This window comes from Ellagibacter sp. (assembly GCF_048412355.1).
GTDB lineage: Bacteria > Actinomycetota > Coriobacteriia > Coriobacteriales > Eggerthellaceae > Ellagibacter.
In genome coordinates, this window is sequence record NZ_DBFSAP010000022.1 from 1 (window position 1) to 57,671 (window position 57,671).

A 57,671-nucleotide genomic window follows, 5' to 3' on the forward strand; every position below is an offset into this window, starting at 1 on the left:
TCGCGCGCGATCCAGATGCCGTCGACGTAGACGACGCGGAAGACCTCGTCCACCACCTCCGGCATCGGCCATATCGGCCAGAAGAGGGCGGCCCTCCGCCTGAAGGTTCGGCCGCGCCCCGGCATATCGGCCTGCGTCCCGCGCGAGAGCAGCCAGCCGACAAAGGCCGCGAGCTCCCTGGCCGCCACGTCGTTGGAATGCGTGGCGCTGGCGCCGCACGACCGGCAGCGCCATCTCTGGGCGCCCGACGGGGCCCTCCCGTTCCGCTTCATGGGCCCTCCGCAGGACGGGCATTTCATATTATCCACGGCATCCTCCCGGAATCGGTGACTTTTTACCGTGAATTTCCTCATGCGACCTGGGAAAACGTCAATAACAGGACACACTTTTTGTCCGAGTGGGAAAGTCGATTCGGATGACTTTTCCCATAAAAAATGGGCGCTGGCCTGCGCCAACGCCCAAAATCAGACACACTTTTTGGGTTATAGGCAAAAAAGTGTGTCCCTTTTCGCATCCAAACCCCAGCTCACCTCTCCAGTTTTAGCTGTTTAAAAATCCCAGCCCTTTTAAGAGGACGGCAGAGAAGTGCGTCTGATTTAGGCTTGACACCGCAGGTCAGGCTACGGATTCGAGCCGTTCAAAAAGCGGTGGATGGGACTGGGATGAAGACGATGAGTTGCCCGTCGTGCGGCAAGAGAATGAAGAGGAACGGCACGACGAGCGCAGGGCGGCGGCGCTGGCGCTGCACGGCTTGCGGGGCGTCGACGGTCAACCGCTACAAGCGCGACGCCGATGCCGAGCAGCTGTCGTTGTTCCTCGGCTGGCTTCTGTCGAAGAGGACCCAAGGCGAGATGGGGCTGCCCGCCCGCACGTTCAGGGCCGCCACCTCGCGATTCTGGAAGATATGGCCGGTCAGCCCCGCATGCGACCAGATCCACCACGTCGTCCACGTCGACGGCATCTGGATCAAGCGCAGGTGCGTCGTGCTGATCGCGCTGTCCGGCGACGGAAACGTCATAGGGTGGCACCTCGCGCGCAGCGAGAGCTCCGCGGCGTGGGCGGCGCTCATGTCCCGCATCGCGCCGCCCGACGTCGTCGTCACCGACGGCGGGGCGGCATCGAGGGGGCCCGGCGCGCGCAGTGGCCCTCGACGCGCGTGCAAAGATGCACCTTCCACGCGTTCGAGCAGGTCAAGCGCTGCACGACGACGCGCCCGAGGACGCAGGCCGGCGTCGACCTCTACGGCATCGCCAAGAGGCTGCTGAAGGTCGAGGACGCCGACGGCGCCGCCGCCTGGCTCGCCTCCTTCGCCGGCTGGTGCTCGGATTACGACGCGTTTCTGAAGGAGAGGGCCGTGGTCGACGGCGCCGTGAGGTTCAGGCACGAGCGGCTCAGGAAGGCGCGAAGGGGGCTGGAGAGGCTTTGCAGGGAGGGGACCCTGTTCACCTACCTGGACGCAGACCTCGCCAAGGACGGCGAGGTTCCCGCCACCAACAACGCCATAGAGGGCGGGGTGAACAGGCAGATAAGGATCGTGCTCGACGAGCACAGGGGCATGAGGCTGGACCATATGGTCAAAGCCGTGTTCTGGTACTGCGTGAGCAGGCTCGAGTGCCCGCCTCCGCCCGAGAGCATCCTGAGGGACATGCCGACCGACGACGACATAGACGGCCTGTACGAGAAGGCCGCCGAGCTCGGCGCAAGGGATGAGTCCGTGGCGAGATGGGGCGACGCGGTGGTGTGGAGCGAGTTCCACTCGAGCAATCCGTGGTCCCATGCCGGCGAATAGCCCGGGACACACTTTTTTGCCTATATCCCCACTTTTTGTCCTATAAGCCTTCTTTCACAACTTCGAGCGAAATAGAAAAGCCCGCTTTCGCGGGCTTTGGAATTCGAATGGCGGGATGTACGAGACTTGAACTCGCGACCTCCGACGTGACAGGCCGGCGCTCTAACCAACTGAGCTAACACCCCGTGCTTCAGCAGCCTGATTAGAATACACTAGCCTCCAAATGTGCGCAAGCCCTTTTTTTAACTTTTTGCCAATCGCGACCCGCGACTGCCCTTCGGCACGCCCCTCCCCGCAGCCTCGTCCAACGGCACACCCCACGCCCGCCCCGCGAACGCCCGCTCGCGGACCCCTGCGCGCACTCCACGAACAAGCCGTTGGTCATATTGTGGTGCACCGAGCACGCTCGAACAGCTGGGGTATACTTCCAGGCATGGAACCCACAGCGAACACCCAACCCATTCTCACCCGCACAAGCGATGCGCCCATCGGCATCTTCGACTCCGGATTCGGCGGGCTTACCGTCGCGCGCGACATCGCGAAGAAGCTGCCGAACGAATCCCTCATCTACCTGGGCGATTCCGCGCGAGGCCCCTACGGTCCCAGGCCCCTTTCCGAGGTCGACGGATTCGTGCAGCAAATCGGATCGTGGCTCGTGAGCCGCGGCGTGAAAATGATAGTGATTGCCTGCAACACGGCGACTGCGGCGGGCCTTTCCCACGCACAGCAAACGCTGCCCGTACCCGTAATCGGCGTGGTCGAGCCAGGTGCACGTGCCGCTGCCCACGCAACGAAGAACCGCCGCGTGGGGGTCATCGCCACGAAGGCAACGGTGGAATCCGACGCTTACACCAAGGCGATTCGTCACATCGACGCCGGCATCACCGTCTTCTCCACGGCAACACCGCGCTTCGTCGACATCGCTGAGCAAGGCATCAAGATGGCGGAAGGCCCCATCGAGGAGTTCACCTCGCTCGCGTCGAAAGTCTACATCCGCCCTGCGTTCCAGGAAATCGCGCAGGACTACCTCGACCCGCTGCGCCGTTGCGAAATCGACACGCTCGTGCTGGGCTGCACGCATTTCCCTCTGCTGAAAGCGCTGATCGGAGGCGTAATCGGGCGCGATGTCACACTTATCTCGTCCGCTCACGAAACCGCGATCGACGTGGCGGAGATACTCGCCCGCCGCGGAGAGCTTGCCAGCCCCGACGCCGTCGCGCATTACGAGTTCAACACGACTGGCACCGACATCGAGGGCTTCGAGCGCTTCGGCGGCCGCGCCTTCGGACACGCTATCGGTCAGGTCAACCACGTCGATTTACCGTAAGGAAACCCCATGTCGGAAGCAAAAACTGTCATCATCGCAAGCAACAACGCCCACAAAGCGGAAGAAATCGCCCACGCTCTCGATTTCCCAGGATGGGAGTTCCGCACGCTCAAAGAGGCGCACATCGCCTCAGACCCCGCCGAGGACGCCGATAGCTTCCTCGGCAACGCGCGCATCAAGGCGAAGGCCGCCTGGGAGGCTGCGAAGGAAGCGCTCGGGCATCCCGTCGCCGTGCTTGCGGACGACTCGGGGCTCAAGGTCGATGCGCTCGACGGCGCGCCGGGCGTGTTCTCCTCGCGCTACGCCGGCGAGCATGGCGACGACGCCGCAAACAACGCGAAGCTGCTGCGCGAGCTGGGCGAAACCCCCGATGAAAAGCGAACGGCGCGCTTCGTGTGCACGCTTGTCTTTTTGGATGAGAACGGCGATGAGACGGATGCGCACGGCACGGTGGAAGGCCGCATCGGGCACGAGGAGCGCGGAAAGCACGGCTTCGGCTACGATCCGCTCTTCTTAGCCGAGGTATTTGACTTCAAACGTACGCTGGCAGAAGCCCTGCCCGAGGAGAAGAACGCCATCTCGCATCGCGGGAATGCCCTTGTTGAGCTGCGCGAAAAGTTGACGAGGTAGCGGCGCCGGCAGGACTACAGGCCGCAAGCCTCACGACATGCGCCTTGTTTTCCTGCACGAATTGCCTGGGCTATCATGGGAAATGAAGAAATGCGCCATTTGCAAACGACACGCGAGTGGCGCATTTTAATAAGTCACAAATTTTAGCGAACCGCTTGTTTTCGCAAGGAAAGAGCTGCTTACCTGCACAAAGAAATGGCGCGCCCAGCAGGACTCGAACCTGCAACCGTCGGATTAGAAGACGCATTTTCTGGATGCAACAGCGTATATCTGCGCATCGTTACGCCCGTCCAACCTGCAATTATATACTAGTACCATATGCGGCGATATTGTGCGTTGTGACCATATTGTGACCAACAAATCGGCACGACTCGGCGGCTACCCGAAAGGAGAAACCGCTATGACCAACCAAACGAGAAGCGCCGTCCACGACGCGGCGACGAAGGCCGAGACCCTGGCGTACAACCTCGCGAGCGCGAGCAGCCTCGCCTCGGTGCTGAGCGAGGTGCTGGACAAGGAGATCGGCCACGATCGAGGGGCAATCCCTTGCGGCACCCATAACGCTGCTGGACAAGCTCAAAGAAGACGGCAAGGGACTTGAGCGGCGAGCTGTACGCGCCGCATCGCGACATGCACGGCAGAGTCGCCAACAAGGCCCCATCGGCAGGTGCGGGCACATACGAAGGAGGGAGGGGTATGGCCCAGATCCAAGTAACGGAGGAGTACAAGAAGGCCGTAGAAGCTTACGAGGCCGCTTTCGGGGAAAAGCCGCCGTACTGCGTCAAAGGCCCCGAATACATCATGGAGTGCGTTAGGAGAGGCGAGCCGTCGGACCACGTACCCGACCCTAACGCCTGCTACTGACGGGAAGGCTCCGCCTCGGCGGGGCCTTCCCATGCCCTCGCGTCCTTCCGCGGGGCGGCATTCGCGTATAATGCCCCTCGCGGTGCTTTGCTTGTTGGGCGGCATTTCCGGGATGATTGGAGGTGTTGCCGATGGATACGAACACGGTTTTGGCGCTTTGCGCGATTTTCACGGTGGTAATCGGTATCGTCGGCCTTGGCCGAAACAAGTGAACAGCATTTAGGCAAAGAAAAACCCGGCGTGCCCTAGGAAAGCTAGCCGGGTAATCTACGCACGATGCCGCCCGATAGGTCGGGGCACCGCACCCCGTATGATACACGCCGACCGCCGCACGCGCAACCTCGCATGGCTACCGCCCCAGCGTCCGCCTTCGAGCATCCGAAAACCATCAGTCACTGTGGCCATGCGGACGCCAGCATAACGCTCAACTGGTACGCGCACGCCATGCCGGGCAACGACAAGCAGGCCGCGGACCTGCTAGCCGCCGTCATGGAGCACCCCGAGAAGGCCGCGAAAACCGCCTAAGCCGAGGCATTGTGACCATATTGTGACCAAAGCCCGAAATTGGGCTAAACGACAAGGGAAAAGAGTAGCCGAATCAGGCCGATGAACTGGGAAAATCTGGCGCGCCCAGCAGGACTCGAACCTGCAACCGTCGGATTAGAAGTCCGATGCTCTATCCGTTGAGCCATGGGCGCACATGGCGGGCAATCGAATGGTCGGGATGACAGGATTCGAACCTGCGACATCCTGCTCCCAAAGCAGGCGCGCTACCAAACTGCGCCACATCCCGACGCTGCACAGCGGCATCGATTATAGCAGAAGAATCGAAATCTGCAGGAAAGACTTTGCGAGGGACAGTCTCTGCTTTCTCTCAAAGTCCTCCCTTCCCTGCTGCCCCGCCCTTCTCGTCACGTCTGCCCCGCAATCATCGTCCCCTAGCGAAATTGGCGGGCCTTATACCGCTTTCAACCTGGCTCACCAAGGTCAGCGCAACCACTCACGTATATACATCACACCTTCTCACGCCAAATATCACTTGACGGGTTATCTAGGTACACTGTTAGTAATTGCGCTCAGCCATTCCATCGGAATGAGATTGCGAACACTCTTTGATAATCTCATTTTTGCTGGGGAAAATGAGAAGCTCATCCTCACGCTGAACGAGGCTGCCGCGCCGAGCAAACCCGTCGCGCTGGAATACAGCGAGCTGCTGGTGAATAAGCCCACCGAGCCCGGCACCCACACCCTCAAGGTCAACGAGAGCGCGGTGCTCCATCCGATTGACGGCAACGGCGTGACTGGCGAGGCATACGAGTTCCCGGTTCCCACCGTCGACTATACGGTTGCCAAGCCCGACCCGGCCCCGCAACCCGGCGCTACCGATAAGCCTTCCGACAACGGAGCGGCCACCGACAAGCCGGGAGCAAAGACCGCTCTAGCGAAGACGGGCGATGAGGCATTCGCGATTGGCATGGGATGCCTGCTCGTTGCGGGTGCAAGCGCTTGCGTGATCGCTACCGCCCTGAAGCGTCGTCGCAATTAAGGGCGTTAGCGGGCAGCCATCCACGCATGAACCCACGCCGCAAGCAAGAGCGGCACTACTGAAGAGTTTTCGAGGCGAAGTTGCGCACGCAGCTTCGCCTCGATTGTTTCATCCTGAGAATAAGCCCCTCACCGGGGCGCTTTTCTCCGCTCGAAAGAAATGACGGCCATACCCTGGCTCAGCTGCCAGAAATCGAGAAGGAAACTCGCCAGTCCGCCACGTAAGACAAACTAACGCAAGAGCGTAAATTCGTTCAGCCCGACACACTCGAGCTCGCGCCGCTTTGCCAGAGGCGGAAAATCACCGAGACCGCCCAGCCGCCCTCGCACCCTCGGGCCGAAATTCGTCGATACCTTTTGCCTGAAGGAGCAGGAGCACGGAAATCGACGAAAGCGAACAACGAAGCCCCCGACCGCTTGAGGTCGTGTACAAAAATGACGATATGTTGTGAAGGGACTGTGTATCACTCCCCAAAGACAATACAAGTGTAGAGTAATTAATCTCAGCCATGCTCTAACTGCGACATTTTCGGTACACTCTAGACGCTTTGAGAGCTATATTCACTATTCCTCCATAACTTATCGTCATTTTTGTACAGAAGCAGATCAAGCGAGGCTTATCGACAAGTTCGCATCCGTACGAGCAAGTGCATGATTCTATTAAATCGCAGGCGAACCATACGTTTGCCCAAAGGCAAAAGCAACAGCGCCGCGCAAAGCAATTAGCAGCACACTGAAGCGACCGAAAACAATTTCGCAACTTATTATCGAGACTGTCGCTGAACTAAAAAAGGCCAGAAGCTTTGAGCCTCTGGCCTGGTGTTTCATGGAGCGGGTGACGGGAATCGAACCCGCGTTCTCAGCTTGGAAGGCTGAAGTTCTACCATTGAACCACACCCGCGATTTGCAGCGTTAGCTATTGTACCGCAAGTTGCCCCATTGCGGCGAAACTTTTCCCGAAGAAGCAATTTGCCCATACGCGATACCGTGCGCGAAACGGCTTTCCCTCAATGCAACCAGCCCGACATCGCAAACTGAGCGCACCCCAGCCCGACAGCCATCGTCGCGCTCAGTGCCTGGCAACTTGCGACTCGCTCCCCTACTCCTGCGCGATTCGCGTGATGTTCAAGATACGAAGCGCATCACCATCGCAGCAGGGCAAGTCGAGTCCGCGCTCGGCCTTCTTCGCAATCATCGCCTCCGGGGCCACTGCGTTCTCCACCCAGGTCACGCCTTGAACAATCTCCCCCGAAGCAGCCAAATTGTAATTGTCGACCGCCTCACGCAAAAGCAAGTCCGGACGCAAGCTACCCGTCGGCTTCGCCTCCAACTTGAAGGTGGCAACGGCACCCGTAAGTTGGAAGTCCCCCACGAGAAACTCGGCAGGATGCAGCACCTTCTCCTTCTTCTTGCGCACCACGTGAATCTCATCGGGCAGCGGGAGCACTGCCGGTGTGCACGACAGAAGCGCCCGATACGTGCTCACGGGAAACGCAACCGAAGCAGCAGCAGCCTTGGGCTCGATGTAGCGGCAGTCCTTCACCATGAGGTCGGCCACGCTCGCCTCCTGCAGAGCAGAAAGCGCCTTGTCAGCGGAAACGTAATGCGTCAGGCGGACGTCGGCGATCTCGTGAGTCCCTCCGACGCCGACAGGCAGCGCCGCGCCGAACGCAATGAGCATATGGGGCGAGAAGCCCTGGCTCACCGCATAGGGCAAACCCGCACGGCGCACGGTGCGCTCAAGCGCACGGGCGACTTCCAGATGCGACAGCATCGCGAGGCGTCCCTGCTTGGCAAACGTCAAGCGAAGGCGAAATATCTGCTGCGGCTCGCTCATCGCACACCCCCTTCGGACACGGGAAGCAGGCGCTCGTCGCTCGCCGCCTCCGCGGAACTATCGTTTCTTAATACCCCGGCGGCAGCAGGAGAAACCGCAGCCGCCACGGCAGATGAGAGCGCATCGCCGACCTCGGCCAGCGCAGCCTGAGCAGGCGTCACATCCGCCGCGGCCTCTCCTGCTGCGACGGCAGGCGCGCTCGGCGTGGAGCGAACGCCAGCAAGCATGTTGTCGCAATCGAGTGCCTGGCACGCACCGCAGCCCGTGCACTTCTCGAAGGTGCAGTCGGGTGTGGTGGTCTCCGCAGCCGCACGCTTGCGCTCGAGCGCTAGGTAACGCGTGGTCACGCCCGTGGAAATATGCACCCACGGCATGACGCGCGAGGTATCCCACTGCGCCTGCGCGATTTCCGCAGGATCGATCCCCACGTCGGACGCAGCCCTCCGCCAGGCGTCCTCCAAGAAGAGCTCGGTCCACGCATCGAAACGTGCCCCTCGGCGCCATGCGGCCTCCACCCAGTCGGCCGCCTGCCGCCCGCCGCGACTCATGACGGCCTCGACGAAGCTCGTCGCCGGATCGTGCCAATGGATATCGACCGCCTTGTACTTCACGCTGTTGCGCAGAAGGTTCACACGGCGCAGTGCCTCCTCGGGCGGAATCTGGCCGTCCCACTGGAAAGGCGTTTGCGACTTCGGGACGAACAGCGCGACCGACGCACTCACGCGCACGTTGCCACGATGCTCGGGCGGCACGGCGGCCTTCGCCCGGTCGTAGGCGCGCTGCACAAGGCTCGCGATGCCCTTGATGTCCTCGTCGGTCTCGGTCGGCAGGCCGATCATGAAGTAAAGCTTGCAGCGGCGCCACCCCGCTTTGAACGCGGCATCGATAGCCCCGAACAAATCGTCCTCCGTCACGTTCTTGTTGATCACGTCGCGCAGGCGCTGCGTACCCGCCTCGGGCGCGAAGGTGAGACCGCCCTTCTTCTGCCCCGCGACAAGCTCGGCCATGTCGACGCCGAACGAGTCGAGGCGCTGGGAGGGAAGCGAGATGCGCACACCCTTGCCGTCGCAGGCATGGTTCAGCTTGGTGAGGATATCGGCAATCTGGGAATGGTCGGTCGAAGAAAGCGAGGTCAAGCTCACCTCGTCGTAGCCGGTGTCGGCAAGACCCTCGAGCACCGACGACACCACGTTGTCCGCAGAGCGCTCGCGCACCGGGCGATACATCATGCCGGCCTGGCAGAAGCGGCACCCGCGCGCGCACCCGCGCAGCACCTCGACTGAGAGGCGATCATGCACGCATTCGGTGTAAGGGACGATGCACGGCTCCCACCCGGAGCTTTCCGAAAAGCCCGAGAACAGGCGTTTCTCGATACGCTCGGGAACGCCCGGCTCCGCAGGCTCGACCCATGAGCCCGCACGCTGCGCCTCTTCCTCGCCCCGCACGCGATACAGCGAGGGAACGTAGCATCCAGGAAGCGCTGCAAGCGAGCGAAGGATATCCTGACGCGTTGCACCCGCACGACGGCACTCGCGCACGCAGAGCAGCGCCTCGGGCAGCGACTCCTCGCCTTCGCCGATGAGCATCGCGTCGAAGAACGGTGCATAGGGCTCGGGGTTAAAGACGCAGGGCCCGCCGCCGAGCACAATCGGATCGTCCTGCGCGCGATCGACCGCACGCAGGGGGAGGCCCGACAGGTCGAGCACTTCGAGAACATTGGTCGCCGCGAGCTCATGCGGCAGCGTGATACCGATGGCATCGAATTCCGAAAGCGGAGCGCAGCTTTCGAGCGAGAACATCGGGACGCCCTCTTCGCGCATGAGGTCGATCAGGTCGACCGCAGGCAGAAACGCACGCTCGGCAGCGAGATGTTCGGTCGCGTTCACCGCGTTCACGAGGATGCGGACCGCCTGGTTCGGCTGCCCGAGCTCGTAGGTGTCCGGGTAGACCATGCAATAGTTGAAGTCCGCACCTTCCTTGCGCGTGCTTCCCCATTCGTGGTCGAGATAGCGCGCCGGTCGCTCAACGCGCGCAAGCAGCGGCTCAAGCCGCGGCCACAAGTCGATCATGTATCCCCCTCGATATCCAAAACCGCAGGTGCGGCCCTTATTCAGTCTTCTTGAGAACCGACGCGGCGCCTTGGCGAACCGCCGCCTTCACGGTCGAGAGCACGCGAGCCCCCGCAGGAGTGGCCGCGACATCGCCCGCAATCTGCGTCGCCTTCGCCGTCGCCGTGGAAACGACGCCCGCAAGCCCTGCGATGTTGCCGCCGCGTTCGAAGTACTCGACGGCCGCAAGGCCCATCGCCTTCGTGCCCGCATAGCCCACGCCGGCCTTTACGGCCCAGCCGATGGCGGGCACCGCGCCCGCAACCTGGCGGGCGACGCTGCGACACGCGAAGGCGCCGCCGACGATGGCGGCGAGTTCCTTCACGCGTGCGACGCTCATGGGTTCGCCGTATGCAGCAGCGATCTGGAGCAGCATCTTCGCCTGGTTGAGCGTCATGAGCGGCATGTCGGCGCCGGGAATGAAAAGCACGAGGCCGATACCAGCATTCTGAAGCGACGTCGCGCTCACGGCCTCGAGCGAGAGCGGCCTGCGCACGAATGGGAACGACAACGCGAGGGCAAGGCGCTTCTCGCGGCACGCCGCCACAACCCACTCGCCCATCCGGCGATCGAGCGCTGCCGCTGCGGCGGCATCGATGGGAATCGGAGCGTCGAGGATCTCGGGCGACTGCGCGTTCACGCCCGCGACATCCCCGCTCTCGCAGGTTGCGTCGCCGTCGGCCTCGCAACCTTCAACACCTTCGGGCGCAACCAGATCGCCCTCGGGAATGGGGTTGCCGTACGCGCTTGCCATGTCTGCCACAAGGCGCGGCATCGACGTCACGACCATCACAGGAACGCCCGCAGCACGAATTTCCGCAGCTCGGCGACCCACTTCTTCGGAGAAGCCGGCGACGATTACCGCCATGTCATCGCCCTCGTAAGGCGAGAAGGCGGGACCCACGAAATACCCCACGGTCACGCGAGCATGCGCGCCCGCGCCGACGAAGGCTGAGCGGACATGCGCCGCGACATCGCCCGGCGCCAAATCATCGATGAGCACACTCACAGACACTGGAGTGTTGCGCGCGCTTTCGATGTCGGTCGCCGCCTCGATGACCGCCTTAAGGTCGATGGGAAGTTTCATAGCCGCCCTTCTTTCTTCTTGTCGATGTTCGATCCGCGCCAGACCGAGCCGATGAGCCCCAGCGCCATGAAGCTCATGATCATGCCAGTCGAACCGTAACTCACAAACGGCAAGGGGATGCCCGTGATGGGCATAAGCCCGCAATCCATGCCGATATTCTCCAATATCTGGAACAACCACATGCCGACAACGCACATGACTATCAAGGTTCCGAAGAGGTCGTTCGAGTTGCGTGCGATGCGCATGCTCACGTAGATGAGCGCACCGTAGAGCGCGAGCAGTGCCATCGACCCCACGAAGCCGAACTGCTCGGCAAGCACGCAGAAGATGAAGTCGGTCTGCGCCTCGGGCAGAAAGCCGTGCCCCGACTGTGTGGCGTTGAGCAGGCCCTTTCCGAAAAGCCCGCCCGAGCCGATGGCGATTTTCGCCTGCTGGAGGTTATACCCCGACGACGACGTGTTCGAGCCGTCTTGATCGAGGAACACGAGCAAGCGGTTACGCTGGTACTGCTTGAGCAGCTTGTACTCGCCCGTGGAGTTGTAGATGAGCTGGTCGATCGCAAATACCGCCGCGATTGCCGCGATTCCCAGCGCCAGCGTGATGAGCAGGTACTTCGAACGCGCACCGCCTGCAACGAGCGCCATCGCGCCGATTGCAAGATACACAAGACCCGTGCCCAAGTCGGGCTGCGTCATGATGGCCAAGAAAGGCACCAAGATGAAGAAGATGACTTTCAGGTATTCTCGCAGGTCATCGAGGCGGCCGCCATAGCGCGCCACAAGAGCCGCATCCATGAGGATGATTGTAACCTTCGCGAACTCGCCCGGCTGCACCTGAATGCCGAGCTTCAGCCACGATTGGGCGCCCATGCCAGCGTCGGTGCCGAGACCCGGGATATGCGGGGACAAGATGAGCGCGATGTTCACGATGAACAGCGGCATGACCGCGTTCGCAAACCGTTGGTAGTCCACCCGCCACATGAGCATCATGACGACGGCGCCCACCGCAGCGAAGAGAAGCTGGCGCGTGAAGCTGTAGGTCGTGTCGTTCGACCCCTCGATGGACGACCAGCATACAAGTAGGCCGTACCCCACAAGCAGCACGATAATCGCAACGAAGGGGAGGTTTATCAGGGGGAGCCTCCCCCTGCGCGGGCTCGCTGCACGCGAAAGCGACGCGTCGGGCGTCTTCAAGCTGTCTATCTGCGGCAATGCCATGCTATTCCACCTCGCTTCCCTAGTCGGAGCGGCTTGCGCTCTTGGTGCTGAAGCCTTCGATCTGGCGGCCCGAAGACCCGGCGATGCGACCCATCGAGGACGCGTCGTTGCTGCCGGCATCGGCGGCCATGACCGCCTCCATTACCTTCGCGCCCACCGGAGCCGCCACGGCCGAGCCGCCGCCGCCCTGCTCGATAACGGTCGCGACCACATACTTCGGGTCGTCGTAGGGTGCATAGCACACAAACCACGCATCGTCGCCCTTGTCGGTATGCTCGGCGGTGCCGGTCTTGCCCGCCGCCTTGATGCCCGACTCGGCGAACAGGGACGCGATGCCCTCGTTTTCAGTGACCACGCCGCGAAGGGCGTCGCGCACGATTTCAAGATACCGCTGGTCGACGTCGGGCTCGGTGACGACCTCGGACTCGTAGCTGACGACCGTCTGGCCCGAGGCGTTGCGCACTTCCTTCAAAAGATGCGGCTTCATGATCTTGCCCGTCGCGATGCCGCCATAGGCCACCGCGACCTGGATCGGCGTGACCTGCACGTCGCCCTGGCCGATGATCATGTTGGTGTAGTCGCCGCCCGTCCACGTGGCGTTCGCGGGAACGTTGCGCCAGCGCGTCGCCTTCCACTCGGGCGTGGGCACAAGCCCCTCGACCTCGCCGCCGATGTCGATGCCCGCCTTCTTCCCGAAATCGAACCGCTGGACCATCTCTTGGATGGCGGTGTCGGACAAGTTGCCGCCCTGGCTTTTCGATGCGTAGAAGAAGCTCTTCGCGATTTCGTAGAACACGACGTCGCACGAGTTGACGATGCCGCCGCGGAAATCGAGGTACCCGTGGCCGTTGTGGTACCAGCACCACTGAGGCGATCCTGTGTTGAAGCCGTCCCACTTGCCCGTGCAGTCCCACGAGCGGCCTTCCGCGAAGCCGTATTCCAAGCCTGCAAGCCCGGTGAAGGGTTTGAAGGTGGAGGCAGCGGCGTAGAGGCCCGCCGTCACGCGGTTTTGCAGCGGCGCGTGCGCGGAATCGGAGTTGTAGACGTTGTTCGCCTCGGTGGACAGCCCGCCGACCCAGTTCGTCGGATCGAACGTGGGATAGCTCGACAGCGCGATGATGCTGCCGTCGCGCACGTCCATGGCCACGACCGCGCCACCGACGCCCTTTCCCGTACCGATAACGCCGTCACTAGGCGCGATAAGGCTCGCGAGCGCCTCGTCGGCGGCGTATTGGACCGAGCCTTTGATCGTCAGGTACACGTCCGACCCGCGGGTCGCCTTGGTCTCGCTCACCACGTCCACGACGTTACCCTGCGCATCGACGGTGACGACACGCTGCCCATGGTCGCCCGCGAGCAGGTTGTCGTACGCGCTTTCGATACCCGATTTGCCCACGTCATCGGTTAGTTGGATATCGCGGTTGGATGGCGCGTTGGAAACTTGGTCCTCGCTCGGCGTGCCCGTGTAGCCCAGGGCATGGGCGCACAGGGCGCCGAAGGGGTAATCACGCACCGTGCGCGTCTCTACCGTCACGCCCGAGAAGGCGTCGGAATGCTCGGCGATGAAGGCGACGTCGCGCAGGCGGACATCGCTCGCCACGACGCGCTGGCTCTGCGCGCCCGCCGTGGTCGACTGGATGCGCTGACGCACGATTGCCTGGGGAACGCCGAGGACGGCCGAAAGCCGGGCAACAACGTCGTGGTCGTCGACCACGTCCGCATCGGCGAGGACGGTCTGACTCGAGCGGTTCTTCACGAGCGCGATGCCATCGGCGTCGTAGATGTAGCCGCGCGGTGCGGGCGTCGACACCGTGGTGTAAAGGTTGCTCGCGGCCTTGTTCGAGTAATCCTCGTTTGAGAGGATCTGCATGCTCCACAGCTTCGCCGCCAAGGTGCCGAAGACGGCGACGGAGAAGATGCTGACGCCTGTGAAGCGGCCCTTCAAGCTGTCGGCAGGCTTCTTCGAATTGGCATGGCCGCTTTTCACCTGCACCTCGGACTCGGGGCGGGAAGAGGCGCCCTTGCCACGGGCGAAGCCCCCGCTCGAGCCGACGCCGACGGTCGAGAGCTGCTGCACCTCTTTCTTTCCGCTGTTCGCGTAAGGGGTCTTCGTGCGGTTGCGCACGGAGAGCACGACGACGATGATCGCAGCCGCAACGAGCGCCGCGACCACTGCTGCGATGATGGCTACCAGCATGCGGGCCCCCTAGCGAAGATGCGGCGTTCCAGGCTGCTGCTGAATCGGCTGCGCCAGGAAACGCACGACGATCGGGTAGAAGATAAGCGCCGCAAGGAAGTTGTAGACGGTGCCCGGCAGCGCGCGGAAGACGAACGCGTCAAGAGCGCTCACGCCCGCGCCGAAGGCCATCATGAACGCAGCGTAGAGAAGTTCGATGACAAGCGTCGATATGGCGGCAAGCAGCAGCGGCATGAAGATCGTGTCGTTGTTCACCAGCATGAAGATGCGCTTCGCGAGAAACGACACGCCGGTGAGCAGAAACGCCATCGCTCCCACAGGGCCCGTACCCAGAAGGTCGAACAGCAGACCCAAAACGAACGCGAATACAGGTCCCGATTGGTCGGGACAGACGATGGACACGATGAGCACATAGGCCATGATGAAGTTAGGGACCACACCGAAAAGCGCGATGTTCGGAGCGAGCGCAATCTGGAGCAGCACGGCGATGATCGCGCCGATGATGCGCGGCACGACGGTGATCGGTTCGTTCATTACTGCGCACCTCCCGTACTCGACGACGATTTCGATTGCGAGGAAGACGAGGAAGACGAAGCCGAGGAGTCCGACGAGCTCTCGGAAGCACTCGTGACAACGAAAACCTCCTCAAGCGACGTCGCGGCATCGTTGGGGGAAACGACGATGCGGCGGCTCGCGTCGTTTTGCGCGCCCTCAATCTTCACGACGGTGCCGATGAGCAGCCCGCGGGTATAGCTTCCGCCCAGACCCGACGTGAGCACGACATCGCCCACCGAGACCTGCACGTCCGAATCGATGTTCTCAAGATAGAGCAAGCCATCGAGCGAGCCTCTGACCACGCCTTCCGCGCGGCTCGACTGGATAAGCGCCGCCGCACCCGAGCGCGGGTCGCTCAAAAGGCGCACAGTCGAGGAGTTCGCCTGCGCCGAGGCCACCTGCCCGATCACGCCGTTCGGTCCCATGACGGTAAGGCCGGTCGTCACGCCGGAGGAGGTTCCCACGTCTATAGTGACCGTCTGGTTCCACGCGTCGGTGTTGCGCCCGATGATACGGCCGCCGATCCCTTCGGCACCTGAACTTTCCTTGAGGTTGAGGAGCCCCTCGAGACGCTCGACTTCCTGACGGTACTCTTCGGTCTGGGCGACGAGCTCGCGCAGCTCGGCGTTCTGCTCGCGCAGCTGGGTGAGCGTTGCATCGTCCGCGGAGGCGTCGTTAAGCGCATCTTGGGCATCGCTCACACCGGAGGAAGCGGACGCGCCGACGAACTTCAGAGGCGCAGCGATTGAGCTTACGGCGCCCTGAATCGCGTGCAAAGGCCCCGACTCCCCTTCGCGGGAATACACCGTTGCCATCACGAGGGAGACGGCGAGCAGAACGATAAGGAGCACCCGATTGGCGGATGCTCCGTTTCTGTTTTGGAAATTAAGCGACATAAAAGCTGTTCAGCACCTATTTCGAGCGCATGAGCGTCTGCTTGAGCGCCGTGGGCGTCTCGAGCACCTTCAGGCAGCCCGTAACGACGTTGGTCAGCGCCGTCTCGCTCACCCACACGGGAATCTCGAGCTTGTCGGACAGATAACGGTCGAGGCCGGAAAGCAGGCCACCACCGCCCGTGAGCAGGATGCCGTTCTGGATGATGTCGGAAGCCAGGTCGGGGTTCGTCTTCTTGAACGTTTCCTTGATATGGATGACCATTTCCTCGCACGGCGCCTGAAGTGCCTGGCGCACATCTTCGGACTGAATGGTGACCTCCTTCGGCTGCTCGGTGAGCACGTCCTGGCCGGAGATAATCATGTCGCGCTCGCGTCCGTCCTCGAAAGGCAGGATGGAGCCGATCTTGATCTTGATAACCTCGGCCGTGCGCTCGCCGATCTTGATGCCGAGCAGATCGCGCAGGTGCATGGCGATGGTTTCGTCCATGCGATTGCCCGCAAGGCGAAGGCTCGAGGACGTCACGATGCCGCCCAAGGAGATGACGGCCACCTCGGTGGTGCCGCCGCCGATGTCGACCACCATGGAGCCCGTCGGCTCGGTGACGGGCAGATCCGCGCCCATCGCCGCGGCCATCGGCTCTTCGATAAGGTACGCCTGACGGGCACCCGCCTGGATGGCGGCCTCGAAGACGGCGCGCTTCTCGACGGACGTGGCGCCGCAGGGAATGCAGATGACGATGCGCGGCTTGGCCTGCCACGGGTACTTGCGGACCGCCGCCTTGTTGATGAACGCGGAGAGCATGGCCTCCGTCACGTCGTAGTCGGCGATGACGCCGTCCTTGAGCGGGTGCTCGGCGGAGAACGCCTCGGGCGTGTGGTTGATCATGTTCTTCGCCTCGTGGCCGACGGCGAGAACGCGATGGGTGCTCTTCTCGATGGCGACGACCGAGGGCTCGTTGATGACGATGCCCTCGCCCGTCATCGCGACGAGCGTGTTCGCGGTTCCAAGGTCGATGGCCATGTCGGTGCCCATCTGGCCCGTAAGATTCGAGAACCAATCCATAAACGACATAAAAGCAAAACCCCTTGAGGTCACAGTTGTTTCAAGTAACGACTGATTTTATCACACGGCATTTCACCTGATTGAAAATCCATGAGGGGCACAAGGGCCGTACGAGAGCATTCCCGTACGGCCCTTAGGTCGCCATCAATCGAATTACGATTGCCTTAGCGGCTCTTACGACGTCGAGCGGCAAAGCCGATGCAGAGCACAGAACCTGCCGCAATCGCCGCAACCGCAGGCAAAACAACAAGGGTTGCATCCCCCGTCTTGTCTAGTTGGGATTGCGCGGTATCTGGGCTCTTGGAGGGATTGCCGGAATCGGCGGGGTCGGAAGGGTTGCCGGAATCGCTCGGCGTTGCCGAATGTTTCGCGATCGGCTCGGTTTTAACCTGCGTCTCGAACGCTTGGTTCTCGAAGACGGCGGTATAGGTGCCCTCGCCTTCTTTTTCGGTAGTGGCGGGGACAGTCACCTTATAAGATGCTTTCACGGTCTCCTTCTCGATGTGGCTGGCGTCGCGATTGCAGACGCGCTCGGCGGTGCAATACCAGTCGTCTCCCTGCTTGGCCCACGTATACACAGGCGCGGCCCAGTCGTGGCCAAGCGGATCGAGGTCGTCGGACCTTGTCTGGGGCGCGAAGCACTTGTGCTGGAAGTTGGCAGTGTAGATGTCCTTGCCGTTCTCGGTGCAGCTGGTCTCGGTCGTGAGCTCAGCTTTCACGGTCTCCTCGAGCGGCCAGCCGCAGTAGCCGCACTTGGCGTGACCGGTGCAGTACCAGCCATCGGCCTTCTGCTCCCATACGTAGTCGTTTTGATCGACGAAGTTGCCCTCATGCTCGCCATCGGTGTAATCGTGGGAAAGCATCTTGCCACCAGAGTACACGAGTTTACCGCCGATGGACACGTCGCTGCGCCCGGTGTTGTTGCCCGACTTGCCGCCGAAACCGAACAATTGAGTGCACGTGGCTTTGTCGCGCTCGGCCGTGACCATATTATTTCCAGTGAAGTTTATGATGTACTTGTAGTCGCCCATATTAGAGTCGTTGATGTTCAGCGCCTGCTTGTAGAAGCCCAAAAACGAGCTCGAATTGAACGTGCAATTGTTCACGTTCACAGTGATGTTGTTTTTGCCCGCGCCGGCATCGGTGTAGACATTGATGACCTTGCCGCTCGCGTTGAACGTGCAGCCATTGAACGTCATAATCGGCGAGCTGTAGGTCCAAATCGCATAGTCGCCGCTAGGGGCGTTAAACGTCGTGTCCGTGAATGTGGCGCTCTGGTAACCCCAGTAGAAGGTTTTGCCGTTGACGACGCAGCCATCGAGCACGGTGTTGTCGGCGCGAATGAAGCCGAGATAGTTGGCGCTGCCGGAACGAAGCGTCATGTTCTTGAACGTCACGGTACCGGCGCCGTCGAAGGAGTAGTCGCCATTGTACTCGGTGCCGAAATAGGTAGGATCGGGCACCTCTGCACCGACGTTCCAGCTTGTCTTATCGGTGCCGGAGCCTTCAAAGGTGAGGTCTTTGCCCTTGGTGTGGCCCTCGGAAGCCACTTTGTAGAGGGTGTAGTTGCCCTCGCCAAGCTTGAGCCTGTCGCCGCTTTGCGCCTCGGCCGCGGCGAGAGCAAGGTCGGTGTAGACCTTGCTTGTGCGGATATTCACGATTTCGCCGAACGATGCTTCGACACCACTCGGGGCGCTCTCGATGTTGAGGGAAGCATCGGTCGAATCGGCATCCGTCGCGTTCGCGTCGGCGGTGTTCGTCTCAGCAGCCGCAATGCTCGGCAGAAGCCCGAAGACCAACGTCATCGAGAGAATCGCAGAGAAGAGCCACCCCCCCCCGTCTTTTGAACATTCCTGCTCGCCATAACCAACAATCTCCTTTCTTCCATCTTTTCCCGAAGCAAATCCGCAGCCCACCGCAGAGCTCGTTTATTTCGCTAGCGAAATAAAACTTGCCCTCGGTGTTAGGCAAACATACACTTAATAATATCACTAAATCGCTCAGTCTCAAACGACGCGCACCCGTCGGCGAAAGGGCGTGCGGCAGCAACTGCTAGATCAACCCATCTGCGCTTGAGAAGTGCTTCGGAGCGAGTGACAAACCCAAAGCGCCCTCCCCATCTGCTCGGCTTGCCGAAGATGAGAAGGACGCGATTACCCATTGCCATTCGCATGCTTTCCGAGGGAGTCCGTGGAGTTGCCGCTTCTTTGGCATACCCTAGTGCACGCTGCAGGAGAGGCAGGGGTCGTAGGCTCGCACGAGCTCTTCCACCCGCAGGCGGATATCGGCCTCGGCGGCGCCTTCCGCCACCATCTTCTCGGCGAGAACGCGCATGTCGCTTTCGAGGTTCGCGACGTTTTGCGCCGTGGGCGTGAGGATCGACGCATGCTTCACGCGACCTTCCTCGTCGAGTTCCAGGTCATGGAAGAGCACGCCTCGCGGAGCCTCGGTGAACCCGGTCGCACGCCCGGCGCGCACCTCGAAGGGCGCAGGCGAGCTCGAACCCGCAAAGCCGTTATCGCCCTCGGCGAGCCTACGCGCGATACGCGCGCAGCGGTCGAGCGCATCGACAAGCTCGACGGCCTGCGCGACGTTGTTGCGGAAGGGGTTGCGCTCCGGCGGACGAAGCCCCGCCTTTGCAGCAGCAAGTCGCGCACGCTGACCGAGCTGGCCCCACGACGCGTTGATGCGCGCAAGCGACGCCGTCATGTACGGCTTTCGGGACAAGCGAGAACGCGCGAAGAGCGCGCCGGAGTGCGGCACGGCGTATTCCTCGACATGGGCTTCGTGGTCGTCGGCGTCGAAGGTCTCCCCCGCGCCCACGAACCGCGCGTCGCGCGAGGTGCACACCGGGTAGTAGCCTTCCTGCACCATGGCGAGCATATCGCCCGCCGTCTCGATCTCGGGAATAGGGAAGCTGTTGAACAGGTCGACCGTCTGCTCGGCGAAGGGAAGCATCGCTTCCATCTTCTCGGCGAGCGCCAAGTACTCGTCGCGCGAGATCTCGTTCGTGAAGCCGCCCACGACCGCCGTGATCGGGTGGACGGAGCGCCCGCCGACCTTCGTGCAGAGCTCGTTGCCCAAGGCCTTCAGGGCAAGTGCCTGGTTGAACAGCTCAGGCGCCTCGGTGGCCAGGGGAAACACGCTCGCGTGCCCCGTGAAGTCGGGCGCGGCGAACACGAACAGGTGCGTCGCGTGGTTCTGCAAGTACGACCCGTAGATCAAAAGCTCGCGCAGGGCATGTGTGCGGTCGCTCACCTCGACGCCGAAGACGCGCTCGATGGCCAGAAGGTCGGTGACCACGTGGCTCGCCGAGCAGATGCCGCAGATGCGCGAGGCGATGTAGGGCACTTCCGAGAACGTGCGGCCGCGCACCATGCTCTCGAACAGGCGCGCCGGCTCCACGACGTTCATCTCGCAGATTGCGACCGCGCCGTCCTCGATCGCGAGGTGGACGTTGCCGTGGCCCTCGATACGCGCGATATGGTCAACGTTGATCGAACATCTCATCTTGCGTCTACTCCTCGCTCGCCTCGGAAAGGGCGGGGTTCACGTAATTGAACATCTGAAGGGCCTCGTCGAAGGCCGTAACGCTCACGCCCGACTCGGCGCACACCGCCCGCGCGGTAGCCACGTTCGCATCGGGGGAAAGACCCGCGCAGCCGTTGCAGGGACGGCCAAGCGACGTGCAGCGCGCACCGCACCCGCAGCGCGTGACGAGTCCCAGGCATAAAACGCCGCGGCCGAAGAAGCACCCTCGGTCGTTGTGCTTGCACTCGCCGCACAGCGTCGCCGTCTGCGGCAGGCGGTTCGAGCCGTAAATCGCGCGCTGCAACACGTCGATGAAGGCGAAGGTGTCGATCGGACAGCAGAGCACCTCGAAGTCGACATCGATGTATGCCGAGATGGGCGCGGGGTCGACAAGCTCGCCGCACGCCTCGGGCGCGCCGGCCTCGCCATAGACGGCAGCGGCGCCAGCTTCCACATTGCCCGCTGCCATGCCGGGGATGCCCGCCGTTGTGGCGCACGCCCCCACAGCGATCACCGCGCTCGCCTTCTTGCGCACGGTCTTGAGGGTCTCGATGGCCTCGGCGGTCGTCGCCGCGCCCTCGATCACCGCCACGTCGAATTCCTCGGGCATGGGATCGCTCGAGGCAAGCTGCCAATAGCGCAGGTCGATCTGGCCCAACACGTCGAGCAGGTAGGGCTCGGCGTTGGTGATTTGGAGCTGGCAGCCAAAGCAGCTCGCCAGGCCCACCACCACAACGCGCGGTGCAGCCGGTCGCTCGCGCTCGAATTCAAGATTGCTCATGCTACATCGACCCCTGGATGTTCTTGGCTTCCCAGTAGTTGAACACGGGCCCGTCGATACAGCAGTACTGGTGCCCAATTTGGCAGTGGCCGCATTTGCCCATGCCGCATTTCATGTGCCGCTCGAAGCTCATGTAGATGTGGTCGTAGGAAATACCCTTCTTGCGCATCTCCTGCACGACGAACCGATACATCACCGGAGGCCCGCACAGTGCACCGAACGTGGTGTCGGGGTTGATCTCGAGATGTTCGAACGGCTTGGTGACCAGGCCTTCCTCGCCGTCCCACGTCTCGTCGGCATGATCGACGGTAAGATAGAGGTCGAAGTCCTTGCGATGGCGCCACATCTCGAACTGGTTGCGGAACATCACTTCCTGCGGCGTCTTGCTGCCGTAGATGATGGTGACCTTGCCGAAGTCGGAGCGCTCGTCGTGAATGTTGTTGATAAGGCTGCGAAGCGGCGCGATGCCAAGACCGCCCGCCACAAGCAGAATGTCGTGGCCGCGCATCTTCTCGAAGGGAAAGCCGCGTCCGAAAGGCCCGCGGATGCCCACGATGTCACCGCACTGCATCTTGTGGAGCGCCTCGGTGAAGCGGCCCGCGCGGCGCACGCACAGCTCGATGAAGCCGCTCTTCGACGGCGAGGACGAGATGGAGATCGGCGCCTCGCCCACCCCGAAGATGGAAAGCTCGACGAACTGGCCGGGCTCATGGTGGAACGCATTGCGGATGCACTCGTCGACCAGGCGGAACTCGAAGAGCTTCTCAGTCGCGGTGAGCTCGGTGATCGACGTGATACGCGCCGGCCACGGGCGATACGGGTTCGCGGCCATGCGCTCGGCGCCGGTCATCGGAGACCCGGCGTCATGGAAGGGATGCACCTCGATTGCGGAGGCTGCAACGTTATTCGGCATCGTCTGCCCCCTTTCGCTCGAAGAACTTCAGCACCTCGATGGGATTGATGTTGGCCTTGCAAGCGCGCACGCAGCGCCCGCATCCCACGCAGAGCATGCGGTCGTGTGTGGCAAGAAAGCCGTTGAGCTTGTGATACATGCGATGGCGCACGCGGTTGCGCCCGTCGGGGCGGAAGTTGTGCCCGCCCGCCACGACGGCGAACTGCGGGTTCGTGCAGCAGTCCCACACGCGCTCGCGCGAGCCGTGCTTGCCGTCGGGGGTGCGCACGTCGCGGATATCGAAGCAGTAGCACGTCGGGCACGCCGAAGCGCACGCGGTGCACGACAGGCAGCGTCCGCCAAGTTCCTCCCAGAAGGGGTCGGAATGGAAGGCGTCCATCAGCATGGCGACTTCCTGGATGTCGGGGATTTCCTTGTTGAAGGCCTCCTGGCGACGGCGAGTGACGTGGCGGAACTCCGCTCGCTCCTCATCGGTCGCCTCGCGGGGAGAGCACGCCGCCTCCAAGATGTTCGCAGCCTCGACGCTCGAGATGCTCACCAGGTACTTCCCGCCGATATCCTGCAGGAACAAATCGTAGCCGAAGCGCGCCTCGTCGCTTCCCCACAGATGGCAGAAGCAGGTGTCGGTAGGCATGCAGCTGATGCCCACGATAAGCGTGGCGTTGCGGCGCGCCGTGTAGTACGGATCGGGGTACGGTCCGTCGCGAAACACCAGGTCAAGGCTGTTGAGCGCATTGATGTCGCACGCATGGGCTCCGAACACGACACGCGGCACGACAGGTTCCAAATATTCGGTGACGTCGTTGGTCTCGGCGTCGAAGGTGAGAAGCGTCTCGCGCACCGGCAAGAAGAGCTTCTTCAGCGGGGTGATGGTGGTCGCGTAATCGAGTGCGATTTCCTCGAACGACTCGACCGTCGAGTACGCATGGCTCATGCCGCTCTTGACGGGGGCGATCACCTCATAGGTTTCCAAGAAGGCCGACACAAGCGAAGGAAGCTCGCTCGCGTCGATAACTCGATAGAGCATACGCACGCATCCTTATCTCGTCTGGGATTACTTCGTGCGCGTATCATGCTACTCCGACAAGCGCACCCCAAGAGTAACATATCGACCAGTGGCTCGTTTCCCCGACGCGGGATGGATGGGATTTCGTGCCTGCGCACTACCGTCGCACCCCTCGAAAACGCAAGAAAGCCGGCGAGCCATGAGGGCTTGCCGGCTTTCGGATGCGCTTGGGGCTAAACGTGCTCCCTATGACGCTCGCTCAATCGCGGCTTATGCGCCGAAGAACACCTTGATCTCGCGCTCGGCGGACTCGACGGAGTCGGAGCCGTGGATGACGTTCTCGTCGACAGTCAGGCCGAAGTCGCCGCGGATGGTGCCAGGAGCAGCATCGGCGCAGTTGGTGGCACCCATGAGCTTGCGCATGGTGGCCACAGCGTTCTCGCCGGAGACGACCATCTTCACAACCGGGCCGGACGTGATGTAGGAGATAAGACCCTCGTAGAACGGCCTGCCCTTGTGCTCGCCGTAGTTCGCCTCCGCCTCTTCGAGCGTCACCATGCCGAGCTCCATGCGCTCGATCGTGAGGCCAACGCGCTCGATGCGGGAGATGATCTCGCCGATGTGGCCATTGCGCACACCGTCGGGCTTGATCATGTTGTAGGTCTTCTCGATTGCCATGCTTGTTACCTTTCTTGTTCGCTACGTTTTATTCCCACGCGCCCAAAGCGCGCGAAATAGTTAATTTTGGCTGGGGAAATAAAGCTCGACGTTCGAAATCTTCCAACCGATGAGGTCGCGAACCATCGAGATCTTGTACTGCACTTCCCCACCCTGGTCGGTGGTTGCCTTCACGTAAACGGTCGAGTTGCTCATCGATTTGTCGACGCCGAGAACCTCCGCGGAGGAATCGGTCACGATCGGGCCCGTGAGCGAGTCGATGTCCTCGACGTCCTTCGAGAACAGGGCATCGGAGCCGGACGGGTTCGCGAGCAGCTCCTTGGCGACGCTTTCCTGCGTCGGGAAGCCGTAGCCTTGGGTGTAGGCGAACACGGCGGCGCCGAGCGCGAGGATGATCACGATGATGATGGCCACCACGATCTTGAGGCCGACGTTTCTGCGCTTGCGCTCCTGCTTGGCGATGCCGCGCGACCACTGCTCGAGCTCTTCGTCGCTCGCGGTGAAGAAGCGGTCGTCGTTGCCGTCCGCGTAAGCTTCCGGATAACCCGGCGCGCCTTCCATGGGGCCTTCATCGTAATAGTACGGGTCCTGAGGAACTACTTCGGCAGGATAGCTTTCAGCCTCGGGGTAGACCGCCGTACCGTCGGCGACCACGTCGAAGCCCGACATGTCAACAGGCGCGAGCACCTGCGTAGGCTGGGAAGACGTTCCCTGAGCCACGGCGCCCACCGCGCGCTGATAGTCGACGCTCGCGGAGTCGGAGAGAAAGTACGTCTGATCGGCGATGGCCGACTCGAATGCGGTGACGGCCTTCGCCATCTCGCCGCACGCGACGTAGGCCTGACCCAGATTCGCGTTGAGCTTGTTCTTCATCGCCTGGGGCATGTCGAACTGGAACGCGCTCTCGTAGGACGCGACCGCATCTGCCGGACGGTTGAGAGCCATGAAGCAAACACCCAGGTTGAGCAGCGCCTTCGTGGGGTCGGGATTGCCCTCGTCGAGCGCGGCCTCGCGAAACGCGACGCCCGCCTCCGCGGTCTTGCCCACCTTCATGTAGGCGTTGCCCATGCCGATGTAGGCCTTGTAGCGCGCGTCGTAGCCCTCGTCGGCCACCGCGGCCTCGAAATAGTGCACCGCGTTGTCGTAGTCGTGGAGCGACGCGTACGCCATACCGAGATTACAGTCGACCGCGCCCTTCATGTCGTAGGCGGGATCGGCCACGGCCTGCGTATACGCCTGGATGGCCTCGTTGGCATCCCTCAGCTTGATCAGACAGTTGCCGATCTGGTGGTACAAACGCCCCGTCTCGCCAGGCGCCGGCGGCATAGCCTCATCCTGCAGGCATTGCGTGAACGCCATGAGCGCGCCCTGGAAATCCTTGGCGTCGTAGAGAGATTGCGCTTTGTTGAAAAGCTCGTTGTTCATCTGGTTCCTTCGATCCGGGCAGAACGCCGGGATATCGGTTTATTCGTTGGCGTTCTCGATCTCGATCTTCTCGATCACATCGCCCACGCGGAGCTGACCGATGACGTCTTTGCCCTCGATGGTCTGACCGAACACGGTGTAGCCGTCGTCGAGGAAGGGCTGCGCGCCCAGGCAGAAGTAGAACTGGGAACCCGCAGAGTTGGGGTTTGACGAACGTGCCATGGCGAGCGTGCCGTCCTTGTGCACATTGTTCGGGTTGGTGGTGTACTCCTCATGGATGGAGTAGCCCGGGTTGCCCGTGCCGCAGCCGCGACGAGAGCCCTCGTTGATGACCTGCTCAGGGGTGAGGTCACGCGTGTTCGGGCAGCCGCCCTGGATGACGAAGCCGGGGACGTAGCGATGGAACTTCAGACCATCGTAGTAGCCCTTCTGGGAAAGCTCGACGAAGTTGCCCACGTGGATGGGGGCGTCGTTGCCGGCGAGCTGCACGCGGATGGTTCCCTTGGAAGTGGTGAGGACGGCGATCTCGTTGCCGTTAGGCTTGTATTCGGGGGTGTACAACGCCATAAGGCGGCTCCTTTGCGTTTCCTTGACCCGCAGGGCGGCCGACCAGGCTGCACGGACGGGCAGATGATTGCATACGAACCTGTATTCTACCAGTATGCGACGAACATGATGCAAAAACCGCAATGTTCGCAAACGAAGGCAAGCGCGGGAGAAGTGCGAGGGAATGCGAGAAGGCGGCGAGGGCGAAGTAGTCGCAGCGGAAAGGAAGACGCGAGGGAACAACCGCCCTGCGTGCTGCACGAAAATGAAAAACGGGCTGGAAGAGAACTTCCAGCCCGCTCGTTTTGAATGGTGCCCCCAACGAGAATCGAACTCGTGTCTCAGCCTTGAAAGGGCCGCGTCCTAACCTCTAGACTATGGGGACGAAGTCGCTTCCTTGCGAAAGCAGCCAGGATATTATCGCAAAGGTCGCGGTCCTTGGCAAGAACTATTTTGCATTTTTCCGCACAAAAATGCTCACGACCTCGACGTGGTAGGTTTGGGGGAACAAATCGACCGGCTGCGCGTAAAGCAGCTCGTAGCCGTTTTCCTCGAATCGGGCCACGTCACGCGCCCAAGTCGCGGGGTTGCAGCTCACGTACGCCACGCGCTCGGGGCGCGCCGCAGCGATGCTTTCCACCACGCCGTCCGCCAAGCCCGCGCGCGGCGGGTCGACAACGAGCGCGTCGAGCTCGCCCAGCTCGGGAAGCTCGCGGGCCGCATCGCCGCCGATAATCTCGATGTCGACCCCGTTGGCGTCGGCGTTGCGGCGCAGATCTCGCACGGAGCTTCCCGCCGACTCGACGGCAATCACATCGGCGCCCGCCGCAGCGAGCGGGATGGAGAACGTGCCGCCGCCCGAGTACAAGTCGGCAATGAGCATCTCGTCAAGGCCGACAGGCCCCTCATCGCCCACTTCCCCACCGAGCCCGCGAATGACCTCGCCGATGAGCTTTTCTGCCTGAGCTGTGTTCACCTGGAAAAACGACGGCGCTGCCACGCGGAAGGTGAAGCCGAGCAGCTTCTCCTCCCAAAAGCCCTTGCCGTCGAGCACCTCCACTCCCTTGATCTTGCGCGCGCGACCCGGGTCGGCGAGCACGCGCACAATGCTCGTGGCCTTAAACGACCCCTTGAGGATGTTGGCCACATGGCCGCGCGGGAAGGCAGCGGGCATCGTCCAAAGTGCGACCTCGGTACTGTGGGTGCGCACGCTATGCCGCACACCGACGCGGAAAATTCCCAGGTCGTCTGCGCCTTGCGCGAAGCGGAGCGCCCCGCGCAGCGCCTTGGGAGCGCGCTCGATCTGCTTGTAGGCAACTGGGCACGTGGCGCTCGCGACAACGTCTTGGCAACCTTCATCGTGGAAGCCCAGCTGGAACATGCCCGCCGCATCGAACGCCGCGCCGAGCTCGATCTTGTTGCGATACCCCCACTGTCGCTTGCTTCCCAGGCAAGGGCGCACGAGGGCAGCCGCGCGTTCGTCTCCGAAGCCGGCCGTGCGCGAAAGCGCCGCAACGACGTTGTCGGTCTTCGCGGCAAGCTGGGCCTCGTAGCTGAGGTGCTGCCAGGGGGCGACCCCTTGCGAGGACGGCTCCGCCCAGGTGGGGGCCACGCGGCACGCCGCAGGCTCCTTCACCTCGACGATGCGCGCGCGCGCGAAGGAGTGCTTCTCCTCCGTCAGCTCGATGGCGAGCACGTCGCCCGGCGCGCCACCTTCGACAAACACGGCCTTGCCGCTCTCGAGATGCGCGACCGCCTCGGGGCCGAACCCCATGCGCTCGATCGTTACGATTTCTCCCATGCCCTTTGCCCGTTCTCTTTCATTTTCGATATCGATGTTTGCGATTCACCCATGATAGCGTATAATTCCTGGGTTGTGCCCCTGTAGCTCAGGGGATAGAGCGTCTGCCTCCGGAGCAGAAAGCCACAGGTTCGAATCCTGCCAGGGGCACCAGGGTAAAATGAAAACGCCAGGCCGCAAGACCTGGCGTTTCTTATTGCAGGGATAGCCGCGCCCGCAGCACCCGCTCGCGAGTCTTGCAAGCCCCACGGGGCGCAGCGCCTCCCCACGAGCCCGACGAGGCAGACGCCTTCCCTCCGCGTCGCCATCCGCCCTGCGACGCAGCTCTCCTTCGCTACGACACCCGGCCGTGCTCGACCGAGTAGGTAGCATCGGCGATGGCGGCGGCGCTCGGGCGATGGCTTACGAGCAGCACCGTCTTCCCCGCCCGATTGTCGGCGAGCGCCCGCAGCACGGCAGCCTCGTTCAGGGCGTCCAAGTTGCTCGTGGGCTCATCGAGCAGCACAAAGGGGGCGTCGTGCAAAAACACGCGCGCAAGTCCCAGCCGTTGGCGCTCGCCGCCCGAAAGCGCGTCGCCGAGCTCGCCCACCTGGGTATCGAGGCCTGAAGGAAGCCTGCGAACGAAGTCGGCGATGGAGGCCTTTTCGCACGCGGCCATGATTTCCTCATCGCTCGCGCCCGGCTTCGCAAAGGCTAAATTGTCGCGCACGGTGCCCGCGAACAGGTGCGTCTCCTGCGTCATGAAGCCTTCCACCTGGCGCAGGCTCGCGGTAGCCACGCGGCGAACGTCGCGCCCCGACACCTCGATTGCGCCGCTGTCAACGTCCCAGAAGCGCATGAACAGCTTGAGCAGGGTCGACTTCCCCGACCCCGAGCGTCCCGCGATGCGAACCACTTGACCTGGCTGAATGCTCAGCTCGACATCGGAGAGCACGCACGCATCGCCGTACGAGAAGTCGACATGGCTCGCCGCGGCGCCGCTGAACCCGTCGAGCGAGACGCCGTCTTCTATCTCTACGGTCTGCGGGCTCTCGTCGAGCACGTCGAGCACGCGGGCGCCCGATGCGAGCGTCTGCTGCAGCGTCGAACCCAGATTCGCCACGGCGATGACCGGGCCGAACGACGACATGAGCGCCGCGCACGCGATCGCCGCCGGGCCGAAGGCGACAACCCCTCCGTTCGCCAGGTGCATCGCCGCGAGCAGCATGCCCATATCGAGCGCGAGCACCACCGCACCCGTCGCCGCCATGGCCACCGCCGTGCGATCCTTCAAGCGACCTTCCACCTTGGCGAGGTCGCTCATGCGGCAGGCCAGCTCGAGCGCGCGATCATCGGCGCGCCCGAACTGCAGCGTTTCGCGCAGGCCGCGCAGGCTGTCGAGCACGAACGCGTTCATGGAACCGATGGCGTCGCGCACCTCGCGCCCGCCCGTGCCGCTCGCCTTCGACGAAATCCACGGCACCGCAATGCCCACGACCGCGTAGGAGAAGGCGGCGTAGACAGCCAAAAGCGGCGAGAGCGTTGCGGTGAACGCCACCATGACAACCGACACGACAAGGGCGATCGCTGCGGGCGAGAGCGTGTGCGCGTAGAACACCTCGAGAAGCTCGATGTCACCTGTGAGCAGGGACACAAGGTCGCCCTTGTCGCGACCTTCGAGCTTGGCCGGCGCAAGCGTGCGCATCTTGCCGAACACCTTGTCGCGCACGAGCGCGAGGATCTTAAACGCCAGGTAGTGGTTGCACAGCTGCTCGCCATAGCGAAGCGGCCCGCGAACCACACCGCACACGACCACGAGCGCGCACGCCACGCCTAGAGGGACAACGCCCCACGAGCCCGCTGCATTGAGCAGGCCGTACGCTGCGAACACGGTGAGAAAGATCGCCGCGAGGAAGCCGAGCACGCCGAGCACGATGGCGAGCGCCATCACGGGAAGAAGCGGGCGCGTGAGCCCCACAAGCCGCGCCATGATGGAGAAATTGGAGCGGCGGCGCGGCGCTGCGGTGCCCGAGGTCCCCCGTCGGTCGGCACCTGCAGGCTGCACCAGCTCGTCGGCTTCGCAAGGCGGCTCCGGGACGCTCGCACCCAGGGTCGGGGTCGCGCCCGAGGCTGCACGCGGGGTCGCGACCACGTCCACCGCGACCGAAGTCGCTGCACCCGCGACGGCGCCCGCATCCGAGGCCGCTTCCCCGTCGCCCTGCGCGAACGCCTCCAATTGCGACTGGCTCTCCCACAGCCGCGTGTAGGCGCACCCGCGCGCAAGCAGTTGGGAATGCGTTCCATGCTCCACAAGTTTTCCCTGCTCAAGGACGTAAATCTCATCGGCATGCTCGATGGCCGACAAACGATGCGAGATCATGATGACCGTGTGGCTGCCCGCAAGCTCGCGCGCGGCTGAGATGATAGCGGCCTCGCTTTCGGCGTCGATATTGCTCGTGGCCTCGTCGAAGATGTAGATGGGCGAATCGTGCAGCAATGCCCGGGCGAACGCCAGGCGCTGGCGCTGACCACCCGAAAGGTTCGCGCCCTCTGCCGCGATCTCCATGTCGAGACCGCCCGATTCGCGCACGAAGCCCGCCAACCGGCACTTCGCGAGGGCGCCCCACAGCTCGTCGTCGCTCGCATCGGGCTTGGCGAGCAGCAGGTTCGCTCGCAGCGTCCCCTTGAACACGTAGCTCGAGAACGGCACCGTGGTGACGGTCTTGCGCAGCGACTCGACCGAGATATCGCGCAGGTCGATTCCGCCAATGCTGACCTCGCCCGTATAGCGCGCATTCGCGCCCGACAAAATGCCCGCAAGCGTCGACTTGCCCGAGCCGCTCTCGCCCGTCACGCCGATGAAGCTGCCGCACGGCGCCGAGAAGTCAACCCCCTCAAGCACCTGGCGTTTCCCGTCGTAGGAGTACCCGACACCGCGGCATTCCACGCGCGCATCGTGCGGATCGACCTCGCAGGCGCCGTCGACGGGCAGGGGCGCATCGAGGATTGCATACATCTTCTCCGCCGCAGCCATGCCACCCATGGCCGTGTGGAAGAACGAGCCCAGCGTGCGCATGGGGATGAAGAACTCGCTTGACAAAAACACGATGGAGAATGCCGCCGCGAACGTCGCCGCGCCGCACGAGAACTGCCACAGCACGGCGATCATTCCCACCGCCGCGCCGCCGAACGCGAAGAGATCCATGACGGTGATCGAGTTCAGCTGCATCGTGAGCAGGCGCATCGTCGCCTTGCGGAAGCTCTCCGCCGCCCCGTTCATCTCCTCGTGCTTGCGCGCGTCGGCGGAATAGATCTTGAGGGTCGTGAGGCCCTGGATCGCTTCGAGGAACATGCTGCCCAGATCGGTGTAGCTGCCCCAGTAGTTGCGCATGGTGCGGCGCGCAATTTTCTGCACGCAGACGATGGATGCGGGAATGAGCGGCACGCACACGAGCAGCGCCACGGCGGCGGGAAGCGACAGGGGCGAAAGCGCCACGAACAGCGTCAAGGGCGCGAGCAGAGCGTAGAAGAGCTGCGGCAAGTATTGGCCGAAGTAGCTCTCGAGCTGCTCGGTGCCCTCGACGCTCACCTGCACGGCGACGGCCGTCGCCACAGTCTCGCTGTAAGCGGGCCCGAGCGCTGCGAGCTTGTCGTAGACCTGCTGGCGGATGGAACATTTCGCGCAAGAAGCGGCCTTACGGCCCATGCGCTGCGCCGCCGTCTGGCATATCATGCGCACCACGATTGCCGCCGCCGACACCGTAAGCACACCGATTGCCATGCCCGCGTCAGCCGCGCCCTCGAGCGTCGCCTGCAAGAACAGGCCGATGACTACGAACAGCGCGATATTGCACGCAAGGGCCACCCATTGAAGCGTCACATCGGCGACGATGAACTTGACAGCGCCCGGCACCATCGAAAGCAAACGTTTATCGAACACGTCTTCCCCGTTTTCACTTGTATGAAGTTAAAAAGTTATATCTGGCTAATGGTAACCCACGAGATACTTTTTGGGGAGAGGAAGGCGGAAAGATTACTTAGGCGGCGCAAAACGCCTGTTCGAAAAGCCGCAGTTCGCCTGCAATCACATATGCCGCCGCGTCCCGATACACAAAGAGGGTTGAAGCCGCCGCACGCTGAGCAAGCACACGGCGCGGGACCGCCTGGGCACGCTCGACACCGTCACCTGAGGCTGCGGGCGCGGCGAGACGCTGCCACCAACTTATTCCGCAGCTATGCGTGCGTAGTCTTGCCGCATTCCTCGTAAATGCGCGTGACCTCGAGCTCGTATTGCTTGCGCGCTCCCTTCACCACCGTGTCCAGGATTAGGCCGCACGAGAACGACAGCATCCCCAAGAAGATGAACGCCACGGCCAAAAGCGCGGTCGGCAACTTCGGAACGAGCCCCGTATGAGCGAACTCCCAGATCACAGGCACGCCGAACAAAAGACCGACCACGCACAGCAGAAGACCCAGAAGCGAGAAGAGCGCGAGCGGGCGGTAATCCTTGAACAGCGAGAGGATCATCATGAGCACCTTCATGCCGTCGGAGAAGGTATTGAGCTTGCTTTCGGAGCCCTCGGGACGGTCACGATAATCGATAGGAACCTCAGCGATACGCCATCGCTTGTCGACCGCGTGGATCGACAGCTCCGTCTCGATCTCGAATCCCGGCGAGAGCACCGGCATCGACTTCGCGAACACCTCGTTGTAGGCGCGATACCCCGTCATGACGTCGGAGAACTCGAACCCGTAGATCGCCTTGATGAGGAAGCGGACGAGATTGTTTCCAAAGCCGTGGAAGGCGCGATCGTTTTCCTCGCCGTAAGTGCCGTTCGACAGGCGGTCGCCCACCACCATGTCGGCCTCGTCGTTCATAAGCGGCGCCAAAAGCTCGGGCGCGGCCTCGGCGGGATAGGTGTCGTCGCCGTCAACCATAATGTAGTAGTCGGCGTCGATATCGCGCATCATCTGACGCACGACGTTGCCCTTCCCCTGGCGACGCTCGACGCGAACCTTCGCACCATGCTCGCGCGCGATGTCGCCCGTACCGTCGGTGGAGTTGTTGTCGTAGACGTAGATTGAAGCGTCGGGCAAGACGCGCTTGAAGTCGTCGACCACCTTCGCGATAGTGAGCGCTTCGTTGTAGCAGGGAATGATGACGGCGACGGAGGGCTTCCCCGTGCGATCGGTGGTGTTATCGGCAGCCTCAAGGCTCATGTAGGTGCTCCTCGCAAATATGTGCAATCAACCGCGCCGCAGCGCGCAACTCAAAACTTCTAACCAGTGAATGCTAGGGGATGAAAGCCCGAACCGAGGCGGCGTCAAGGGAAAAACAGGGAATCAGAGGAGAACGCGCCGCGAGCAGCTCGCTGTGATAGAGTTCACGCGGGCTGAAACCGCCTGCGCGCGAGACTTGAGCGCGCTTATTGGGACCGCATAGGGGGCGCACGCTTGAGACGCGCGCTCGAAAGGCACTCGGATATCGTGAAGAAACTTATCGCACAGCTTATGAAATTCGGCGTCGTCGGCGTGATCGCCTTCATCATCGACTACGGCCTGCTCGCTCTTTTGACGGAAGTTTTCGGCGTGAACTACCTGGTGAGCGCCACGATTTCTTTCACCGCGTCCGTCATCTTCAACTACCTGGCCTCGATGCGCTACGTTTTCACCCACAAAGAGGGGATGAGCCGGCGCCGCGAGTTCATCATCTTCGTGACCTTGTCGGTGATCGGCCTTATCATCAACAACCTCTGCATGTGGGCAGGCGTCGAGCTCGCGCATATCCACTACCTCATCACCAAGATCGGCGCCACGTTCATCGTCATGGTGTGGAACTTCGTCACGAGGAAGATCTTCCTCGATGGCGGAGACGCGCCCGCCGAAACGCCGAGCAAGAGCTAGGCCACAGCGTTTACGATGGAAGCTATGGAACACACTGGCGAAATGGACAACGAGCTCGCGCAGCAGCCTACCACGCCCGAAGGGGCATCGGGGGTTGCGCGCAAAGATGCTCCTGAGCAGGTGCTTGCCGGCACAAACGAAGGCTCGCCCGACAACGCGCCCGAGCAGCAGCCCGGGGCCAGCACCCCCGACGACGCAACGCGCCCGACGGTCATCGTGATGCACGCCTCCGTCGGCTCTGGCCATCGCAGTGCGGCGAACGCTGTCGCGCAGGCGCTCGAGCTTTTGCGCGACGACCCGTCCCTTCGCGATGGTGTCCCCTGCCCCGAGGACCTGAATGTCGAAGTGCTCGACGTGCTCGACTTCGGCCGCATGCGCATGAACGGCGACAAGATGGCGTCGATGTTCACCGGCCCGACGCGCCCCATCTACGACCTCACCTGGCGCTACACTCTCACGGGGCGCCTTCTGTGGGCAGGCGGCACCGCCTGGTCGCGCATCATGTTCCCCCGTTTCACCGAGCACGTGCGCAAAGCCAAGCCCCTCGCCATCGTCTGCACGCACATCACCGCCGCCAACGTCGCCGTCGGCGCGCGCATGATCACCGGGCAGTCCTTCCCCATCGTATGCGTCCCCACCGACTACGAGACCGAAGGGCTGTGGCCCCATCTGCACAGCGACCTTTTCTGCGTCGCGAACGAGTCGATGGCCGAGACCCTGCGCCCGCGCAAAGTGCCCGAAGAACGCATCACAATCACGGGCATCCCCGCGCGGCCCGCGTTCCGCAAGACCTACGACAAGGCCGCAGGGCGCGAGAAGTTCGGACTGCCGCAGGACAAGCGCATCGTACTGGCGCTCGCGGGCGCGTATCTCCCCACGCCCTACGTGCGCTTTCGAGAGGCGCTTGACAAGATGCTTCCCTACCTGCACCGTTTCAAGAACACCCACCTCGTGATCGTGGCGGGCGCCGACGCGGAATACGCCGCCCATCTGCGACGGGAATGCGAGGAGCTGGGAATTCCGAACGCCACGGTGCTCGAATACGTGGAAGGCATGGCCGAGCTCATGGCCGCGAGCGATCTTGTGATTTGCAAGCCGGGCGGGCTTACCGTGACCGAGTGCCTCTGCGCGAAAGCGCCCATGATCCTGCTCGGGCGCGCCTATGGCCAGGAGAACATCAACGTGCGCATGCTGACCTCGCTCGGTGCCGCCCTGCACGTAACGACCGCGCGCGAGCTCGTCGGAGCGATGGGGCATGTCGATACGAACCCCGCCATCGTGGAGGCGATGCTCACGCAGGGCTCCTTCCTGCGCCGCCCGAACGCGGCGATCGACATCGCTCGCAACGCGTTGCGTCTGGCCGCAGCCGAGCCGAGCACTGATGCGCGCATGCGCAAGAAGCATTTCCTCCACTTCTACTGGGGGCACACCCCCGCACACATCCGCTAATGCACTCGGCATCGCGCCGAGATGGAAAGGAACAACCGAACGATTATGGCTTCATTCGACGATCTGGGGCTTAGCCCCAAGGCGCTTGCCGCCGTCGCGTCCCTCGGCTACGAAGAGCCGACCCCCGTGCAAGAACGCGCGATCCCGCTTGTCCTCGAAGGACACGACATCATTGCCGCCGCAAAGACGGGAACAGGAAAAACCGCCGCTTTCTCGCTTCCTTCGATGGATAAGCTAGGGCATGCGAAGGGTGAGCGCGGGCCGCTCATGCTCGTCGTCACCCCGACGCGCGAGCTCGCCGCACAGATCGCAGAGGTCTGTGAGGCCGTGGCGAAATCGACCCACCACCGCGTGCTTTCCGTCGTGGGCGGCGTGTCGTACAACCCGCAGATCAGCGCCCTGAAACGCGGAACCGACGTGCTCATCGCTACGCCGGGGCGCCTGATCGACCTCATGGAGCAGAAGGCTGCGCACCTTGATCGCGTGGAGGTGCTCGTGCTCGACGAGGCCGACCGCATGCTCGATATGGGCTTTCTGCCGTCAGTGAAAAAGATCGTCGCCGCCACGCCGAAAACGCGCCAAACGCTTTTGTTCTCCGCCACCATCGACCGCTCGATCGAGGGGGTTGCGGGCACGTTCTTGCGCGACCCCGAAGTGGTGGAGATCGCGCACAAGGGCGAGACCGCCGACACGGTCGACCAGTGCATCGTGCATGTGCCGCAGGTGCTCAAGGCCGACCTCCTGCGCGCGACGATCGCTGCATGGGGGCACGAGCGCGTCATCGTGTTCGCCCGCACGCGCAGCCGCGCCGACGCGACGTGTCGCCGCCTGAAGCGCGCTGGGTACTCAGTGGAGGCCATCCACTCGAGCCGCACGCAGAACCAGCGCCGCCGTGCGCTCGAGAACTTCGCAGCCGGAACGACCGACATCCTGGTGGCCACCGACGTGCTCGCCCGCGGCATCGATGTCGACGAGGTGAACTACGTCGTGAACTACGATTTGCCCACGCAGGCGGAGGATTACGTGCACCGCATCGGGCGCACGGGGCGCGCAGGCGCGAAGGGCCGCGCGATTTCCTTCGTCACGCCCGAGACGAAGGAAGCGCTCGCCGACATCGAGAAGTTCACGAAGCGCGAGATTCCCGAGGTGCGCATCGAGGGCTTTGATGAGGAAGCGTGCGCCGTGGCCGCCGCCGAACGCGCCACGAAGGCCGCAGCGAAACGCGACCCCGACATCGCCGAGGCAAAGCGCGAGATGGACAAGCGCGAGAAGAAAAAGAAGAAGGCGCAGGCCCGCGCCGCCGAGGAGCGCGAGGAAGCGCGCAACGGGAACGGCGGACGCAGCGGGAAGGCATCGGGCAAGGGCGCCAAAACTCACAACAGCAAGAAGGCGTCGCATGCTGACGGACAGCGCACCCGCAAGAGCTCACCTGAGACGAGCAGGCCCACCAAGGGCGCGAAGGCGCAGGCCGAGCGTTCGCTCAAGAGCGCACAGGCTCAGAATGAACACTCGCGCAAGCAGTCGCAGGGCGGGAATTCCCGCAAGCAGACGAGCGCCGCGAAGCCGAAGGGCGACTTCCGCCCCGGCCGCGCACACCGCGCCGAGGTGGCCCGTCAGCACAGCAAGCGCCGCTAGGCTTTCCCGCCTCTGGGGCGCAAGCGCCTAGGCGCTCCAGAGGTAGCCGACGCCGCGCACGGTTTCCAGACGTTGCGCCAGCTCGGGGCCGAGCTTCGCGCGCACGCGCCTCACGTGGACATCGACCGTGCGGCTGCCACCGTAGTAATCGAAGCCCCACACGCGGCGCAGGAGCGCATCGCGCGAATACGTGCGACCCGGATGCGTCACCAGAAACGCGAGCAGCGCATATTCCAAGTACGTGAAGTCGAGCGGCTCGCCGTTCACCTTCACCTGATAGGTCGCCAAGTTGATCGTCATGTTGTCGACCGAGATGTAATCGGAGGTAGAGCTCTCGTTGCCGGGCCACAGAAGCTGGCGAATGCGGGCGGCGCACTCCTCGGCGGACGCGCCGTGAACCACGAAGTCCGCCTTGATCTGCACAGGAAGACGGAACTCGGACAGCTGCGCCTCGTTCACGATGACGAGCATCGACGTGGAGCCGTCTTCCACCAAAAGCGACTCAGCCTGCGCCACCGTGTCGAGCGCATCGCCGCGAGCCTCGTAAATCACAAGGTCATGCGATGGATGCTGGGCGAGCAGCTTCTTGAACTGCGCAGACGAACCTGCCACCACGTCGACATCGAGCCCCGAGAGCACGGACTGGAACTTATGGGCGTTGTCGAGACTGTCGGCGATGAAAAGAACCGTCTTCCTTTGCATCATGGCTCAACCTTTCCCGCACACAGGGCGCACATCTAAAGGACCTCGAGGTAGCGGTTGCGTTCCCATTCGGAAACGGTGCCCTGGTATTCGTTCCACTCGGCGCGCTTCGCCTCCACCAGATAGCCATGGATATGCTCGCCGAGCGTCTTCTTCATGAGCTCGGACTCGGCGAAGAGCTCCACCGCCTCGCCCAGGCTCTCAGGCAGCGTACGAACACCCTGTTTACGCAGGTCCTGACGCGAAAGTTCGAACAGGTCAAGCCCCTCGGTCGGATCTTGCAGGGGAAGCTCCTCCTCGATGCCGGCAAGGCCCGCGGCGAGCATGCAGGCGAATGCCAAATACGGGTTCGCCGCCGGGTCGGGGTTGCGCAGCTCCACGCGGCACGCGACCTCGCGGTTCGGACGATACGCCGGGATGCGCACGAGCGTCGAGCGGTTGCGGGCTCCCCAGGAAATGTAGGTAGGCGCTTCCCCGCCGGAGACGAGGCGCTTGTAGGAGTTCACATACTGGTTGGTGATGCAGCAGAACTCGGGCGCGTACTTCAAAAGGCCGGCGATGTAGTGTTTCGCCAGGTCGGAAAGGTTGTAGCCGAGCGGATCGTTCGGATCGAAGAAGGCGTTGTTGCCATCGAGATCGAACAGGCTCTGATGCACGTGCATACCCGACCCAGGGGCATCGGCCAAGGGCTTAGGCATGAACGACGCGTACACGCCGTGCTTCATGGCGATTTCCTTCACGACCAGCTTATAGGTCATCACGGCGTCGGCCATAGAAAGCGCGTCGGTGAAGCGCAGGTCGATCTCGTGCTGGGAAGGGCCGTTCTCGTGGTGGGAGTACTCCACCGGGATGCCCATCTTCTCCAGGGTGAGCACCGTGTCGCGTCGCAGGTCGGAAGCGTAGTCGAGGCTCGTCAGGTCAAAATACCCGCCATGGTCGAGCACCTCGGTCGAATGCTGGTCCTTAAAGTAGAAGAACTCGAGCTCGGGCCCGACGTTAAGCACGTAGCCCATATCGAGCGCGCGCTCGACCTCGCGTGCGAGCACCTGGCGCGGGTCGCCCTCGAAGGGCTTGCCGTCAGGCGTGCGGATGTCGCAGAACATGCGCCCCACCGCGTTGCTTTCCGGGCGCCACGGGAGCACCTGGAAGGTCGAGGCGTCGGGGAAGGCAAGCATGTCGCTTTCGCGCGTTCGGCAAAAGCCCTCGACGCAGCTGCCGTCGAAGCCCATGCCGTCCTCGAAGGCGTTCTCGAGCTCGCTCGGGATGACGGCGAACGACTTCATGTTGCCGAGAACATCGGTAAACCAGAAGCGGACGAAGTGGACATCGCGGCCCTTGATGGTTTTGAGCACGAAATCTTGTTCCGGATTGGATGACATGGCATATGCTCCTTGCGTTCGATCGTTCTCGGCGGTGTGCCCCGCACCGCTCAAGCGCAGCTGCACCGCAGGCCACGCCCTTAGAGTATTTTCCCATTATATCGGGTCATGTTTCGATGGGGTTAACAGTTTTCTGAAGCTTTGGCCCCTCTCCTTCACCATCGGCTAATTCTCTCTCGGGCAGAGCGGCGTTTTCGATATATCGCAAATTACGATAGCCAGGCATTTGTTTTTCGAACTACCACTTACCCCGCGCTCGCGATACTATGGAGAGCATCGAATGGAAGCGAACGCGTTAAGGCAACGCGTCCCAGGAAAGGACATCATCAATGGCAATCAACTTCAAGAAGAAGAAAGCGGCGCTCGTCGCAACGCTCGCCCTCGGCGCAGTACTCGCGTTCGGCCTGGCAGGCTGCGGCGCGCAGGGCGCAAGCTCCGACAAGTCGGCAAGCTCCGACGACAAGACCATCACGGTCGCGGCAACCCCCTCGCCGCATGCGGAGATCTTAAACGACGCTGTGAAACCGCTGCTCGAGAAGGAAGGCTACACCCTCGTGGTGAAGGAGTTCACCGACTACGTGCAGCCCAACACGGTGACCGAGGAAGGCGAGGTCGACGCCAACTACTTCCAGCACATCACCTACCTCAACAACTTCAACGAGGAAAAGGGCACGCATCTCGTGAGCGTCGCCGACGTCCACTACGAGCCGTTCGGCCTGTACCCGGGCAAGACCAAGAGCCTCGACGCCCTGGCTGACGGCGCGACCGTCGCCGTTCCCAACGACGCCACCAACGAGGCGCGCGCGCTGCTGCTGCTCCAGGACGCCGGCCTCATCACGCTGAAGGACGACGCAGGCATCAACGCCACCACAAACGACATCGTCTCCAACCCGAAAAACCTCCAGCTGAAGGAAGTTGAGGCCGCAACGGTTCCCAACATCGTCGCCGACGTCGACATTGCCTGCATCAACGGCAACTACGCCATTCCCGCGGGCTTCAAGACCACCGACGCGCTTGCAACCGAGTCCGCCACCTCGCTCGCCGCTGAAGCTTATGCGAATGTGCTCGTCGTGAAGGATGGCAACCAGGATTCTGATAAAATCAAGGCTCTTGTGAAAGCACTCACGTCCGACGAGGTTCGCACCTACATCAACGACACCTACGCCGGCGCTGTCGTCCCCGTGTTCTAAGGGACGCCTACAAAGGAGTTAGAAAGCGAATGATAGAGCTAGACCATCTGGAAAAGGTCTACCTCGCTCGCGAAGGCTCACATCGTGCCCTGCATGATGTGAGCCTTACCATTGGCGAGGGGGAGATCTTCGGCATCATCGGCCAGTCGGGCGCAGGCAAGTCCACGCTCGTGCGCTGCATCAACCTGCTCGAGCGTCCCACGTCGGGGCGCATTCTCATCGATGGCGTCGATGTGACGAACTATCAGGGCCGCGACCTGCGACGCCTGCGCGAGGGAATCGGCATGATCTTCCAGAATTTCAGCCTGTTCCAGCAGAGCACCGTGCTCGACAACGTGATGTTCCCGCTCACCATTCGCGGCGAGAAGAAGGATGCCGCCAAGAAGCGCGCCCTCGAGCTGCTCGAAGTGGTTGAGCTCGCCGACAAGGCGCACCGCTATCCGAGCGAGCTTTCGGGCGGCCAGCAGCAGCGCGTGGCGATTGCGCGCGCCCTCGCGAACAACCCGCGCATCATGCTCTGCGACGAGGCCACGAGCGCACTCGACACGCGCACGACGGTGTCGGTTTTGAACCTGCTCGCGAAGATCAACAAGGAACTCGGCGTGACGCTCGTGGTGATCACCCACTCCCTCGCCGTGGCGCGCCACATTTGCGACCGCGTCGCCGTGATCGACGAGGGGGTCATCGTGGAGGAAGGCCCGACGCGCCAAGTACTCGAGAACCCGCAAAGCGAGGCCGCCCGCGAGCTCGTTTCCTTCGACAGCCTGGAGGTGAAGTAGGCCATGTTCGATTTCTCCGCCTTTTTCGCCCAGTACGGCAACTTGTTTTTGCAGGGCACCATCGACACGCTCGTCATGACGTGCGTGGCCACCATCTTGGCGTACGTCATCGGTATCCCCCTTGGCATCCTTTTGGTGGTGACCAGCCCGAACGGGTTGCGCCCTAACCGCGTCGTCTCGACCATCGTCGGATGGATCGTCAACATCGGCCGTTCGGTGCCTTTCATTATCCTGCTCGTCGCGCTCATCCCGTTCACGCGTTTTATCGTAGGAACCTCGCTCGGCGTGCCGGGAGCCGTCGTGCCCCTCGTGGTGACGGCCGCGCCCTTCGCCGCGCGCATGGTCGAGCAGAGCCTTGAAGAGACCGACAGCGGGCTTGTCGAGGCAGCTCAGAGTTTCGGCGCCTCCACCTGGCAAATCGTGTGGAAGGTGTATTTGAAAGAGACGCTGCCCTCGCTCGTGCGCGGCGCGGCCATCACGTTCGTCACGCTGTTCGGGTATTCCGCCATGGCAGGCACCGTGGGCGCCGGCGGCTTGGGCGATATCGCCATCCGCTACGGCTACCAGCGCTTCCAGACCGATGTCATGATCTTCGCCGTGCTTTTGTGCGTTGTGCTCGTCATCGTGTTCCAGGCGATCGGCGATGTGACCGCGCGCAAGATCGACAAGCGCCGCAGGTAGAAGAACGGGAACGGGGCGTGCTGCGTGATGTCGTAGACCACGCGAAAATGGGGTCGCGAGAAACCCTGGAACACGCGGCAGAACCGACGCTAGCGCGCAACGCTGGCCAAACCCCGCGAACTTGACGTGCGAGACACCGCCAACCAAGCTCCAGAATGAAAAGAAGCCGCTTCCCTCGGGAGGCGGCTTCTTTGTATTTCGAGGTATGGCTGGGTTCGACTATCTTTCAGCGCGGCTTGTCAGACTTCCCCAAGTTCACCCAGTGAAACCTCGGACGACCCCCTTAGATCACGACCCCATTGCAGTGGTCGATCTCGTGTTGGACGATTTGCGCCTCGAAACCCGAAAACGATTTCTCTTGCGGTGCGAACGACGCGTCGAGATAGGCGACCTTGATGCGCTTGAAACGCGTGCAGGGGCGTGTGCCCTCAAGCGACAGGCAGCTCTCCTCGGTTTGATACTCGCCCGACGCCTCGATGATTTCCGGGTTGTACATGAGCACCGCGCCGCCCGCGCACGCTGCCACGATGATGCGCTTGCGCACGCCGATCATGTTCGCCGCAAGCCCCACGCATTCGTAAGCATGCGCCGCGAGCGTGTCAAGCAGGTCTTGCCCCACGGCAGCATCGAGCGGCGTGGCGTCGACGCTCGGCGCCGAAAGCAGCACGGGCATCTTCACGATAGAGCGAATCATCAGGAGTACCTTTCAGGATGGTTGGGAATGTAGCTTGGAGAAGCCGCGGGGGCAGCTTGGGCACTCGAGAACGGAGGCACGTCACACCTGCGACCTGACCCAGTCCCTGCGAGCGCCGACCTTGGCCGGGGGCTAGCTGGCAGCTTTCTCAGCCGGCGAGTCGTTCGCTTCCTTCACGTCCCCGTCTTCGGGCTCCACGTAGACGCCGTCCTGCTTGAAGATGACGTAGAACGTGCGGAAGAACACCTTCACATCGAGCGCGAAGGACACATGGCGCACGTAGTACACATCGAGCTTCAAGCGGTCGCGCCAGGGCAGCGAGTTGCGCCCGTAGACGGCGGCATAACCCGTGATGCCAGGTTTGACCAGCAGTTTCTCCCCATCATCGCCCTCGTAGAGCTCGGTTTCTCGCCGCAGGTCGGGGCGCGGGCCCACAACACTCATGTCGCCTTTGAGCACGTTCAAGAACTGAGGCATCTCATCGATCGAGGCCTTGCGCATGAAGGCCCCAATGCGCGTCATACGCGGGTCGTCGGCGCCGTTGTAGGTCGACCCGTCTTCCATCACCAGGTCAGGCGCGTTCACCTTCATCGAGCGCAGCTTGTACATCGTGAAGTCGCGGCCGTCCTTGCCCACGCGCGGCGCATTGTAGAAGATGGGGCCCTTGTCCTCAAGGTAGATGAGCGGTGCGCAAATCGCCACGATAATCAGCACAAACGGCAGCGCAATCAAGCCGATGACAATGTCGCAGACACGTTTTCCGAAGCGCAGGTACATCTAGCGCACGCCCTTCGCGGAAAGCCTCGCGAACACCTCGTGGCACATCGCGATCACGTAGTCCACATCGTCGTCGGAGAGCTTCGTGTGCAGGGGCAGCGTGACCTCGTTTGAGAACTGCGCGAGCGCGTTCGGGAAGTCGGCGATGTCGAAGCCGAGGTCTTTATAGGCGGTGAGCAGGGGCAACGGCTTGTAATGCACGTTGCAGGCGACGCATTGCTCCCCCATCTCGTTGATGAACGCGTTGCGGAACTCCTGCGAGGCGCCCTCGATGCGCGCAAGCATAAGATGCCCCGACGACGCGAAGTCGTGCCCGTAATGCTTGATCAGCGCAAAGGGTAGATCGGCCAGCCCGCACTCGTAGCGCTCGACGATCTCGCGACGGCGCGCGAGAAGCCCCGGGTAGCGGCGCAACTGGGCCAAACCGAGTGCCGCCTGCAGGTCGGTCATGTTGCATTTCCAGCCGCAGAACGCCACGTCGTATTCCCATGCGCCGACGCGCGTTTTCGCGAGCGCGTCTTTCGTCTGGCCGTGAAGCGACATCAGCATAAGGTCGCGATAGAGCTCCTCCGAGTCGAGCCCGGGGATATCGCGCCAGGTGAGAGCGCCGCCCTCTGCCGTGGTGAGGTTCTTCACCGCATGGAAGGAAAACGATGTGAGGTCGGCCGCCTGTCCCGAATGGAGGCCATGGCGCATCGCACCGAGCGAATGCGCGCCGTCGGCGACGATGGGCACGCGATCGAAGAGCTCCTCGCGGGGCGTGCGCGGGCGCCACTTGCCGCTCACGCTCTCAAGCGCTACCCGCAGGCGATCGTAGTCGCACATGACGCCCGCCACATCAACGGGGATGACGGCGCGAGTCTTCTCGGTGACGAGGCCCGCCACCTGGTCGTAGTCGATCTCGAAAGAGCCAGGCGCCACGTCGCAGAGCACGGGCGTCGCACCCACGTGCACAATAGGGCTCGCCGAGGCAGTGTAGGTGTAAGCGCTCGTGACGACCTCGTCACCTGGCCCGATGCCGAGCGCGCGCAGGGCGCATTCGAGCGCCGCCGTCGCGGAGTTGAAGCAGGCAAAGCGCGTCGTGTGGCTGAATTCCGCCAAATCGCGCTCGAACTGCTTGGTCTTCGGACCGGTGGTGATCCAGCCGCTTCGGAGCGCATCGGCCACCTCGTCGATTTCAGCTTGAGAAATATCGGGAGGGGAAAAAGGAATGTTGCGCTTCACGTTCACGAGCATGCCGTCCTTTCGTCGCCCCTTCGCGCACGCCGTCGCTTCGCTGCACGCGGTCATGGGCCAACCGTTTGAGCGCACGTGCGCCCAGGTTACTTCAAGCACTTAATTGTGCAACGAACCTGCCCGCTTGATGTGCGCTTAGAGCAAATTGCGTATCAATTCCACTATCGCCTGGTAAGAATGAGCCTGATCGAACTGGCGGCATGCGACATCGCGCGCCTTCGCCCCCATGATCTTGCGCGGCGAGGGGTGCGCGGCGAGCTTCACGATTGCCTGGGTGAGCTCGCTCGCGTTTCCTGGGGCGACGTTCACGCCGAAGCCGTCCGCCTCCACCTTCGCGCAAAATTCGGGGCTCTCCCCCGTGTTGATCATGGGAATGCCCGCGGCCAGGTAATCGCCGATTTTCGTGACGATGCTCTGGGCAGCGCCATGCACAAGCGAGTTGACCGTGATGTCAGACGCGGCGAGCCAGGCTGCCATGCGCTCGTAGGGGGTGTAACCGAGGAAATCGACGGGCGCGCCAATCGAGCTCGCGAGCTCGGTGAGCTTATCGCGGTCGGGGCCATCGCCCAGAATCTTCACGCGCAAGCCGCTTACCTGCGGCTCCGCGAGCTTTGCAGCTTGAACGAGGGTCGAAAGATCGTAGCTTGCGCCGAGCGTGCCCGCATAGGTCACCCAGAACTCGCCCGCCGGCTTCACAACCGTGTCCGCGTTCTCGCGCACGCCCTCGTCAAACGCGGCGAGGTTGTTCCCCACGTACACCGTCACACGCTCGTAAGGCTCCTCGCGATCGGCGGCGGGGCGCGCGGCGTACTCGTCGGAGGTTCCCACCGCGCCCGAGAGCAGCTCGTAGACGCGATGCGCGTCGCGCGCGAACGGTCGGAAGGCGATGTCGCTCACGACCGGCACGTTCACGATCATGCGCATGGCCTCGGGCCACAGATCGTTCACGTCGGCAACGAAGGGAATGCCGTGCTCGTGCGCCGTCTCCGCGCACACGCGGGCGACGTCGTTGGGCGGAATCTCGGCGTAGATGAGGTCGAACGCGCGGGCATCGGCGGCGAAGCGCTCCGCGAACATGCGGCGCAGATTCTTCGCAGCCTTACGATGGCTCATGATGCGCGCGAGGTCGAGGTTCTTCTTGTAGCCGGGCTCGGGGATGAAGACGACGCGGTACGGGAGGTCGCGATAGCACGCCTTCTCGATGTCGCGCTGGGCCTTCTCCCAATGCTGGAACGACGAGGTGAACAGCGTCACGTCGAAGCCCTCGCGCACGAGCAGCTCCGACAGGAAGCGAAAGCGCGTGTAACCGCGCGTTTCGTCGCCGAGCTTCACGCCCATGGTGACGACGGCGATGCGCTGCTTGCGGGCAGGCGCGTGGTGTGTGTTCGATAGTGTGTCCATGGTTCGAAAGTATAGCAGCACAGACGGAAACGCCCGCCCTCGAACTCGCGAAAGCGGGCGGATTCCGAAAGGAAGATGCACGGTAGTCCTGGATAGGGCTCCCCAGACGGCAATGCCTGGCCGTTCGGGGAGCCCCCAGCCTCAGGTTTTGGGCCTCGGCCTAACCCTCGCTACCCCTTCGAGGCGTACACCACGTTATCGGCGGCGTTTTCCCAGGCGGGAAGCTTGAAGATGCGGAAACCCCGCTGCCGCAATTCCTCGCATTCCCCTGCCGCGGCATCGCCGATGGAAAGCGCCCCGTTCGGGCATGCGTTCACGCAGTAGGGAAGCTCGCCCTCCGCCAGCCGCCCGCCGCAGCGCACGCAGCTCTTCGACCAGATGGGAATCCAGCTCATGTGCAGGTCAGGCCACACCCCCGCGGGCCGGTCGATGCCCTCGCCGCTGCCTTCCGTGCGCACCGTCAGCCAGAATTTCTCATCCGAAAGGCCGTTTCCCACCTTACAGGCAAGGGAGCAGGTCCAGCATCCCGTGCATCGCTGCAGGTTCACCAGAATCGTCTTCTCATCCATGTCGCTCCCCTATTCCTCGACCTTGCGCACGTCGCATGCGCAATCCCAAATCGTGTCCCAGGCACCCGCCATGCCGCCGATGCCGCCAGTGCCGAACCCAGGCTGGAAACCGCCGATCGCTCGCACGCAGCTGTCCCAATGCTTGGACACGTCGTTGAGCGTGTAGTCGCTGCCGAGCGCCGGGATGAGCTCGGAGTACATGCCGTCCTCGAACGCGTCGTGGCGCCAACCGAACCAGCACTGCACGGTTCCCGGGGGAATCTGCTGGTCGAGCTTCATCTCGATGGTCACGTGCCCGCGCTCGTTGTAGATTTCCACCTTGTCGCCGTCCTTGATGCCTTCCGCCTGCGCGTCCGCCGGGTTCATGCGGCCCGTCGGATACCCGCCCGACAGGTCGGCCATGACCGGGTCGTCGGTGAACATCGACTGCATGAAGAAGCGCTGGCGGCCGCTGAAGAAGTGATACCTCCCCTTCGCCGTCCCGTTCCCCAAGCTCATCGGCGTGGGAGCCTCAAGCGGCTCGCGATACGCCGCCATCTGCGCCCCAACAGGAAGCAGTCGCTCGCAGTAGAATTCAAGGCGCTTGGAAGGCGTGTTGAACTGCAGGCCCATGAACGGGTCCCAGTTCACCGGGGGCGTTGCCGCGCGCACAAGCTTCTCCTTCTTCAGGCGCTCGTAGGTGAGCGGCGGCTGGATGCCCGCGATCATCGGCCACTTCGACTGGATGCGCACCTCGATCCATTCCTCCGCCGTCTTGTCGAAGTACTCGCCTAAGCCCACGCGCTTCGCGAGCTCGCTGTAGAGGAACGTGGGGTCGCGCGCCTCGCCCTGCGGCTCGATTGCCGGCTCCTGCAAGACGATGTGGTTGTACGCCGCCGACGCCACCAGCTCATAGCGCTCGAACGGCATGCAGTCGGGCAGCACGTAGTCGGCATACTGGCCCGTGTCGGTCATCCAGATGTCCACGTCGACGATGAGCTCCATCTGCGGGAAGATCTCGTCGATCCACAGACCGCGGTTCGGGCAGTTGTGCACCGGATTGCCCGCGATCACCCAAAATGCTTTGATCGGGTAGGGCTCTTGGCTTTTCACCTGGTTGATGAACTCGTTTTGGCGCAGCATCTTCGCCTTGTAGCCCTCGCGGCCAAGTGGCATCGTAATGGGCGGGTCGTTGAAGATCATCGGGAAGCCGGCCGGCAGCATCTCGCTCGTGACGCCGGCGCCGGGGCGACCCAAGTTGCCCGTCAACATACCGAGCAGGTAGAACGAACGGTAGCTTTCGCCCTGGTTCTGGTAGCGGAGCCCCAGCGCGCCGAAGATGTAGGCATTCGGAGCTGCAACGTACTCATCAGTAAGGCGCCTGACCACTTCGGGGGCGACGCCCGTGACACCCTCCTGCCATTCGGGCGTGTAGGTTGACACGTGCTCGCGCAGGCACGCAAATGCCGTCTTGCACGCCACGCCGTCGACCTCATGGGCGCCGTCGAGCTCCATGTGCGCCACAGGAGATGCCTGCTCACCTGGGGTCATGGATGCCGCTGCCTGAGCATCGGCGTCCCATACCAGGTAGTTTCCTTCTGCATCGCGGAGGAATTCGCCCGTATCGTCGCGCACGAGGAACGGCGCCACCGTGTAGGACAGCAGGAAGTTCTCGTTGTAGCGCTTCTCCTGAATGATGAGGTTCGCCATGGTAAGGGAAAGCGCCGGATCGGAGCCTGGCTTCACAGGGATAAACTCGTCGGCAAAGCCCGCCGTGCCGTCGAACAGAAGCCCGATGTCGACGATCTTCGCACCGTTCGAACGCGCCTCCACCAGGTGCTTTGCGATACGCTGTTGGTTTTCGATGGGGTTGGCGCCCCATACGATGATGTAATCCGACGCATCGAAGTTCGCGGGATCGGTCGTCATGTACTTGTAGAAGTCGCCCATGTCGAAGAACGCTGCGTAGAACGGCCCGTTGTCGAGGCCGTACCCCTGAATGGGGTCGGTCGCGCCCCAAAGCCCCATGAACCGCGAGCTCAACACAGCGGCCAGCCCCTGCGAAGGCGGCACCGACGCCACCACATCCCACATGGCAAGCGACTCGGGGCCGTAATCGTCGCGCAATTGCAGAAGCTTCGCGGCGATTTCGTCGAGCGCCTGGTCCCAGCTGATTTCCTCCCACTTACCCTCGCCGCGTTCGCCCGCGCGCTTCAGCGGATGCAGCAGACGCTTCGGATTGTACGGCTGGCGGCACGACATAATGCCCTTCTGGCAGATATAGCCCTCGTTCGCCTCCGCGCCGGTGTAGCTCGGCTTTTCGGTGCGCACGATCTTGCCGTCTTTGACGATTGTCTTGATCGCACAGAATTCATGATCGCCCCACCCAGGACAACAGGTGTAGACGAACGACTCCCCTTGCGTCATGATTAGGCTCCTCTCGTTTTCTCCCTCTTGGCGACGCCCCATCCCAAATGCTCGACACAAGATGTACCCAGCTTGCGGCAGGCGGAATGGACGGCGCTCATTCACCCTGGGTTCATTATGAAAAGGAATTACAGCAACCGAAAGAAGCCTATAATTGCTTTCTAGACAACGATTAGTTGTATACGAGAGCGAGCACGCATGAACATCGAAACAATCCGCTACTTCGAAGAGGTCGCCCGGGCGGAATCCTTCTACGGCGCCGCAAAGCGACTCGCCGTGTCTCAGCAGGGGTTGAACAAGGCGATTACCTCGCTTGAGCGCGAGCTATCGACAAAGCTGCTCGAACGAAGCCGCAAAGGCGTCACGCTAACGCCAACGGGAAAGAGCTTTCTCGCGTTTGCGCAGAAGGTAACTGCAGACTACGGGGAATTCCTCGATGCGCTCTACAATCCCGACGAGGAGCATAAACGAGAAGAGGATCCCTTCAATATCCACGTCACGCATTACTCGGCGCAAATAGCCTCGGCGACGCAGGCGTACGTCGACCTACTCGCGCAGTGCTCGTATATCGAGGAGCCTTTCGAGAAAATCGTCTCGCGCACATGCCTCTCGGACGGCACCGACCTCGGGTTTGTCGACCTTCACTCCAACAGCGCGCTCGATCTCATCGCGAGCACGGAGCTTGCGTTCGACCCCGTCCTTCGCACGCAATTGGGCGTCGTCTGCCATGCGGCGTCATCGTATGCCCGAAGAGAGTCCCTTCGTCGGCGCGAGGTGGCGGGCGCACCCTGCGCGACAGACGCCTCGCGAGAAGCGGCGCAGCAGATTGAATGGCTGTTTCGCGATTATCCGCTGCAGAAGGTGAGAATGAGCGTCGCAAGCCCGCGCATGCTCATCCGCTTCGTCCATTCGCGCGGTGACGCCGTGGCTTTCCTGGACTCGTTCAGCTATCACCTTGCGCTCGAAGATGCCGCTATGCCGACCGACGGCCTTGCCTTCGTGCCCCTCTCGACCCCGGAATCGATGAGCTACGTGGGGTTTCTTTACCCCAAGCACATTCGCCAGAAACCACGCGTGCGGCACGCCGTGAGATTGCTCGATCGATATCTCGAGGAGAATCACGCCGACTACCTGGAGCAATACCCCGTGTAGGGGAAGCGTCGCCCCCCAACCCGCCCTTTTCCCCACTGCCTTTTTTCTCGAGAAGCAAGGCATGCGGCTTTCCGATTTGTGATGCGTCAAGGGCCATCAGCGAAATCGTTGCCCGCCAGAAAAAGAAGGCGCGTCCCGGCTCGTGGCTTATCAAGGACCATAGCCGGAACTGCCGACCACCCTTCCTCTCGCCTTTCTTCTCGTAAAACGAGGTGCGAGGGACAAAAAATACCGATATGTGAGTCCTCGATCCCGAAAGTAACCGCTCGCTCGCACTTCTGTCAACATTTCCCCAGGTCAATTTTTCTGAAAGGAAGCCAGTCTTCTGGCAGTCCTCACATATCGACCTTTTTTGTCCACGACGGAGCGATTCCAAGAGAGAAAGAAGGCGACCAGAAAGAAAGAAGGCGACCCGATTGGCATTAACCGACGCTTTGCGGAAACGGTCTTGTTCCATGACGGACGAAGTCCAGAGGCATCCTTTCGAAACACGCAATAGCAGCCGAGGATGAAACTGCCTATTGCGAAATTAGCGACGCTCGCCGAGGCGATCGCGAGCCGCCCACCGCGCAGTCGAGAAGCGCCCGCTGGGCCTGACGATTTACCCGCTCCATGCGCAATCGCACGCCAATTCCCTTCGCCACCTGAGATGCAAGTTGATCCAATCCAGGAATGCTTGCCACCTGGCTCTTTGTAGCCGTGATAACCGTGAAGCCAAGAGACGCGAGCGCGTTTCGCCGTCTCGCATCGTGCGCGATCTTCTGCGAACCAGTGTGAAACATGTCGCTATCGTACTCGACGCAAAGATTCGCCTCCGACCATAGCAAATCGCACCGGAATTGCCTTCCGTACGCAACCCTCCAATCCCCCTTTGGAACTTCGATCGTTGCATTAAGCTGAGGCAACGGCAATCCGTATCCGCCCTTCGCCTTCGGCATTGAAAGCAACGTAGCGAGAACTGTTTCCATCGGCGAGGCGGATCCCGAAGAAACAAACCGCAAAGCGTTTCTCGCCTTATTCGCACCAAACAGGTAGCCTTGGGAGGAAATCGAGAGCAGTGCCGAGTGGGTCACGAGCGGCGGCGACGAGAAGAATCCCTGTTCAGAGTTCGAATTCAAACGATAGCTGCCCGTCATCTCGTAGCCCAGCAGGACCAGCTCAGCGAAGTCGAGCTCAACCGCTGAGCGGACAAATGCAAACGACGGCGAACACGCATACAAGTCACGACCCAAGGAGACAAAAGCTCCGTTTGGAATAGGCGACCCAAGGACGCGACACTTAACATCTCGAATTCGACAACGCTTCGACGGTTCGCTTACGAGAAGGCGAGGCGAAGCGAGACTTGGAAACGATTTCCGAGCAGCTTTCAAGCTTGCCTCATCTGGCGAGCTTGCCGCAAACTCTCGAGCGTAACGCTTCGGCGCACCGACAGACGCCCGCGATAAGTTCATCACGCGGTAGCAATCCAGTGCCGATATGCCATCGAAGAAAATCGTCATAGGCAGAACCATAGCAGCCGCACAGCGTGATTTCCAGTACTATTTTCTTACTCATTACCTGGTGTTATATTCTGTCAGATTTCAGTTAGGAATATGGCAATGCCCGCCGAATTTCCCTCGAGGATCTGCCAGATAATTGCCAGGAAACAGTGGATGTCATGTAGAAAATACGCCGAGAAAAGAAGAGAGTACGGGGAACTGCATGGCGGACGCTACAGGGGGCATACAGGAGGCGCCTAAGGAACGGGCGCGGAACACAGGCCCGGGGTATATGGAAGGGCGGGCCGAGAAAACGGGCGCGAGGGAGTCGAAGGAGCGGGAAAGAAAGCTGGCTCGAGGGAGCCGAAATTGCGAGAGTGCGAAACGGGGCTGGGACACGGCAGAAGGTCGGGTATTGGGGCGAGCCGAAGGAGCCATATGCCAGACGGAGCCGGGACGAGCCGAGAACGCGAGGGCTCGGAGCGAGCGCTGAGGTGCGCACGAAGAAGCAGAGGCGAGAATCGTGCGCTGGGGGCAAGCCGAAAACGCGAGGATACGGAACAGGCGCTGGGACATATGAACAGGCGGGCACTAGAGCGCGGACGAAGGATCGGGCTGAAGGAGCAGAAGGAAAGCTGGGTGGGGGCTGTTTCGCCTTTTTGATAGGGCTCAAGCACGCGAACGCTACCCCTCCTCGCGAAAGACCACCCTCTCATGGACAAAAATCGTCGATATGTGAGCCGCTTTTGAGCTGACCGATCAAGAGGGTCGCAGCGTTTTCGCAAAAGGCCAGGTCACAACTTCTCACCTTCTGAACGCGTCTTCTCTTTGGAGTAGGAAGACTCACATATCGGCGATTTTTGTCCACGAAAGAGGGACATCGGAGAAGATGGAAGCGGGTCGGTTGGTGGCGGACCCGGGGCCGGGCGGGTTGGGCGGGTTGGGCAGGTTGGTTGATGGCGGACCGGAGGGTCGGGGCCAAAGAGTCGGGGGGCCGAAGGCCCCGAGCTGTGCAACCGCGCTCCCGAAGACAGCACGCGCCCCGGACCACGCAGCCTCGCGCTCCCGAAGACAGCACGCGCCCCGAGCCGCGCAACCTCGCCCGTCGCTTACGACGCGTCCTCGGGCAGAGGGGTCTTCTTGCGACCGAAAAGCTCGTCCCAGTCGCATGCTGCGAGCACCGTGCCCACCATGATGACCAGGCAGCACACGATCTGCACGACAGTCGGCACGCTCCCCAGAAGCACGAGTCCGAACACGACGGCCCAAGCGGAGTACGTGATGTTGAGCGCCATGCAGCGCGCCGCGCCGATCGTTGCGATACCCTTGTAGTAGAACAAATATGATGCCGCGCCCGCGAGGCCAGAAAGCACCACAACGGCAGTGGAAATCGACGGCAGCGCGCTCGCCGTGAACGCCCACGCGCCGAACGCCGGCAGCACCACCACGGCATACACGATGGCAGACGTCGTCTCGCGAATCTGCAGCGCCGTCTCGTTGTCGACCGCATCATCGCGCATGCCCCAAGCGCACAGCACCGCCTCGCTGCCCCAACCGACAACGCACACGACCGCGCCGACCAAGCCAAGCGCCGCATTTCCGACCGACGAATCACCCGAAGTGGCGTACCCCATCACCATGACGCCCGCGAGCGCGCAGGCGAGCGCAACGAGCTGGCGCGGCCTCATGCGCTCTTTCAACAGGACAAACGCCATGAACGTGCCGAACGCAGGGTAAAACGCGGAGATAATCGCGGTATAGCCTGCGCCGATGTTGTTGATGGCAACCAGGTAGCCCGTCATGCCCAAAGGTCCACCCAAAAGCGCGCCGAGCATGACCACCTTGCCGCTGCGGGTCTTTAGGGCCCGAAGCGTGTCGCCAAGGCGCCGGCGCACGCCCATGTAGAGGAACAGCCAGATGGCACATGCCGCATCGTGCATGAATGCGCTCGCGATCGCCGCAAAGGCGATGGCCTCTGGCGTGCCGATGAACGCCCCCATCGTGAGGGCTATTCCCAAGATGACGGTGTCCAAACCCCACAGAAAGCCGCTTGCAATACCGAACCTCATGCGATTCCCCTCTCCTCTTTTTGAGCGATTCCTTCATAACCCGAGATCACACGGTCGAAATAGCGCAGCGCATAGCTGTGATAGATTTCTTTCCACTCGCCCGCGCTCCCGCCGACGGCCTCCTTGTAGAGCGCCCACAGATACCAGCACCAACCGGCGAGCGCCACGAAGGCGAAGTTGTGGCAGCGCTCGGCAAACGTGGGAATGCGTCCGAAGTAAGCCGCAAGCGCCGCATCGGCCTCGGATTCGGAAAGCTCGCAGCACACGGTGAAGGTGCCGAAATCGTGCGCGTAATCGGACATGCCGGCATACTCCCAGTCGATAAGGTGCATGCGGTCGGATCGGTCAATGAGAATATTCAGGTTGAAGAAGTCGTTGTGCGTGATGCACACGGGCGCCCCGTCGGCGTGCGCGAAGGCGGCGACACGATCCGCCTTTGCGGCGAGCTCGTCATAGCCGGGCACCTCAATCGGCCCCAGCTCGCGCAAAAGCGCCTCATAGCGCTTTCCCTCTTCGTAGAAGTCGAACGTGCGGGCAAGGTGCGCGCCGCTTTCGTGAAGCGTGCGCGCCATGCGCATCGCGCAAGCGACCTGCTCGGCGTCGTGCGCATCGAGCTCGCGGCAGTCCACGAGAAAGCGGGAAAGCTTCCAGCCCTGCTCGACGTCTTCGTGGATGAAGGTGCCGTCGAGCCCAATCGAGCGCGCGAGCTTCAGCGCCTCGGCCTCGGCCTTGCGGTCGACCAGGTCTTCAGTCCCCACGCCCGGCTGTCGATACACGTATTCGCCCTCTGGCGTGGTGAAATGCCACGACTCGTTTGTCAGTCCCTGCTTGAGGGGCCAGATGTCGGTAATCTCGTCGCGCGAGACTTCCAACACCGATGAGATGTGCGCGTATGCGCATGCGGGCAGTGCGCCCTGTTCTTGTTCCATACCCACTTGTTCTCCCCAGACTCAGTAGGTTACTTACTTACCATCTTTCACCGACGCACGTCGGGCCCGTCCAGATCGCCCGATGCGCCCGACGCGCACCTGGCGTTACTCGGCACTCTCAACCGCTCGCTCCGCGTCGTAGAGCACGTCCTCGCCCGCTTCGCGCTCGAGCTGCTCGGCCTTCTTCACGGCAAGCAGGTTCGCGAACACGATCGCGCATATACCGGCGGCCAACTTGCCCACAAGCACCACCACGATCAGGTTCGGCTGGAAGTTCGCCGTAAACGACAAGTGATCGCCGAACAAAAATGCGCAGCACACGGCAAACGCCATGCAGATGACCTTGTCCTTCGCACGCAGGTCCTTCACCATCGAGAAGAGCGCGAGCACGTTGGCCGAACCCGCAAGCAAGCCCGCCGTCGCGTCGGAGGACAGCCCCACCGCGCCGCCGATCTTGGCGAGCGGCTTTGCCAGGTAGCGCCTGATGAGATACACCATCGGGAAGGCGCCGCAGAGCATCATGCCGATGGCGCCCGACACCTCGAGGGCGCGGAAGATGTCCTCTTCGTCGGCGATGATCGGATCGAACCCGAAACTTCCGAACAGCGTCGACCATACACCCGTGAAGTATTCAACAACCACGAGCACGAACACGATCTTGAGCGCGCTTTCCATCACACGGCCGAACACGATGAATCCCTTGATCATGGCGTCGGGCTTGAACTTGAGGCCCGCCGCAAGCGCCACGCAGACGATGATGAGCGGGATAAGGTTCATGCCGATCTGCCCCCACGAGAGCGCCAGCTGATAGGTGGCGTCGGCATTGGTGGAGATAACCTCGCGCACTATTGGGTGCGACACCGCGATGATTGCCGAAGCCACGAACACGCCGATGGGAATAGCGAGAAGGCCGCTCATCACGCCGAGCGCCAGATACTTGCGGTCGCGTTTCTCGAGCATCTTCAGCGCCACGGGAATGGAGAACACGATGGTCGCGCCCGCCATGTACCCCGTGATCATGGCCATGATCCAGCTTTCGCGCGTCTCGGCGAGCGCGTCGGCGAGCTGATAGCCGCCCATATCGACGGCGATGAACGTGGTCGCAGCCATCGCAGGGTCGGCGCCAACAGCGGAATACGCCGACCCGAAGACCGAGCTTACGAACGCGGTAAGATACGGTGCCGACGCCATAATGCCCGCGGTCGGCAAGAAGATCGGGCCGATCGAGTCGATGCCGGCAACGAACTGCTGCCCAAGCTCGCTTTCGGGCTTGATAACGCTCGCCAGGCACCCGGCGATCGCGCACGCCATGATGATGTAGACCACGATGGTCCCGATGAGTTCCATCCACTTCCTTTCAACCGATCAAAACCCGCCCTTCGAGCGGGCAAAACTAAGCGATGCAGGCGCTCCTTAGGCGACCTGCCCCGGCGTCGCGCCGTACAGCTTAAGCGCCAACGCCGAATATGCCTTCGCCGTGCGATACCACAGGTAGAGCCACTCGCCCACCGGATCGCCCGTCGATTCCTTGTAGAGCGCCCAGACGAACCAGTAGTACGCCGCGAGCGCGACATACGCCAGGCAGTGGCGCATCTCGGCATCGGTCGGGGTCCGCCCGAAGTAAAGCTCGATCACATGGCGCGCCTCGTCGACCGAGTAATCGGAGCAGCAAATGAACGTTCCCAGGTCGGAAGCATAATCCGACATTGCCGAATACTCCCAATCGATGAGATACATCTCCTCGCCGCGCACGAGGAAGTTCGGGCTGTAGAAGTCGTTGTGGCACAAGCACGGCTCGACGCGGTCCGCACGCACGAACGCATCGAGCACCCCGGCGTTGCGCCCGAGCTCCTCGCGATCGGGAAACGACGGATAGCTCTTCCTGCCGAGAAGCTCCACGATCGCAACCGCGTCGCGGTACGCGTCGAAGGACCACTCGCTTTTCGCGCCGCTGTTATGCAGGCGGCGACCCAGCTCCATCGCATGGCGCACGTGGTCCTCGTTGTGGTAGTCGAAGGGAACGCATCCGTCGATGAAGCGCGAAATCTTCCAACCTTCGGCGGGGTCCTCGTGGATGAAGGTGTCGTCAATGCCAAGCTTCTTTGCGATGACCTGCGAAAACGCCTCGCTTGCACGATTGATGATCTCATCGGTGCCCACGCCTGGGTGGCGATAGACGTACGACTTGCCGCGCACCGCGAAGCGAAACGACAGGTTCGTGAGCCCTTCCTTGATGGGCACGATGCCCTCGACGTCGCCGCGCGAGCATTCGAGCACGCGGCAGATGTTGTCGAGAATCGCGGAGTCGACGTTCTCGATGAAGTCGTGGTCAAACTCCTTCAGGTCGGCAATGGAGTCGAACTCGTAGATCACGCCCGGCTCGTAAGGCCGCATGACCATGCGCAGCTCGTCGAGGTGCGCGCGATAGATGTCCTCCCAGAGCTTCCCCGCGGTTTCGGGCCGATCGTACTCGTCGACGAGGATTCTCACGAAGGTTTCCGAGAACGCGCGGTCGAAATACACGTGCCCGAGCATGCCGTACTTGTCGCGGCCGCCGATGGTCACGCCCGTGATGCGCCCGTCGCGCGCGGTGTCGAGCAGATACTCGTTCGTCTCGCCCGCGAAGAACACGCCCGGGTAATAGGCCTCGAACACGTACGGCTCGAAGACGTTTTCGGTGAAATAGTCGTCCGACGAGCAGACGTAGGTGTTCCCCAGCTTCTCGCGCACGAGCATGAGGGTGGAATTGTTGTTGCGCACGGAGTATTCCGCATTGACGCGGATGGTCACACCGAACTTGTCCTCGAGGTAGAAGAAGGCTTCCTTCATATACCCCACGACGACGGTGATGTCGGTGATGCCCGCCTCCTGAAGCTGGCGGATCTGACGCTCGATGAGCACCTCGCCGCGCACGGTGAGCACGCCTTTGGGCTTCTCGTAGGAAAGCGGGGCGAAGCGAGAAGACAGCCCCGCCGCCATGATGATCGCGTTGTCGACCTTGTAGGGCGAAAGCGCCTCGAAGCCGGCGGGCGTCACTGAGAAGTTGTCCGCCAAGCCCGCGTCGACGAGCGAGCGATACGCCGTGTTCACCGTTCCAAGCGACAGGCCGGTTGCCGTCGCGATATGGCGCTGCGTGTGGACGGCTTCGTCGCGCAGCGCGTTGAGCACCTTGAACGTGCTTTTCGTCAATGTCATTGCATACTCCCCAGTAAATGAAACGAGGAGTATTCTAGCGGAAGGTGTTCAGTTTTGTAAAGTTTTAATCAGAAATTGAACAAATGCAGGTCAAAAGCTTAGGCGTACGGCCCGAAATCGAGCTCGACAGGCGCATGATTGCGTCGCGCCTCCACCGGGGGAAGCTTTCGCCACTCGCCGTAGAGCTGGCGCAGGAAGGCCTCGGGGTCGGCGGGCGCGGGGAACTCGCACCCTTCGAAGGTGACGGTCGAGGTCGGCAGCATCATCGAGC

At 62.2% G+C, this 57,671-nt stretch carries 47 protein-coding genes, 6 tRNA genes and 1 pseudogene (1 of these 54 running past the window's edge); 15 read left to right on the plus strand and 39 right to left on the minus strand.

The window, feature by feature from the left end:
- Positions 1 to 299: transposase-like zinc-binding domain-containing protein (locus tag ACMRQN_RS02990; protein WP_418733836.1), on the minus strand; the 299-nt coding region annotated here is incomplete at its 3' end.
- A gap of 363 nt (positions 300 to 662) precedes the next feature.
- Here ACMRQN_RS02990 and ACMRQN_RS02995 point away from each other — a divergent pair.
- Positions 663 to 1,789, plus strand: a pseudogene (locus tag ACMRQN_RS02995) (IS1249 family transposase).
- A 108-nt stretch (positions 1,790 to 1,897) separates the two neighbouring features.
- On the opposite strand, the gene ACMRQN_RS03000 reads toward ACMRQN_RS02995, so the two are convergent.
- Positions 1,898 to 1,974, minus strand: a tRNA-Asp gene (locus ACMRQN_RS03000).
- A gap of 248 nt (positions 1,975 to 2,222) precedes the next feature.
- Between ACMRQN_RS03000 and murI the strand changes: the two genes are divergently transcribed.
- The 5 genes from murI to ACMRQN_RS03025 all read left to right on the plus strand — a co-directional run bounded on the left by murI (position 2,223) and on the right by ACMRQN_RS03025 (position 5,135).
- Positions 2,223 to 3,116 (plus strand): glutamate racemase, encoded by an 894-nt coding sequence (murI, locus tag ACMRQN_RS03005; protein WP_276997316.1) that lies wholly within the window; start codon positions 2,223 to 2,225, stop codon positions 3,114 to 3,116.
- 9 nt (positions 3,117 to 3,125) lie between these two features.
- Positions 3,126 to 3,746 carry an RdgB/HAM1 family non-canonical purine NTP pyrophosphatase gene (gene rdgB / locus ACMRQN_RS03010; RefSeq protein WP_418733763.1) on the plus strand — a complete coding sequence of 207 codons (621 nt, stop codon included), beginning with the start codon at positions 3,126 to 3,128 and terminating at the stop codon, positions 3,744 to 3,746.
- Between the two features lie 400 nt (positions 3,747 to 4,146).
- Positions 4,147 to 4,347: a hypothetical protein gene (locus ACMRQN_RS03015; RefSeq protein WP_418733764.1), complete on the plus strand. Its 201-nt coding sequence runs from the start codon at positions 4,147 to 4,149 to the stop codon at positions 4,345 to 4,347.
- Positions 4,348 to 4,442: 95 nt separating this feature from the next.
- On the plus strand, positions 4,443 to 4,610 hold the full coding sequence (locus tag ACMRQN_RS03020) for a hypothetical protein (protein ID WP_418733765.1): 168 nt from the start codon (positions 4,443 to 4,445) through the stop codon (positions 4,608 to 4,610).
- A gap of 345 nt (positions 4,611 to 4,955) precedes the next feature.
- Complete coding sequence (locus ACMRQN_RS03025; RefSeq protein ID WP_158050252.1) at positions 4,956 to 5,135, plus strand: hypothetical protein; 180 nt, start codon at positions 4,956 to 4,958, stop codon at positions 5,133 to 5,135.
- A 97-nt stretch (positions 5,136 to 5,232) separates the two neighbouring features.
- Here the strand turns inward: ACMRQN_RS03025 and ACMRQN_RS03030 are convergent.
- Positions 5,233 to 5,308, minus strand: a tRNA-Arg gene (locus tag ACMRQN_RS03030).
- Positions 5,309 to 5,326: 18 nt separating this feature from the next.
- Positions 5,327 to 5,403: transfer RNA gene (locus ACMRQN_RS03035), tRNA-Pro, on the minus strand.
- A gap of 306 nt (positions 5,404 to 5,709) precedes the next feature.
- Here ACMRQN_RS03035 and ACMRQN_RS03040 point away from each other — a divergent pair.
- Positions 5,710 to 6,156, plus strand: a complete 447-nt coding sequence (locus ACMRQN_RS03040) for a hypothetical protein (protein WP_418733766.1) — start codon at positions 5,710 to 5,712, stop codon at positions 6,154 to 6,156.
- Between the two features lie 826 nt (positions 6,157 to 6,982).
- On the opposite strand, the gene ACMRQN_RS03045 is transcribed toward ACMRQN_RS03040, so the two are convergent.
- From ACMRQN_RS03045 to rlmD, 19 genes are all read right to left on the minus strand, one after another.
- A tRNA-Gly gene (locus ACMRQN_RS03045) sits at positions 6,983 to 7,056 on the minus strand.
- Between the two features lie 198 nt (positions 7,057 to 7,254).
- A complete protein-coding gene (locus tag ACMRQN_RS03050) occupies positions 7,255 to 7,992 on the minus strand; it encodes a TIGR03936 family radical SAM-associated protein (protein WP_418733767.1) in 738 nt (245 codons plus the stop codon).
- Positions 7,989 to 10,061 (minus strand): TIGR03960 family B12-binding radical SAM protein, encoded by a 2,073-nt coding sequence (locus ACMRQN_RS03055; protein WP_418733768.1) that lies wholly within the window; start codon positions 10,059 to 10,061, stop codon positions 7,989 to 7,991. Before ACMRQN_RS03055 ends, ACMRQN_RS03050 begins: the two co-directional genes overlap by 4 nt.
- 37 nt (positions 10,062 to 10,098) lie before the next feature.
- The gene (locus ACMRQN_RS03060; protein WP_418733769.1) at positions 10,099 to 11,187 is read right to left on the minus strand and encodes a hypothetical protein; all 1,089 of its coding nucleotides are present in this window, start codon (positions 11,185 to 11,187) and stop codon (positions 10,099 to 10,101) included.
- Positions 11,184 to 12,404 (minus strand): rod shape-determining protein RodA, encoded by a 1,221-nt coding sequence (rodA, locus tag ACMRQN_RS03065; RefSeq protein WP_418733770.1) that lies wholly within the window; start codon positions 12,402 to 12,404, stop codon positions 11,184 to 11,186. Before rodA ends, ACMRQN_RS03060 begins: the two co-directional genes overlap by 4 nt.
- Before the next feature lie 19 nt (positions 12,405 to 12,423).
- A complete protein-coding gene (gene mrdA, locus ACMRQN_RS03070) occupies positions 12,424 to 14,601 on the minus strand; it encodes a penicillin-binding protein 2 (protein ID WP_418733771.1) in 2,178 nt (725 codons plus the stop codon).
- A gap of 9 nt (positions 14,602 to 14,610) precedes the next feature.
- Entirely contained in the window at positions 14,611 to 15,135 is a 525-nt protein-coding gene (gene mreD, locus ACMRQN_RS03075; RefSeq protein ID WP_418733772.1) for a rod shape-determining protein MreD, read from the minus strand.
- The gene (mreC, locus tag ACMRQN_RS03080; RefSeq protein WP_418733773.1) at positions 15,135 to 16,007 is read right to left on the minus strand and encodes a rod shape-determining protein MreC; all 873 of its coding nucleotides are present in this window, start codon (positions 16,005 to 16,007) and stop codon (positions 15,135 to 15,137) included. The genes mreD and mreC overlap by 1 nt, the downstream gene beginning before the upstream one ends.
- A gap of 61 nt (positions 16,008 to 16,068) precedes the next feature.
- Positions 16,069 to 17,124 (minus strand): rod shape-determining protein, encoded by a 1,056-nt coding sequence (locus tag ACMRQN_RS03085; RefSeq protein WP_296058523.1) that lies wholly within the window; start codon positions 17,122 to 17,124, stop codon positions 16,069 to 16,071.
- 155 nt (positions 17,125 to 17,279) lie between these two features.
- Positions 17,280 to 18,920: a right-handed parallel beta-helix repeat-containing protein gene (locus ACMRQN_RS03090; protein WP_418733774.1), complete on the minus strand. Its 1,641-nt coding sequence runs from the start codon at positions 18,918 to 18,920 to the stop codon at positions 17,280 to 17,282.
- A gap of 412 nt (positions 18,921 to 19,332) precedes the next feature.
- Positions 19,333 to 20,625, minus strand: coding sequence for a Ni/Fe hydrogenase subunit alpha (locus ACMRQN_RS03095; protein WP_418733775.1), 1,293 nt, complete (start codon positions 20,623 to 20,625; stop codon positions 19,333 to 19,335).
- Positions 20,626 to 20,632: 7 nt separating this feature from the next.
- Positions 20,633 to 21,427, minus strand: coding sequence for an NADH:ubiquinone oxidoreductase (locus ACMRQN_RS03100; RefSeq protein WP_418733776.1), 795 nt, complete (start codon positions 21,425 to 21,427; stop codon positions 20,633 to 20,635).
- A 1-nt stretch (position 21,428) separates the two neighbouring features.
- The gene (locus ACMRQN_RS03105) at positions 21,429 to 22,340 is read right to left on the minus strand and encodes an FAD/NAD(P)-binding protein (protein WP_158049923.1); all 912 of its coding nucleotides are present in this window, start codon (positions 22,338 to 22,340) and stop codon (positions 21,429 to 21,431) included.
- Positions 22,330 to 23,367: a 4Fe-4S dicluster domain-containing protein gene (locus ACMRQN_RS03110; protein WP_418733777.1), complete on the minus strand. Its 1,038-nt coding sequence runs from the start codon at positions 23,365 to 23,367 to the stop codon at positions 22,330 to 22,332. The genes ACMRQN_RS03105 and ACMRQN_RS03110 overlap by 11 nt, the downstream gene beginning before the upstream one ends.
- Positions 23,368 to 23,616: 249 nt before the next feature.
- A complete protein-coding gene (gene ndk / locus ACMRQN_RS03115; protein WP_418733778.1) occupies positions 23,617 to 24,024 on the minus strand; it encodes a nucleoside-diphosphate kinase in 408 nt (135 codons plus the stop codon).
- Between the two features lie 60 nt (positions 24,025 to 24,084).
- The gene (locus ACMRQN_RS03120) at positions 24,085 to 25,449 is read right to left on the minus strand and encodes a tetratricopeptide repeat protein (protein ID WP_418733779.1); all 1,365 of its coding nucleotides are present in this window, start codon (positions 25,447 to 25,449) and stop codon (positions 24,085 to 24,087) included.
- A 39-nt stretch (positions 25,450 to 25,488) separates the two neighbouring features.
- The gene (locus tag ACMRQN_RS03125) at positions 25,489 to 26,016 is read right to left on the minus strand and encodes a peptidylprolyl isomerase (RefSeq protein WP_296058507.1); all 528 of its coding nucleotides are present in this window, start codon (positions 26,014 to 26,016) and stop codon (positions 25,489 to 25,491) included.
- A gap of 289 nt (positions 26,017 to 26,305) precedes the next feature.
- Positions 26,306 to 26,380, minus strand: a tRNA-Glu gene (locus ACMRQN_RS03130).
- A gap of 63 nt (positions 26,381 to 26,443) precedes the next feature.
- Complete coding sequence (rlmD, locus tag ACMRQN_RS03135) at positions 26,444 to 27,796, minus strand: 23S rRNA (uracil(1939)-C(5))-methyltransferase RlmD (protein WP_418733780.1); 1,353 nt, start codon at positions 27,794 to 27,796, stop codon at positions 26,444 to 26,446.
- Positions 27,797 to 27,873: 77 nt separating this feature from the next.
- On the opposite strand from rlmD, the gene ACMRQN_RS03140 reads away from it, so the two are divergent.
- Positions 27,874 to 27,949 (plus strand) — tRNA-Arg (locus ACMRQN_RS03140).
- 181 nt (positions 27,950 to 28,130) lie between these two features.
- Here ACMRQN_RS03140 and cydC read toward each other — a convergent pair.
- Positions 28,131 to 31,715 carry a thiol reductant ABC exporter subunit CydC gene (gene cydC, locus ACMRQN_RS03145; protein ID WP_418733781.1) on the minus strand — a complete coding sequence of 1,195 codons (3,585 nt, stop codon included), beginning with the start codon at positions 31,713 to 31,715 and terminating at the stop codon, positions 28,131 to 28,133.
- Between the two features lie 293 nt (positions 31,716 to 32,008).
- Complete coding sequence (locus ACMRQN_RS03150) at positions 32,009 to 32,995, minus strand: glycosyltransferase family 2 protein (protein WP_417041164.1); 987 nt, start codon at positions 32,993 to 32,995, stop codon at positions 32,009 to 32,011.
- A 267-nt stretch (positions 32,996 to 33,262) separates the two neighbouring features.
- Here ACMRQN_RS03150 and ACMRQN_RS03155 point away from each other — a divergent pair, with 267 nt between their 5' ends.
- Genes ACMRQN_RS03155 through ACMRQN_RS03165 form a run of 3 tightly spaced genes read left to right on the plus strand, consistent with a single transcriptional unit; the run spans position 33,263 to position 36,763 of the window.
- Positions 33,263 to 33,679, plus strand: a complete 417-nt coding sequence (locus ACMRQN_RS03155) for a GtrA family protein (protein ID WP_418733782.1) — start codon at positions 33,263 to 33,265, stop codon at positions 33,677 to 33,679.
- Between the two features lie 24 nt (positions 33,680 to 33,703).
- Positions 33,704 to 35,128, plus strand: coding sequence for an MGDG synthase family glycosyltransferase (locus tag ACMRQN_RS03160; protein WP_418733783.1), 1,425 nt, complete (start codon positions 33,704 to 33,706; stop codon positions 35,126 to 35,128).
- 45 nt (positions 35,129 to 35,173) lie between these two features.
- A complete protein-coding gene (locus tag ACMRQN_RS03165; RefSeq protein ID WP_418733784.1) occupies positions 35,174 to 36,763 on the plus strand; it encodes a DEAD/DEAH box helicase in 1,590 nt (529 codons plus the stop codon).
- Between the two features lie 27 nt (positions 36,764 to 36,790).
- Here the strand turns inward: ACMRQN_RS03165 and ACMRQN_RS03170 are convergent, their stop codons facing one another.
- Entirely contained in the window at positions 36,791 to 37,468 is a 678-nt protein-coding gene (locus tag ACMRQN_RS03170) for a winged helix-turn-helix transcriptional regulator (RefSeq protein WP_296061813.1), read from the minus strand.
- A gap of 32 nt (positions 37,469 to 37,500) precedes the next feature.
- Positions 37,501 to 38,844, minus strand: coding sequence for a glutamine synthetase family protein (locus ACMRQN_RS03175; protein WP_418733785.1), 1,344 nt, complete (start codon positions 38,842 to 38,844; stop codon positions 37,501 to 37,503).
- Between the two features lie 329 nt (positions 38,845 to 39,173).
- Here ACMRQN_RS03175 and ACMRQN_RS03180 point away from each other — a divergent pair, with 329 nt between their 5' ends.
- Genes ACMRQN_RS03180 through ACMRQN_RS03190 form a run of 3 tightly spaced genes read left to right on the plus strand, consistent with a single transcriptional unit; the run spans position 39,174 to position 41,494 of the window.
- A complete protein-coding gene (locus ACMRQN_RS03180; protein ID WP_418733786.1) occupies positions 39,174 to 40,034 on the plus strand; it encodes a MetQ/NlpA family ABC transporter substrate-binding protein in 861 nt (286 codons plus the stop codon).
- Between the two features lie 29 nt (positions 40,035 to 40,063).
- Entirely contained in the window at positions 40,064 to 40,813 is a 750-nt protein-coding gene (locus ACMRQN_RS03185; RefSeq protein ID WP_418733787.1) for a methionine ABC transporter ATP-binding protein, read from the plus strand.
- 3 nt (positions 40,814 to 40,816) lie between these two features.
- Complete coding sequence (locus ACMRQN_RS03190; RefSeq protein WP_296061823.1) at positions 40,817 to 41,494, plus strand: methionine ABC transporter permease; 678 nt, start codon at positions 40,817 to 40,819, stop codon at positions 41,492 to 41,494.
- A gap of 283 nt (positions 41,495 to 41,777) precedes the next feature.
- On the opposite strand, the gene ACMRQN_RS03195 is transcribed toward ACMRQN_RS03190, so the two are convergent.
- The 6 genes from ACMRQN_RS03195 to ACMRQN_RS03220 form a co-directional block, all read right to left on the minus strand.
- Positions 41,778 to 42,188 carry a peptide deformylase gene (locus tag ACMRQN_RS03195; protein WP_418733788.1) on the minus strand — a complete coding sequence of 137 codons (411 nt, stop codon included), beginning with the start codon at positions 42,186 to 42,188 and terminating at the stop codon, positions 41,778 to 41,780.
- A 132-nt stretch (positions 42,189 to 42,320) separates the two neighbouring features.
- Positions 42,321 to 42,965, minus strand: coding sequence for a sugar transferase (locus ACMRQN_RS03200; RefSeq protein WP_418733789.1), 645 nt, complete (start codon positions 42,963 to 42,965; stop codon positions 42,321 to 42,323).
- On the minus strand, positions 42,966 to 44,195 hold the full coding sequence (locus tag ACMRQN_RS03205; RefSeq protein WP_418733837.1) for a DegT/DnrJ/EryC1/StrS family aminotransferase: 1,230 nt from the start codon (positions 44,193 to 44,195) through the stop codon (positions 42,966 to 42,968).
- A 141-nt stretch (positions 44,196 to 44,336) separates the two neighbouring features.
- Positions 44,337 to 45,602: a glycosyltransferase family 4 protein gene (locus ACMRQN_RS03210; RefSeq protein ID WP_418733790.1), complete on the minus strand. Its 1,266-nt coding sequence runs from the start codon at positions 45,600 to 45,602 to the stop codon at positions 44,337 to 44,339.
- A gap of 170 nt (positions 45,603 to 45,772) precedes the next feature.
- Positions 45,773 to 46,171, minus strand: coding sequence for a 4Fe-4S dicluster domain-containing protein (locus ACMRQN_RS03215; RefSeq protein WP_418733791.1), 399 nt, complete (start codon positions 46,169 to 46,171; stop codon positions 45,773 to 45,775).
- A 9-nt stretch (positions 46,172 to 46,180) separates the two neighbouring features.
- On the minus strand, positions 46,181 to 48,577 hold the full coding sequence (locus ACMRQN_RS03220) for a molybdopterin-containing oxidoreductase family protein (protein ID WP_418733792.1): 2,397 nt from the start codon (positions 48,575 to 48,577) through the stop codon (positions 46,181 to 46,183).
- A gap of 198 nt (positions 48,578 to 48,775) precedes the next feature.
- Here ACMRQN_RS03220 and ACMRQN_RS03225 point away from each other — a divergent pair, with 198 nt between their 5' ends.
- Positions 48,776 to 49,729, plus strand: coding sequence for a LysR family transcriptional regulator (locus ACMRQN_RS03225; RefSeq protein ID WP_418733793.1), 954 nt, complete (start codon positions 48,776 to 48,778; stop codon positions 49,727 to 49,729).
- Between the two features lie 518 nt (positions 49,730 to 50,247).
- Here the strand turns inward: ACMRQN_RS03225 and ACMRQN_RS03230 are convergent.
- From ACMRQN_RS03230 to ACMRQN_RS03255, 6 genes are all read right to left on the minus strand, one after another.
- The gene (locus tag ACMRQN_RS03230; RefSeq protein WP_418733794.1) at positions 50,248 to 50,961 is read right to left on the minus strand and encodes a hypothetical protein; all 714 of its coding nucleotides are present in this window, start codon (positions 50,959 to 50,961) and stop codon (positions 50,248 to 50,250) included.
- Between the two features lie 1,355 nt (positions 50,962 to 52,316).
- Complete coding sequence (locus ACMRQN_RS03235) at positions 52,317 to 53,276, minus strand: DMT family transporter (protein WP_418733795.1); 960 nt, start codon at positions 53,274 to 53,276, stop codon at positions 52,317 to 52,319.
- Positions 53,273 to 54,205, minus strand: coding sequence for a phosphotransferase (locus tag ACMRQN_RS03240; protein ID WP_418733796.1), 933 nt, complete (start codon positions 54,203 to 54,205; stop codon positions 53,273 to 53,275). Before ACMRQN_RS03240 ends, ACMRQN_RS03235 begins: the two co-directional genes overlap by 4 nt.
- Positions 54,206 to 54,310: 105 nt before the next feature.
- Positions 54,311 to 55,552 (minus strand): ethanolamine utilization protein EutH, encoded by a 1,242-nt coding sequence (gene eutH / locus ACMRQN_RS03245; RefSeq protein ID WP_418733797.1) that lies wholly within the window; start codon positions 55,550 to 55,552, stop codon positions 54,311 to 54,313.
- A gap of 66 nt (positions 55,553 to 55,618) precedes the next feature.
- The gene (locus ACMRQN_RS03250; protein ID WP_418733798.1) at positions 55,619 to 57,400 is read right to left on the minus strand and encodes a phosphotransferase; all 1,782 of its coding nucleotides are present in this window, start codon (positions 57,398 to 57,400) and stop codon (positions 55,619 to 55,621) included.
- A 98-nt stretch (positions 57,401 to 57,498) separates the two neighbouring features.
- Positions 57,499 to 57,671, minus strand: partial view of a LicD family protein gene (locus ACMRQN_RS03255; RefSeq protein ID WP_418733799.1) — the end only. Its footprint extends 670 nt past the window's final position; 173 of the gene's 843 nt are visible here — the last part of the coding sequence; the start codon falls outside the window, past its right edge; the stop codon is at positions 57,499 to 57,501.

What these genes read in the sequence shown, in the direction of transcription:
- murI (WP_276997316.1), top strand. Translation starts at nt 2,223, where the DNA reads ATGGAACCCACAGCGAACACCCAACCCATTCTCACCCGCACAAGCGAT.
- rdgB (WP_418733763.1), top strand. Translation starts at nt 3,126, where the DNA reads ATGTCGGAAGCAAAAACTGTCATCATCGCAAGCAACAACGCCCACAAA.
- ACMRQN_RS03015 (WP_418733764.1), top strand. Translation starts at nt 4,147, where the DNA reads ATGACCAACCAAACGAGAAGCGCCGTCCACGACGCGGCGACGAAGGCC.
- ACMRQN_RS03020 (WP_418733765.1), top strand. Translation starts at nt 4,443, where the DNA reads ATGGCCCAGATCCAAGTAACGGAGGAGTACAAGAAGGCCGTAGAAGCT.
- ACMRQN_RS03025 (WP_158050252.1), top strand. Translation starts at nt 4,956, where the DNA reads ATGGCTACCGCCCCAGCGTCCGCCTTCGAGCATCCGAAAACCATCAGT.
- ACMRQN_RS03050 (WP_418733767.1), bottom strand. Translation starts at nt 7,992, where the DNA reads ATGAGCGAGCCGCAGCAGATATTTCGCCTTCGCTTGACGTTTGCCAAG.
- ACMRQN_RS03055 (WP_418733768.1), bottom strand. Translation starts at nt 10,061, where the DNA reads ATGATCGACTTGTGGCCGCGGCTTGAGCCGCTGCTTGCGCGCGTTGAG.
- ACMRQN_RS03060 (WP_418733769.1), bottom strand. Translation starts at nt 11,187, where the DNA reads ATGAAACTTCCCATCGACCTTAAGGCGGTCATCGAGGCGGCGACCGAC.
- rodA (WP_418733770.1), bottom strand. Translation starts at nt 12,404, where the DNA reads ATGGCATTGCCGCAGATAGACAGCTTGAAGACGCCCGACGCGTCGCTT.
- mrdA (WP_418733771.1), bottom strand. Translation starts at nt 14,601, where the DNA reads ATGCTGGTAGCCATCATCGCAGCAGTGGTCGCGGCGCTCGTTGCGGCT.
- mreD (WP_418733772.1), bottom strand. Translation starts at nt 15,135, where the DNA reads ATGAACGAACCGATCACCGTCGTGCCGCGCATCATCGGCGCGATCATC.
- ACMRQN_RS03085 (WP_296058523.1), bottom strand. Translation starts at nt 17,124, where the DNA reads ATGTCGTTTATGGATTGGTTCTCGAATCTTACGGGCCAGATGGGCACC.
- ACMRQN_RS03090 (WP_418733774.1), bottom strand. Translation starts at nt 18,920, where the DNA reads ATGACGTTGGTCTTCGGGCTTCTGCCGAGCATTGCGGCTGCTGAGACG.
- ACMRQN_RS03095 (WP_418733775.1), bottom strand. Translation starts at nt 20,625, where the DNA reads ATGAGATGTTCGATCAACGTTGACCATATCGCGCGTATCGAGGGCCAC.
- ACMRQN_RS03100 (WP_418733776.1), bottom strand. Translation starts at nt 21,427, where the DNA reads ATGAGCAATCTTGAATTCGAGCGCGAGCGACCGGCTGCACCGCGCGTT.
- ACMRQN_RS03105 (WP_158049923.1), bottom strand. Translation starts at nt 22,340, where the DNA reads ATGCCGAATAACGTTGCAGCCTCCGCAATCGAGGTGCATCCCTTCCAT.
- ACMRQN_RS03110 (WP_418733777.1), bottom strand. Translation starts at nt 23,367, where the DNA reads ATGCTCTATCGAGTTATCGACGCGAGCGAGCTTCCTTCGCTTGTGTCG.
- ndk (WP_418733778.1), bottom strand. Translation starts at nt 24,024, where the DNA reads ATGGCAATCGAGAAGACCTACAACATGATCAAGCCCGACGGTGTGCGC.
- ACMRQN_RS03120 (WP_418733779.1), bottom strand. Translation starts at nt 25,449, where the DNA reads ATGAACAACGAGCTTTTCAACAAAGCGCAATCTCTCTACGACGCCAAG.
- ACMRQN_RS03125 (WP_296058507.1), bottom strand. Translation starts at nt 26,016, where the DNA reads ATGGCGTTGTACACCCCCGAATACAAGCCTAACGGCAACGAGATCGCC.
- rlmD (WP_418733780.1), bottom strand. Translation starts at nt 27,796, where the DNA reads ATGGGAGAAATCGTAACGATCGAGCGCATGGGGTTCGGCCCCGAGGCG.
- ACMRQN_RS03150 (WP_417041164.1), bottom strand. Translation starts at nt 32,995, where the DNA reads ATGAGCCTTGAGGCTGCCGATAACACCACCGATCGCACGGGGAAGCCC.
- ACMRQN_RS03160 (WP_418733783.1), top strand. Translation starts at nt 33,704, where the DNA reads ATGGAACACACTGGCGAAATGGACAACGAGCTCGCGCAGCAGCCTACC.
- ACMRQN_RS03165 (WP_418733784.1), top strand. Translation starts at nt 35,174, where the DNA reads ATGGCTTCATTCGACGATCTGGGGCTTAGCCCCAAGGCGCTTGCCGCC.
- ACMRQN_RS03170 (WP_296061813.1), bottom strand. Translation starts at nt 37,468, where the DNA reads ATGATGCAAAGGAAGACGGTTCTTTTCATCGCCGACAGTCTCGACAAC.
- ACMRQN_RS03175 (WP_418733785.1), bottom strand. Translation starts at nt 38,844, where the DNA reads ATGTCATCCAATCCGGAACAAGATTTCGTGCTCAAAACCATCAAGGGC.
- ACMRQN_RS03180 (WP_418733786.1), top strand. Translation starts at nt 39,174, where the DNA reads ATGGCAATCAACTTCAAGAAGAAGAAAGCGGCGCTCGTCGCAACGCTC.
- ACMRQN_RS03185 (WP_418733787.1), top strand. Translation starts at nt 40,064, where the DNA reads ATGATAGAGCTAGACCATCTGGAAAAGGTCTACCTCGCTCGCGAAGGC.
- ACMRQN_RS03190 (WP_296061823.1), top strand. Translation starts at nt 40,817, where the DNA reads ATGTTCGATTTCTCCGCCTTTTTCGCCCAGTACGGCAACTTGTTTTTG.
- ACMRQN_RS03195 (WP_418733788.1), bottom strand. Translation starts at nt 42,188, where the DNA reads ATGATTCGCTCTATCGTGAAGATGCCCGTGCTGCTTTCGGCGCCGAGC.
- ACMRQN_RS03200 (WP_418733789.1), bottom strand. Translation starts at nt 42,965, where the DNA reads ATGTACCTGCGCTTCGGAAAACGTGTCTGCGACATTGTCATCGGCTTG.
- ACMRQN_RS03210 (WP_418733790.1), bottom strand. Translation starts at nt 45,602, where the DNA reads ATGGACACACTATCGAACACACACCACGCGCCTGCCCGCAAGCAGCGC.
- ACMRQN_RS03215 (WP_418733791.1), bottom strand. Translation starts at nt 46,171, where the DNA reads ATGGATGAGAAGACGATTCTGGTGAACCTGCAGCGATGCACGGGATGC.
- ACMRQN_RS03220 (WP_418733792.1), bottom strand. Translation starts at nt 48,577, where the DNA reads ATGACGCAAGGGGAGTCGTTCGTCTACACCTGTTGTCCTGGGTGGGGC.
- ACMRQN_RS03225 (WP_418733793.1), top strand. Translation starts at nt 48,776, where the DNA reads ATGAACATCGAAACAATCCGCTACTTCGAAGAGGTCGCCCGGGCGGAA.
- ACMRQN_RS03235 (WP_418733795.1), bottom strand. Translation starts at nt 53,276, where the DNA reads ATGAGGTTCGGTATTGCAAGCGGCTTTCTGTGGGGTTTGGACACCGTC.
- ACMRQN_RS03240 (WP_418733796.1), bottom strand. Translation starts at nt 54,205, where the DNA reads ATGGAACAAGAACAGGGCGCACTGCCCGCATGCGCATACGCGCACATC.
- eutH (WP_418733797.1), bottom strand. Translation starts at nt 55,552, where the DNA reads ATGGAACTCATCGGGACCATCGTGGTCTACATCATCATGGCGTGCGCG.
- ACMRQN_RS03250 (WP_418733798.1), bottom strand. Translation starts at nt 57,400, where the DNA reads ATGACATTGACGAAAAGCACGTTCAAGGTGCTCAACGCGCTGCGCGAC.